Annotated in this window: 49 protein-coding genes and 1 pseudogene (2 of these 50 only partly in view); 25 read left to right on the top strand and 25 right to left on the bottom strand. The window is 71.8% G+C overall.

The genetic code is table 11. The features are described from left to right. From fmdA to DEU31_RS13175, 3 genes are all read left to right on the top strand, one after another. Positions 1-741: the 3' portion of a formamidase gene (gene fmdA, locus DEU31_RS13185; RefSeq protein WP_133677480.1), read on the top strand. Its footprint begins 516 nt before the window's first position; only the last 741 of its 1,257 coding nucleotides appear in the window; its start codon lies off the left edge, out of view; it ends in the stop codon at positions 739-741. Positions 742-853: 112 nt separating this feature from the next. Then, entirely contained in the window at positions 854-1,420 is a 567-nt protein-coding gene (locus DEU31_RS13180; RefSeq protein WP_010550954.1) for an AAA family ATPase, read from the top strand. Next, a complete protein-coding gene (locus DEU31_RS13175) occupies positions 1,417-2,142 on the top strand; it encodes a DNA alkylation repair protein (protein WP_010550955.1) in 726 nt (241 codons plus the stop codon). The genes DEU31_RS13180 and DEU31_RS13175 overlap by 4 nt, the downstream gene beginning before the upstream one ends. Before the next feature lie 27 nt (positions 2,143-2,169). Here the strand turns inward: DEU31_RS13175 and DEU31_RS13170 are convergent, their stop codons facing one another. Then, a complete protein-coding gene (locus DEU31_RS13170) occupies positions 2,170-3,078 on the bottom strand; it encodes an alpha/beta hydrolase (RefSeq protein ID WP_133677479.1) in 909 nt (302 codons plus the stop codon). Positions 3,079-3,166: 88 nt separating this feature from the next. On the opposite strand from DEU31_RS13170, the gene DEU31_RS13165 reads away from it, so the two are divergent. Continuing rightward, positions 3,167-3,721 (top strand): TetR family transcriptional regulator, encoded by a 555-nt coding sequence (locus DEU31_RS13165; RefSeq protein WP_010550957.1) that lies wholly within the window; start codon positions 3,167-3,169, stop codon positions 3,719-3,721. A 50-nt stretch (positions 3,722-3,771) separates the two neighbouring features. Further along, positions 3,772-4,344, top strand: a complete 573-nt coding sequence (locus tag DEU31_RS13160) for a YetF domain-containing protein (RefSeq protein ID WP_157998661.1) — start codon at positions 3,772-3,774, stop codon at positions 4,342-4,344. A 27-nt stretch (positions 4,345-4,371) separates the two neighbouring features. On the opposite strand, the gene DEU31_RS13155 is transcribed toward DEU31_RS13160, so the two are convergent. The 6 genes from DEU31_RS13155 to DEU31_RS13130 all read right to left on the bottom strand — a co-directional run bounded on the left by DEU31_RS13155 (position 4,372) and on the right by DEU31_RS13130 (position 11,253). After that, entirely contained in the window at positions 4,372-5,373 is a 1,002-nt protein-coding gene (locus DEU31_RS13155) for an endonuclease/exonuclease/phosphatase family protein (protein WP_010550959.1), read from the bottom strand. Continuing rightward, positions 5,370-5,795, bottom strand: a complete 426-nt coding sequence (locus DEU31_RS13150) for an MmcQ/YjbR family DNA-binding protein (RefSeq protein ID WP_347876462.1) — start codon at positions 5,793-5,795, stop codon at positions 5,370-5,372. Before DEU31_RS13150 ends, DEU31_RS13155 begins: the two co-directional genes overlap by 4 nt. 5 nt (positions 5,796-5,800) lie before the next feature. Then, a complete protein-coding gene (locus DEU31_RS13145; protein WP_133677477.1) occupies positions 5,801-6,571 on the bottom strand; it encodes a hypothetical protein in 771 nt (256 codons plus the stop codon). A gap of 354 nt (positions 6,572-6,925) precedes the next feature. After that, the gene (locus DEU31_RS13140; protein ID WP_029360558.1) at positions 6,926-7,237 is read right to left on the bottom strand and encodes an antibiotic biosynthesis monooxygenase; all 312 of its coding nucleotides are present in this window, start codon (positions 7,235-7,237) and stop codon (positions 6,926-6,928) included. 7 nt (positions 7,238-7,244) lie between these two features. Next, on the bottom strand, positions 7,245-7,793 hold the full coding sequence (locus DEU31_RS13135) for a type 1 glutamine amidotransferase domain-containing protein (protein WP_010550963.1): 549 nt from the start codon (positions 7,791-7,793) through the stop codon (positions 7,245-7,247). 781 nt (positions 7,794-8,574) lie between these two features. Continuing rightward, positions 8,575-11,253 (bottom strand): excinuclease ABC subunit UvrA, encoded by a 2,679-nt coding sequence (locus tag DEU31_RS13130; RefSeq protein WP_133677476.1) that lies wholly within the window; start codon positions 11,251-11,253, stop codon positions 8,575-8,577. A gap of 225 nt (positions 11,254-11,478) precedes the next feature. Between DEU31_RS13130 and DEU31_RS13125 the strand changes: the two genes are divergently transcribed. Next, entirely contained in the window at positions 11,479-12,672 is a 1,194-nt protein-coding gene (locus DEU31_RS13125) for an alcohol dehydrogenase catalytic domain-containing protein (RefSeq protein ID WP_133677475.1), read from the top strand. A 328-nt stretch (positions 12,673-13,000) separates the two neighbouring features. Here the strand turns inward: DEU31_RS13125 and hxlA are convergent, their stop codons facing one another. After that, complete coding sequence (hxlA, locus tag DEU31_RS13120) at positions 13,001-13,624, bottom strand: 3-hexulose-6-phosphate synthase (RefSeq protein WP_133677474.1); 624 nt, start codon at positions 13,622-13,624, stop codon at positions 13,001-13,003. Between the two features lie 53 nt (positions 13,625-13,677). Beyond that, the gene (gene hxlB / locus DEU31_RS13115; RefSeq protein ID WP_010550967.1) at positions 13,678-14,250 is read right to left on the bottom strand and encodes a 6-phospho-3-hexuloisomerase; all 573 of its coding nucleotides are present in this window, start codon (positions 14,248-14,250) and stop codon (positions 13,678-13,680) included. A gap of 92 nt (positions 14,251-14,342) precedes the next feature. Here hxlB and DEU31_RS13110 point away from each other — a divergent pair, with 92 nt between their 5' ends. Next, a complete protein-coding gene (locus tag DEU31_RS13110; RefSeq protein ID WP_133677473.1) occupies positions 14,343-15,194 on the top strand; it encodes a LuxR C-terminal-related transcriptional regulator in 852 nt (283 codons plus the stop codon). A 22-nt stretch (positions 15,195-15,216) separates the two neighbouring features. Further along, positions 15,217-15,342 (top strand): annotated as a pseudogene (locus tag DEU31_RS17205) (IS256 family transposase); the annotation flags it as partial. Between the two features lie 62 nt (positions 15,343-15,404). Here DEU31_RS17205 and nhaA read toward each other — a convergent pair. Next, complete coding sequence (nhaA, locus tag DEU31_RS13105; RefSeq protein WP_133677557.1) at positions 15,405-17,219, bottom strand: Na+/H+ antiporter NhaA; 1,815 nt, start codon at positions 17,217-17,219, stop codon at positions 15,405-15,407. A gap of 818 nt (positions 17,220-18,037) precedes the next feature. On the opposite strand from nhaA, the gene dnaK reads away from it, so the two are divergent. From dnaK to DEU31_RS13085, 4 genes are all read left to right on the top strand, one after another. After that, on the top strand, positions 18,038-19,897 hold the full coding sequence (gene dnaK, locus DEU31_RS13100; protein ID WP_010550972.1) for a molecular chaperone DnaK: 1,860 nt from the start codon (positions 18,038-18,040) through the stop codon (positions 19,895-19,897). Beyond that, positions 19,897-20,574: a nucleotide exchange factor GrpE gene (locus DEU31_RS13095; protein ID WP_010550973.1), complete on the top strand. Its 678-nt coding sequence runs from the start codon at positions 19,897-19,899 to the stop codon at positions 20,572-20,574. The genes dnaK and DEU31_RS13095 overlap by 1 nt, the downstream gene beginning before the upstream one ends. Before the next feature lie 135 nt (positions 20,575-20,709). After that, on the top strand, positions 20,710-21,717 hold the full coding sequence (locus DEU31_RS13090) for a DnaJ C-terminal domain-containing protein (protein WP_133677472.1): 1,008 nt from the start codon (positions 20,710-20,712) through the stop codon (positions 21,715-21,717). Between the two features lie 115 nt (positions 21,718-21,832). Then, complete coding sequence (locus tag DEU31_RS13085) at positions 21,833-22,273, top strand: helix-turn-helix transcriptional regulator (RefSeq protein WP_010550975.1); 441 nt, start codon at positions 21,833-21,835, stop codon at positions 22,271-22,273. A gap of 90 nt (positions 22,274-22,363) precedes the next feature. Here DEU31_RS13085 and DEU31_RS13080 read toward each other — a convergent pair whose 3' ends face one another. The 11 genes from DEU31_RS13080 to DEU31_RS13030 all read right to left on the bottom strand — a co-directional run bounded on the left by DEU31_RS13080 (position 22,364) and on the right by DEU31_RS13030 (position 36,821). Then, positions 22,364-23,548: a glycosyltransferase gene (locus DEU31_RS13080; protein ID WP_133677471.1), complete on the bottom strand. Its 1,185-nt coding sequence runs from the start codon at positions 23,546-23,548 to the stop codon at positions 22,364-22,366. Between the two features lie 13 nt (positions 23,549-23,561). After that, on the bottom strand, positions 23,562-23,981 hold the full coding sequence (locus tag DEU31_RS17200) for a VTT domain-containing protein (RefSeq protein WP_243733839.1): 420 nt from the start codon (positions 23,979-23,981) through the stop codon (positions 23,562-23,564). A 352-nt stretch (positions 23,982-24,333) separates the two neighbouring features. After that, a complete protein-coding gene (locus DEU31_RS13070) occupies positions 24,334-25,572 on the bottom strand; it encodes a glycosyltransferase (protein WP_133677556.1) in 1,239 nt (412 codons plus the stop codon). Between the two features lie 207 nt (positions 25,573-25,779). After that, positions 25,780-26,286, bottom strand: a complete 507-nt coding sequence (locus DEU31_RS13065; protein ID WP_010550979.1) for a YbhB/YbcL family Raf kinase inhibitor-like protein — start codon at positions 26,284-26,286, stop codon at positions 25,780-25,782. Positions 26,287-26,347: 61 nt separating this feature from the next. Continuing rightward, complete coding sequence (locus DEU31_RS13060) at positions 26,348-27,622, bottom strand: carboxylate--amine ligase (RefSeq protein WP_010550980.1); 1,275 nt, start codon at positions 27,620-27,622, stop codon at positions 26,348-26,350. 75 nt (positions 27,623-27,697) lie between these two features. Further along, positions 27,698-28,957 carry a carboxylate--amine ligase gene (locus DEU31_RS13055; protein WP_133677470.1) on the bottom strand — a complete coding sequence of 420 codons (1,260 nt, stop codon included), beginning with the start codon at positions 28,955-28,957 and terminating at the stop codon, positions 27,698-27,700. Positions 28,958-29,089: 132 nt separating this feature from the next. After that, positions 29,090-30,793 (bottom strand): alpha-amylase family glycosyl hydrolase, encoded by a 1,704-nt coding sequence (locus DEU31_RS13050; protein WP_133677469.1) that lies wholly within the window; start codon positions 30,791-30,793, stop codon positions 29,090-29,092. A 73-nt stretch (positions 30,794-30,866) separates the two neighbouring features. Beyond that, positions 30,867-32,894 carry a glycoside hydrolase family 13 protein gene (locus DEU31_RS13045; protein ID WP_133677468.1) on the bottom strand — a complete coding sequence of 676 codons (2,028 nt, stop codon included), beginning with the start codon at positions 32,892-32,894 and terminating at the stop codon, positions 30,867-30,869. Positions 32,895-32,907: 13 nt separating this feature from the next. Continuing rightward, a complete protein-coding gene (locus DEU31_RS13040) occupies positions 32,908-33,810 on the bottom strand; it encodes a sugar ABC transporter permease (protein ID WP_133677467.1) in 903 nt (300 codons plus the stop codon). 14 nt (positions 33,811-33,824) lie between these two features. After that, positions 33,825-35,405 (bottom strand): ABC transporter permease subunit, encoded by a 1,581-nt coding sequence (locus DEU31_RS13035; protein ID WP_010550985.1) that lies wholly within the window; start codon positions 35,403-35,405, stop codon positions 33,825-33,827. A gap of 135 nt (positions 35,406-35,540) precedes the next feature. Continuing rightward, positions 35,541-36,821 (bottom strand): extracellular solute-binding protein, encoded by a 1,281-nt coding sequence (locus tag DEU31_RS13030; protein ID WP_010550986.1) that lies wholly within the window; start codon positions 36,819-36,821, stop codon positions 35,541-35,543. A 160-nt stretch (positions 36,822-36,981) separates the two neighbouring features. On the opposite strand from DEU31_RS13030, the gene DEU31_RS13025 reads away from it, so the two are divergent. Both DEU31_RS13025 and trpS read left to right on the top strand, forming a co-directional pair. After that, positions 36,982-37,983 carry a LacI family DNA-binding transcriptional regulator gene (locus tag DEU31_RS13025; protein WP_010550987.1) on the top strand — a complete coding sequence of 334 codons (1,002 nt, stop codon included), beginning with the start codon at positions 36,982-36,984 and terminating at the stop codon, positions 37,981-37,983. Between the two features lie 708 nt (positions 37,984-38,691). Beyond that, positions 38,692-39,786 (top strand): tryptophan--tRNA ligase, encoded by a 1,095-nt coding sequence (gene trpS, locus DEU31_RS13020; RefSeq protein WP_133677466.1) that lies wholly within the window; start codon positions 38,692-38,694, stop codon positions 39,784-39,786. A 99-nt stretch (positions 39,787-39,885) separates the two neighbouring features. On the opposite strand, the gene DEU31_RS13015 is transcribed toward trpS, so the two are convergent. Next, a complete protein-coding gene (locus tag DEU31_RS13015) occupies positions 39,886-41,469 on the bottom strand; it encodes a DUF5129 domain-containing protein (RefSeq protein ID WP_133677465.1) in 1,584 nt (527 codons plus the stop codon). 242 nt (positions 41,470-41,711) lie between these two features. Here DEU31_RS13015 and cysK point away from each other — a divergent pair, with 242 nt between their 5' ends. Both cysK and epsC read left to right on the top strand, forming a co-directional pair. Further along, the gene (gene cysK / locus DEU31_RS13010) at positions 41,712-42,641 is read left to right on the top strand and encodes a cysteine synthase A (protein ID WP_062949573.1); all 930 of its coding nucleotides are present in this window, start codon (positions 41,712-41,714) and stop codon (positions 42,639-42,641) included. A gap of 32 nt (positions 42,642-42,673) precedes the next feature. Continuing rightward, complete coding sequence (gene epsC / locus DEU31_RS13005; RefSeq protein ID WP_029360564.1) at positions 42,674-43,234, top strand: serine O-acetyltransferase EpsC; 561 nt, start codon at positions 42,674-42,676, stop codon at positions 43,232-43,234. A 67-nt stretch (positions 43,235-43,301) separates the two neighbouring features. Here epsC and DEU31_RS13000 read toward each other — a convergent pair whose 3' ends face one another. Together DEU31_RS13000 and DEU31_RS12995 are read right to left on the bottom strand one after the other, a co-directional pair. Further along, the gene (locus DEU31_RS13000) at positions 43,302-44,081 is read right to left on the bottom strand and encodes a Sir2 family NAD-dependent protein deacetylase (RefSeq protein ID WP_133677464.1); all 780 of its coding nucleotides are present in this window, start codon (positions 44,079-44,081) and stop codon (positions 43,302-43,304) included. Continuing rightward, positions 44,078-44,917, bottom strand: coding sequence for an aldo/keto reductase (locus tag DEU31_RS12995; RefSeq protein WP_133677463.1), 840 nt, complete (start codon positions 44,915-44,917; stop codon positions 44,078-44,080). The genes DEU31_RS13000 and DEU31_RS12995 overlap by 4 nt, the downstream gene beginning before the upstream one ends. A gap of 111 nt (positions 44,918-45,028) precedes the next feature. Here DEU31_RS12995 and DEU31_RS12990 point away from each other — a divergent pair, with 111 nt between their 5' ends. Then, entirely contained in the window at positions 45,029-46,291 is a 1,263-nt protein-coding gene (locus tag DEU31_RS12990) for an arginine deiminase (protein WP_133677462.1), read from the top strand. A gap of 58 nt (positions 46,292-46,349) precedes the next feature. Here the strand turns inward: DEU31_RS12990 and DEU31_RS12985 are convergent, their stop codons facing one another. Continuing rightward, entirely contained in the window at positions 46,350-46,922 is a 573-nt protein-coding gene (locus tag DEU31_RS12985; RefSeq protein WP_040367442.1) for a GNAT family N-acetyltransferase, read from the bottom strand. A gap of 220 nt (positions 46,923-47,142) precedes the next feature. Here DEU31_RS12985 and gcvT point away from each other — a divergent pair, with 220 nt between their 5' ends. The 8 genes from gcvT to DEU31_RS12945 form a co-directional block, all read left to right on the top strand. After that, complete coding sequence (gene gcvT / locus DEU31_RS12980; protein WP_133677461.1) at positions 47,143-48,276, top strand: glycine cleavage system aminomethyltransferase GcvT; 1,134 nt, start codon at positions 47,143-47,145, stop codon at positions 48,274-48,276. A 43-nt stretch (positions 48,277-48,319) separates the two neighbouring features. Further along, the gene (gene gcvH, locus DEU31_RS12975) at positions 48,320-48,691 is read left to right on the top strand and encodes a glycine cleavage system protein GcvH (RefSeq protein ID WP_010550997.1); all 372 of its coding nucleotides are present in this window, start codon (positions 48,320-48,322) and stop codon (positions 48,689-48,691) included. Between the two features lie 86 nt (positions 48,692-48,777). Beyond that, the gene (gcvP, locus tag DEU31_RS12970; RefSeq protein WP_010550998.1) at positions 48,778-51,711 is read left to right on the top strand and encodes an aminomethyl-transferring glycine dehydrogenase; all 2,934 of its coding nucleotides are present in this window, start codon (positions 48,778-48,780) and stop codon (positions 51,709-51,711) included. Between the two features lie 120 nt (positions 51,712-51,831). Next, positions 51,832-53,043, top strand: coding sequence for a cobalamin-independent methionine synthase II family protein (locus DEU31_RS12965; protein WP_010550999.1), 1,212 nt, complete (start codon positions 51,832-51,834; stop codon positions 53,041-53,043). A 155-nt stretch (positions 53,044-53,198) separates the two neighbouring features. Beyond that, entirely contained in the window at positions 53,199-54,341 is a 1,143-nt protein-coding gene (locus tag DEU31_RS12960; RefSeq protein ID WP_133677460.1) for a glycosyltransferase family 1 protein, read from the top strand. Between the two features lie 114 nt (positions 54,342-54,455). Next, entirely contained in the window at positions 54,456-55,199 is a 744-nt protein-coding gene (locus tag DEU31_RS12955; protein WP_133677459.1) for a gamma-glutamyl-gamma-aminobutyrate hydrolase family protein, read from the top strand. An 88-nt stretch (positions 55,200-55,287) separates the two neighbouring features. After that, positions 55,288-55,527: a hypothetical protein gene (locus tag DEU31_RS12950; RefSeq protein ID WP_133677458.1), complete on the top strand. Its 240-nt coding sequence runs from the start codon at positions 55,288-55,290 to the stop codon at positions 55,525-55,527. Between the two features lie 155 nt (positions 55,528-55,682). Continuing rightward, positions 55,683-56,190, top strand: partial view of an MFS transporter gene (locus DEU31_RS12945; RefSeq protein WP_133677457.1) — the beginning only. 803 nt of this gene lie beyond the right edge of the window; 508 of the gene's 1,311 nt are visible here — the first part of the coding sequence; the start codon lies at positions 55,683-55,685; its stop codon lies off the right edge, out of view.

Below are 56,190 nucleotides of genomic sequence, written 5' to 3'. Positions count from 1 at the left end.
CTGGGGAGGTGGAACTCCCGCGAGGCGGCGCTGATCGCGACCGACCCGGACCGCGTGCCGGCACTCGCCCTGCCGCCCGAGCCGGACGGCGCGATCCTCGGCGGGGTCCCCGACGGCGAGTTCGACCGGGTCGCGGGGGAGGCCGCCCGCACCGCGCCGCCGCGCGAGAACGGCGGCAACCAGGACATCAAGAACCTCACCCGCGGCACCAGGATCTTCTACCCGGTGTTCGTGGACGGGGCGAACTTCTCCGTCGGCGACCTGCACTTCAGCCAGGGTGACGGCGAGATCACCTTCTGCGGCGGCATCGAGATGGGCGGGTTCATCGACCTGCACGTCGACGTGATCCCCGGCGGGATGGAGAAGTACAACGTCTCCGAGAACGCGATCTTCATGCCGGGGAACACCGCCCCGCAGCACTCGCAGTGGCTGAGCTTCTCCGGCACCTCGGTGACGCTCGACGGCGAGCAGCGCTATCTCGACTCGCACCTCGCCTACCAGCGGGCGTGCCTGCACGCGATCGAGTACCTGACCACCTTCGGCTGGTCCGCCGAGCAGGCCTACCTGCTGCTGGGCGCCGCGCCGATCGAGGGTCGTTTCTCCGGTGTGGTGGACATCCCCAACGCCTGCGCGACGGTCTACCTGCCGCTGGACATCTTCGACATCGACATCCGCCCCGGGTCGGGCGAGGTGCAGAGGATCGATCCGGGCATCGGCGCGCCGCGCGCGAGCGTCGGCTGATCCCGAGGATCCGGCCGACAGGGGCCGGCAGAGCATCGACCGACGACCGACGGCGGCGGGTCCGGGAGGAGTCCCGGAGCCGCCGCCGCGGCATCCGCGAGAGACTGCCGGGATGACCGCCCCCGCCCTCCTGCTGCTCAACGGCGCGCCCGGCAGCGGCAAGTCCACCCTCGCCGCGCTGCTCGCGGCCCGGCGCCCGCTCGCGCTCGCCCTCGACGTCGACCAGCTGAAGCACTCCCTCGGCGGCTGGGAGGAGGACCTGCACCGCTCCGGGCTCCAGGCACGGCGCCTCGCCCTCGCGCTCGCCGGCAGGCACCTGGCCGACGGGCACGACGTGCTGATCGGCCAGTACCTCGCCCGCCCCGCCTTCCCCGACCAGCTCGCCCAGCTCGCCGCCGACACCGGGGCACGCGTCGTCGAGGCCGCGCTCGTGGCCGACGAGGCGACCCTCTCCGCGCGCCTCGCCTCCCGCCGCGCCGCGCCCGACCGGCCCGAGCAGGCGGCGAACGATCGCCACGTCGGCCCCGACGACGCCGCGGCGCACCTCGCCGCGCTCGACGCCCTGCTGGAGGGGCGGCCGCACGTCCACCGGCTCGATGCCCGCCTGCCCCGCGAGGAGCTCGTCGGCGCGCTCGGCCGTATCCTGGACGCTCCCGCGAGCAAGGAGCACCGACCATGACCGCCGCCGCCACCCCGCGCACCGACGCCGAGCTCGAGGCCGAGGTCGCCGCCCTGCACGAGGAGCTCGCCGCGCTCGCCGACGACCGGATGCGCGCGGTGAACGCGAAGCACGGCGACGACCACGCCGTGAACCTCACCAAGCTCCGCGCGGTCGCGAAGCGGCTGAAGACCCGGCCAGACCTCGCCCGCGCCCTGTGGGCCGCTCCCGCCGGCGACTCCACCCCGAAGCTGCTGGCCCTGCTGATCTCCCGCCCGAAGCAGTACGGCGAGGAGGAGCTCGATGCGATGCTGCGCGAGGCGCCGACGCCGAAGGTCCACGAATGGCTGGTCAGCTACATGGTGAAGAAGAGCCCGCACCGCGAGGCGCTGCGCGAGGCCTGGTTCGCCGACGCCGACCCCGTCGTCGCGAGCGCCGGATGGGCGCTGACCAGCGACCGGATCGCGAAGACCCCGCCAGGCGAGGCGCCCGAGGGGATCGACCTCGATGCGCTCCTCGACCAGATCGAGGCGGAGATGAAGGACGCCCCCGAGCGCCTGCAGTGGGCGATGAACCAGTGCCTCGCCGAGATCGGCATCCACGACGCGGCCCGGCGCGAGCGCGCCATCGCGATCGGCGAGCGGCTCGAGGTGCTGAAGGACTACCCGACCCCGCCGAACTGCACCTCGCCCTTCGCCCCGCTCTGGATCGACGAGATGGTGCGCCGCGCCGAGCAGCGCTGAGGCCGACGGAGCGGCCCGCTCCCGGGATCAGCCGGTCCTCGCGAACCAGTCGAGCGCCAGAGCGGTGACCTCCTCCGGCGCGTCGTCGGTGAGGAAGTGCGCGGCGTCCTCGACGAAGGCGAGCTCGACGCGGTCCGCGCAGCGCGGTGCATGCCGGCTGATGCGGCGCACCACCGGCTCCGTCCAGGGGCGGTCCTGGTGGCCGAAGACCACCAGCGTCGGCACCGCGAGGCGGCGCCGACGATAGACCCCGGCGCTCATCCGCAGCGCCTCGGGCAGGATCTGCCGCCAGGTCAGCGTGCGGACGGCCGCCTCGACCTCCGCGCGCCGCTGCGGCGCGAGGTGGTGGTCCTTCACCTCCTCCGTCATGCCGCGCGCGACATAGGCGGGGGAGAAGATCCCGCGCAGCGAGGTCCCGCGCCGGTGGAGCAGGAACTGCGGCAGGTGCCGGAAGCCCGGCACGATCCGCGGGGAGAAGGCGAAGAACGCCGGCGGCACCGAGAGCTGCACCGCGGAGAGCCCCCGCTCGGGATGCCCGTAGCTCAGCTGCATCGCGGTGAGCGCCCCCATGTCGTGGCTGAGCAGCCGCACGCGCTCGATCCCGAGGGCGTCCAGCAGCGCGAGCACGTCCCGCAGCCGGGAGGTGCGGTCGAGGGCGGTGGAGTCCGCCTCCGTCCACCCCGCCCCGCGAAGGTCCGGGACCAGGGCGCGGTACCCGGCGGCGGCCAGACCCGTCGCCACGTCCCGCCACTGCCACCAGTGCTCGGGGAACCCGTGCAGGAGCAGCACCGGCTCGCCCTGCCCGCACTCCGCCAGATGGGTGCGCAGGCCGGGCGCGGCGATCCTGCGATGGGTGATGCCGTCGGCCGGAGGGAGCGGCGGGGACCAGGCGCGGTCCTCGGGGGAGGCCAGGGGGAGGGACTCGGATGCGCTCATGACGACGCTCCTCGAGGGGGAGTCCTCGGGACGAGGACTACTATGGGCATAGTAGATCGAGTGCGGGCGCAGAGGAAGAGGGGAGCCCATGGCGGCCACGACGAAGGAGCGGAGCCTCGAGGCGGCCGCCGCGCTGCTGGGCGAGGAGGGGATCCGCGCGCTCACCCACGCCCGGATCGACGCCCGCGCTGAGCTGCCCGCCGGCTCGACCTCGAACTGGTTCCGCACCCGCCGCGCCCTCCTCGCCGGGGTCGTGGACCACATCGCCGAGCGCGAGCGGGCCGACGCCGACCCCTCGGCGCTCCCCGACCTCACCGCCCCGGCGCAGCTCGCGGACCTGCTCGCGCGCATGCTCGAGGCGCAGAGCGGCCCCCTCGCCGCCCGCACCCGCGCCCGCTACGCGCTCTTCCTCGAGATCGGCGCCGACGAGGAGCTGGCCGCGCCCCTGCGCAGACAGCGCGCGGCCTTCGAGACCTGGACCGAGCGGATCACGGCCGACGTCGGCATCCCGGACCCCGTCCCCGCCGCGCGGGCGCTGATGGCACTGTGCGACGGACTGCTGCTGCACCGGCTCACCGTCGACCCGTCCCTCGAGGTCCGGCCCGTGCTCGAGCGCGCGGTGCGCGACCTCGCGAGGAACTGAGGGCCGGGGAGTCGCAGGGGCGGAGGCAGGCGCTTGCCATGATGGTGGGCATGATCGAACTGGACCTGCTCTGGCACGACTATCTCGGCATCAGCTGGACCGGCGCAGCGGGCGTGGTGCTCTCCACGATCGTGCTGTACCTGTTCTTCTCGCTGCTGGTGCACCTCTCCGGCACCCGGCTGATGGCGACGATGAGCACCGCGAGCTTCGTGGTGCTCGCCGTGGTCGGCGGGGTCAGCGCCCGCTCGATGCTCGGGGAGTCGCCGACGATGATCGGCGCCCTGCTCGTGCTGAACACGCTCATGGTGATGGAGGCGCTGATGGGGACGTTCCGCCGCCTCGCACCGGTCCTGCCGGCGGCCATGCGCCGCCGCCCGAGCGTCGTGATGCTCGAGGGCCGCAGTCGCGCCGAGTCGCTGCGCCGACGCCGGCTGACGGAGGCCGGGCTGCACGACCGGCTGCGCATCGGGGGAGTGCTCGACCCCGCCGAGGTGGAGCTCGTCATCCTCGAGGAGCGCGGCGGCCTGACGATCGTCCGCCGTGGGGAGCGGATCGCGCCCGCGCTCCTCGCCGACGTCGAGGGTGCCGAGCTGGTCCCCGAGCGGCTGCTGGCAGGCGGCTGACCTCCGCCGCGGCGACCGGGCGAGGGCTCAGTCCCCGTCCGTGACGGCGGGGGAGACCTGCACCCGCAGCGCCTTGTGGTCGGTGCCCGGGATCGTCAGATAGCTCGGCACGGGGCCCTCGACACCGGCGCCGACGAGCGCATGGTCGATCCGGGCGAAGGGCGGCACGCTGCGGCCGACGGGCCATGTCGGCTTCCACAGCCCCTCTCCGCGGCCCCGCCCGGGGGCGGCGAGGGAGCGCAGGGAGCCGTCGGCCGTAAGCTCGCGCATCGTGCGATGCTGCGCGATCGCGTTGAAGTCCCCGACCAGCAGCAGGTTCTCCTCGGCGTACGGCGCGACCATCTCGCCGACCGCAGCGGCATCGGCGGTCCATGACTCCGCGCCCATCTGCGGCGGCGCCGTGTGGATCACGCCGAGGTGCCAGAGCGTGCCGTCGACCGTCGTGGTGGCGAGGAGGTTGTCGAAGACGGTGCCCTCCGTGGAGTCGACCAGCTCGACAGGGGTGCGGGAGAGCAGCATCGTCCCGCCCGCATCGTCGCGGGCGGTGCCGACATGATGCGGGAAGGCCTCCAGCAGGCCCGACGTCTCGAGAGCCTCCTCGAACTCCGGCGTCACCTCCTGCAGCGCGATCGCGTCCACCCCCTGCTCGGCGAGACGGGTGATCTCGTCGATGTCGGCGCCGCCGTACTCGATGTTCGACGAGAGCACGGTGAGCGTGCCCTCGGGGGCGACCTGCGGGGTGTCCGACCGCTCCGGGGCGGGGAGCATCGGCCAGGCCGACACCGCTGCGAGCACGAGGGTGAGCGCCGCGGCGAGCAGTCGCCACCGGGCGCGCAGGAGCAGCACGAGTCCTAGCGCCGCGACCAGCAGCGGCAGCCAGAGCAATGGGATGAACGACGCGGCGGCGGTGAGGTACTCGTGCCAGGTGTGGATCACGGTGACCTGCCGCAGCACGAGCAGCGCCGCGGTGCCGAGCACGCCCAGGACCAGCAGCACCCAGCCCGTGCCGCGGAGCGCGCGGCCGATCATGTCGCCGGCCCGTCGGTCGAGGAGGTGCCGGTGCCGCCCTCGGCGGCGAGGAAGGTCTGCGGATCCACGGGCCGCCGCGCCCGCGGCAGCGTCTCGACGACCAGCAGGTAGGAGTCCGTGACGAGCTCGCGCACGAACTCCGCCTCGAGCCCGCCGGGGCTCAGCGTGATCCAGTGCCGCTTGTTCATGTGATAGCCGGGCGTGATCTCCGGGTGTGCCCCGCGCAGCGCCTCGGCGTCGCGCGGCTCGGCCTTCACCACCGCGACGGGCGTCCCCTTCACCTCGGTGAGCAGCAAGAACATCTTCCCGAGCACCTTCGCGACGTCATAGTCCGGGCCGAACGGAAGCGTCATCTTCGCGGTCGGAAGCTCCTCGGCCCGTGCTCGAGCCACCTGCTGCAGCGCGGTCCCGTCCAACGCCACTCCTCTCATCCCTGCTGCTGGATGATGCCGATCTTCTGCCACACCTTGCGGGCCATGTCCGAGGTGAGCGCCTCGATGCCCTCGACCGCGTCGAGCACGTCGCCGTCGGTGGTGCGCTCCGCGAACAGGGCCGCGCTCTTGCCCACGAGCGAGAGCATCTCCGTGCAGAAGTCGAGATAACGGGTCAGCTCCGTGCGGTCCAGGTCCAGCCCGCCGTCCTCGCGCGAGCCGCGCTCGAGCCGCTCGGGCACCTTGGTCAGCTGGTGCATGTCGATCACGTGGGCCAGGGAGCGCAGACGGTGCAGGATCCGCAGCACACGCGCCCGCTCCATCCGCTCGGGGATCCGCAGCAGGAAGAACACCGCGATCCCGCCGAAGACGAGGTCGTTGATGATCGTCTCGAGCAGCGGGAGCATGTCCAGCGGGCCCAGCACGTCGCGCTCCGCGAACAGGTCCACCGCCGCGAGCGCGACAGCCCCGCCGAGGAACAGCGTGACCGCGAGCATCGCGAGCCGTGAGAGCAGTCGGGCGAGCCGCACCCGTCGGTGGCTGATGCCGGTGCCGGCGTTGATCTCGTCCACGAGCCCCACCACCTCCCGGCACACCTCCCACAGAGTGCGATCGGGGAAGCGGGTCATGATCCGGTGTTCGAGCGCCGCGGCCGAGCGGCGCACCGCCTGCCCGTCCAGGCGCTGGAAGCGGCTCGAGGAGGGCGGCTCGTCGGAGTGGTCTTCAGGGCGGGGCGCGGGGGCCGACGGGTCGGTGGTCGGAGACATGCAGCGAGGCTAAGGGATCCGACGGGAACGGGGGTGGCGTCGACCCCGAGCTCACCCGGGGACCCCTCGAGCGCCCGCAGGTCCGCGCCGGGACCGTCGGCCTCGGCGACGGCCCACCGAGGGCGCGCAGGGCCACGGAGGCAGCACTGACCTGCCGACCATCGAGGAGGGGCTGATGCGTCAACGGGGCGGCATGGCGGTCTGGGTGCCCCGCTGAGGGGACCATCGGCCGCCAGCGGGCAGCGCAACTCGCACGGTCCTGGATCGGGACGCCCCGGGTATCGGCTCCACAGCCGTGGCCACGGCTGTGGAGCCGATCGGGGCCGCACCCCGATGTCAATCGAGGCTGATGCTCTAGGCGGTCTCGCCGGGCAGCTTGTACGCGATCACGTCGACGTTCTGGATGCTCGGCTCGGTGCTGAACAGATCAGCTCCCTGTGCAGCGAGTGCCTGACCGACGCCACCCGAGAGGTGGGTCTGGCGGGCCTCGTCGTCGGGGAACACGTCGAAGATCCCGAAGGTCGATTCGTCGAACTGCAGGGCGAACCAGGCCTGCGTACCCTCCTCCTGCTCGACGATGGGTCGGGCGCTGCGGAGGAAGTCCGCGACGTCCTGCTCCTTCCCGGGCTTGGCGTGCACGACGACCGACAATGCAACGTTGATCATGTTTTCCTCACTTGTCCTGGCTGAACAGCTCGATCATCGCGGCGTTGAAGGCCGGGAGATCCTCGGGCGAGCGGCTGGTGATCAGGTTCCCGTCGCGCGCCACCTCTTCGTCGACGACGTTCGCTCCGGCATTGCGCAGGTCGGTGCGGATGCTCGGGTACGAGGTCAGCGTTCGACCCTTCGCGACACCGGCCTCGATCAGCGTCCACGGTCCGTGGCAGATCGCGGCGACCGGCTTGTCGGCGGCCATGACGTCGCGCACGAATCCGACTGCGTCGGTGTCCACGCGCAGCTGATCGGGGTTGACCGTGCCGCCGGGAAGCAGCAGGGCGTCGTACTCGTCGGCCGAGGCGGACTTCACCAGGGCATCGACCGGGAATGTCCCGGCCTCGTCCAGGTCGTTCTCGCGGGCCTTGATCTCGCCCTCGTGCAGCGAGAGCAGCACGGTCGTGGCCCCGGCGTCCTGCAGAGCCTGTCTCGGCTGCTCGAGCTCCACGCGCTCGACGCCGTCCGCGGCCAGGATCGCGATCCGCTTCCCTCGTAATTCGTCTGCCATGTTCTGCTCCGTTCTGTGGGAGGTGACGGCCTGCCCGTGCGGGCGAGCCGCACGCTGTCCGTACCGGGCAACGTGGTTCAGGTGCAGGACGACTCTCGTGCAGTCGCCGTTGCGCTCATCGGAGTGCCGGCAGGTGTTGGCTGCCGATTCTCGGGCCGGATCCTGGGAGACGGTGAAGAAGCTTCGGCCCTGTGGTCGACGATGACCTGCCGCCATCGACGGTTGTCGTTCTTCACCGGGGCCTGGCCGGATGTGAGCGCCGGGCCCGTATTCCAGTCTAGATCTCGTTGGTCAGGGACGGGCCGCACGTGGCCATCTCGTTCTGGACGCCTGGAAGCCGGAGCACGAAGACGTCGACGACTTCGATGCCGCCGGGGGACAGCGCCGATCGCATCCGGCGATTCGGGCCCGTCCCCGGATCTCCGGTCGGGCACGACGCACGGGATCGGCCGTGGAGTCGTCGACGGCTATGGCGACCTCTTGTCGACGAGCTCGACGTCATCGTTCTCCATCTCGACCCAGGCCTGGCGGGCCCGCAGGCAGTCCTGGTCGTCGGCGGGAGCTCACGACGTCTCGGCCCCCCGCCGCCGAGTCCGATCTCGAGTCTCGCCGCCGCGAGCCCGCAGGCCGCTGCCCGGTCCGTCTGCGGTCGGGCAGTCACGGAGCGTCTGCTGACCGCGCTGGGAAGGCATGCGCTCGGGCTCCCGATCTGGCGAGGCAGCCTGCTCGTCAGGTGCGCTCTCTGCGCGAGGTCTTCGCCCTCGTCGCAGCCTTCCGACTCTCACATCCGGGAGGTGGCCTCCTGGAGCGCGGCCTCGAGGTACGGTGCCGACGCACCGGCTCCGGACGAGGCGACCTGCGCGGGAGTGCCCGAGGCGACCACCGTGCCGCCATCGTCTCCCGCGCCGGGCCCGAGGTCGATGACGTGGTCGGCCACGGCGACGATGCGCATGTCGAGCTCGACCGCGACGACGGTGTTGCCTGCGTCCACGAGGGTCTGGAGATGCGTCACGAGCCGGTCGGAATCGGCGCTGTGCAGCCCGGACGTCGGCTCGTCCAGGACGTAGAGGGTGTCCCCGCGCTGGGATCGTTGGAGCTCGGAGGCGAGCTTCACCCGCTGCGCCTCACCTCCGGACAACTCAGTCGCCGGCTGTCCGAGACGGAGATACCCCAAGCCCACATCGATCAGTGCCGCGAGCGACCGCATGATGTCGAACTCGCCGTGGAAGAAGTCGTGGGCCTCCTCGACGCTCATGGCGAGGATCTCCGCGATGTTGCGGCCGCGCCAGGCGATCTCCAACGTGCTGGACTGGTAGCGGGTGCCGTGGCAGTCAGGGCACTCGGTATAGACCGAGGGGAGGAAGAGCAGCTCCACCATGACGGATCCTTCGCCCTTGCAGGTAGGGCAGCGACCGCCGGTGACGTTGAAGGAGAATCTGCCCGCCTTGTACCCGCGAGCGCGAGCCTCGGGCGTCTCCGCGAACCTTCTCCTCACGTGGTCGAACAGGCCCGTATAGGTGGCGACGTTCGAGCGTGGGGTGCGACCGATGGGCTTCTGGTCGATGCTCACGACGCGGCGCACCCCGGCGACGTCGCCGCGGATCGCTCCCTCGAGCTCGTCGGGCTCGTCCGACAGCAGGAGCTCGTCCCCTTCGGGGGCGGCGGCATCCTCCGCCTGGTCTGCTCGTCCCTGCCGTTCGCCGAGCAGCGCGGGCAGTGCCTGGCTGACCAGGCTGGACTTGCCTGATCCCGACACTCCGGTGACGGCGGTGAACACCCCGAGCGGGAAGGAGATCGTCACGTCGCGCAGGTTGTTGCGCGTGACGTTCTCGAGCTGCAGCCATCCCTGCGGTTCGCGAGGCGTCCGGCGGGGCAGGCCGCTGCCCCCGAAGACGTAGCCGCGGGTCACGGACTCCTCCACCTCGGCCAGCCCTTCGAAGGGCCCGCTGTAGACGACGCGTCCGCCGCGCTCGCCCGCGCCGGGCCCGATGTCGACCAGCCAGTCGGCGTGCCGCATCACGTCCACCGAATGCTCCACGACGAACAGGCTGTTGCCTCGGTGCTTGAGCCCGTCGAGGATGCCGAGCAGGGCGCTGACGTCCTGCGGATGGAGCCCCGCGGACGGCTCATCGAGCACATAGACCACGCCGAACAGTTCGGAGGTCAGCTGGGTGGCGAGCCGCAGCCGCTGCAGCTCCCCGCCGGAGAGGGTGGGGGTGGTGCGGCCCAGGGAGAGGTACCCCAGACCCAGATCGATGATCGGCCGCAGTCTGTTGACGAGCTCCGCGCCCAATCGCGCTGTCGCGGCCAGCTTCTCGACCGAGCGGTCAGGCGCCGCGCTCACGTCGTCGGCGGCCGCGGGGGCTGATCCTCCGGCGTCGGCCCGCTGCCCGGCGTCGCGTCGGGCAGCCTGGCCACCTGTGCGGCCCGCCGACTCGGCCCCGTCGAGAGCGCCGGTGGCCCCTTCGACCGCCTGCTCGATCAGCGTGGAGAGCTCCGCGAGCGGCAGCGCGGAGAGATCTGCGACGTCGAGACCCTCGAACGTCACGGACAGGGCCTCCGGCTTCAACCGCTTCCCCTGGCAGGCAGGGCAGGGAGCGACCGAGAGGAACTCCGCCACGCGTCGCTTCATCGACTCGCTCTTGGTGTTCGCGAAGGTGTCGAGCACGTACCGACGCGCGCCGACGAAGGTGCCCGAGTAGCTCGGTTCGACGCCCGCCTCGGTCGCGGCCCGAGCCTCGGCGAGAGTCAGCCGCGAATGGACCGGGACGTACGGCGTCTCCTCGGTGTAGAGGATCCATTCACGCTCCTCCTTCGGCAGATCCTTCCAGGGCACATCGACGTCGTAGCCGAGGGCGACGAGCACATCGCGCAGCTGATGGCCGTGCCAGGCCGTCGGCCAGGAGGCGATGGCCCGCTCGCGGATCGTGAGAGAAGGGTCCGGAACCATCGTGTCCTCGGTGACCTCGTACACCCGGCCGATGCCGTGGCACTCCGGACATGCGCCCTGCACGGTGTTGGCAGAGAAGTCCTCGGCGTAGAGCATCGGCTGATCTTCGGGGTAGTGGCCGGCCCGGGAGTAGAGCATGCGCACCAGCGAGGAGAGCGTGGTGATGCTGCCCACCGACGAGCGCGCGCTGCGGCCGCCACGCTGCTGCTGGAGAGCGACGGCGGGCGGCATGCCCGTGATGGAGTCGACGTCCGGGACGCCGGCCTGGTCGATCAGGCGACGAGCGTAGGGGGCAACAGACTCGAGGTAGCGGCGCTGGGACTCCGCGAACAGAGTTCCGAAGGCCAGGGAGGATTTCCCCGATCCCGAGACCCCGGTGAACACCACCAGCGCGTCGCGGGGCACCGTCAGGTCGATGTCCTGGAGGTTGTGCTCACGCGCGCCGAGAACCTGCACGTCGGGCTGAACGGGTGAAGAGTCCGACGATGCGGATCTGCGTGCTTCGACCATGCCGGCGAGACTAGCAACGCGTTCCACCGATCGGTCGGTGCATGCCCCAGTCCTCCACGGTCCACCCGCCCGTGGCGCCTATCGCCGCAGCCGCGGCGGGCACCTCGATGGAGGGCGAGGTTCCTTCTGCCCTATGCTCGAAGAGAGCCGAGGTCACGGGCGACGGGCATCCATATGACCGTGGCACTTCCGCGACCGGGCCATCCCCAACTGGAGGAGAACGTCATGGCAAGCAGCAACCGCGCCGTCGTGTTCCAGAACGTCAAGGACATGCGCGTCGAGACCCTCGACTTCCCGAAGCTCGAGATGCCGAACGGTAAGAGCGCCCCGCACGGAGTCATCCTCAAGATCGTCGCCACCAACATCTGCGGTTCCGACCTGCACATCTACCGCGGGTCCTTCCCTGTCCCCCAGGGCATGGTCGTGGGCCACGAGATGACCGGAGAAGTCCTCGAGGTCGGCCCCGACGTCGAGTTCCTCTCCGAAGGCGACCTGGTCTCGGTCCCCTTCAACGTCGCCTGCGGACGCTGCCGCAACTGCCGCGCCCGCCACACCGAGGCGTGCGAGACCGTGAACCCCGACGCGGCCTGCGGCGCCTACGGGTTCAACCTGGGCGACTTCCAGGGTGGGCAGGCGGAGTACCTGTTCGTCCCCTACGCCGACTTCCAGCTGCTCCGCTTCCCGGACAAGGACCAGGCCATGGAGAAGATCCGTGACCTCACCCTGCTCTCGGACATCCTGCCCACCGCGTTCCACGGCCTCATGGAGGCCGGGGCCAAGCCCGGCTCGACCGTCTACATCGCCGGCGCCGGTCCCGTCGGTCGCTGCGGCGCCGCAGCAGCCCGGCTCCTGGGCGCTTCCTGCATCATCGTCGGTGACTACCACCAGGACCGGCTGGACCTGGTGAAGAACAACGGCTGCGAGACCATCGACCTCAACCAGGACGTGCCGCTGACCGATCAGATCGAGGCCATCCTCGGCGAACCCATGGTGGACTGCGCCGTCGACTACGTCGGCAACGAAGCCCACGGGATCGGCCGCGAGGCCGAGGACATGAGCCCGGCCCACGCCATCAACCAGGTCATGGACGCCACCCGCGCAGGCGGCGCCACCGGCATCGTCGGCGTCTACGGCCCCGACCCGCTGGCCTCATCCAAGGCCGAGCAGGAGGGCACCTACCCGCTCGACTTCGGCAAGGCGTGGATCAAGTCGCCTCGGATCTCCGGCGGCCAGGCCCCGATCATGCACTACAACCGTGAGCTGATGATGTCGATCCTGTGGGACCGCATGCCCTACCTCAGCGACATGCTCAACACCCAGGTCATCAGCCTCGACGAGGCCCCCGACGCCTACGCGAAGTTCGATGCCGGTGTCTCGGAGAAGTTCATCATCGATCCCCACGGCATGATCCCCGCCTGATCCCGGGCCGTCATGCACCCGGCCCGCGATCGTCGCTCCAGCGGCGGTCGCGGGCCGGCTCTGTGCACGGATCCGTCGCCGATCCCGTCCTGGACGATGCCCGGCGCGGGCCTGGGGCAGGTGGGGCCGGCATGCCGGCGCCCAGCGGCAGGGATGAGTGCTCCGACCGACGCCGACGCCGGGCACGCCCTCCGGGGCTGAGGGTCATGTGGCGCTCTGCGCCACGCGGGGATCGACTGCGGCATCAGTCCACCGCACCCGGTGGGAGGGGGCAGGGGCCGGGCGTGCCGTCACCTGCCCCCTGACCACGGGATGCGGTGGGCGGTGGTCACCTGATGGCGGAGCGGATGGCGGCGGCCGCGCCGGCGACGTCCGATGCGCTGTAGATGGCGCTGCCCGCGACGGCCACGTCTGCTCCCGCCCGCTGGACGGCCTCGACGGAGTCCGCACTGACGCCGCCGGCGACGGAGAACGGGACCTCGGCGGCCTCGCCGGCGGCGAGCAGGGCGTCGAGGCTGTAGCCGTCCTCCGCCTGCTCGTCGAGGCCGGCGTGCATCTCCACGAACACGGCGCCGAGGGCGACGACCTCTCGGGCCCGTGCGGCCTTGTCGGCCACACCGATCAGATCGACGACGACGCCCTTGCCGTGCTTGGTCGCCGCGGCGACCGCGCCGGCGATCGTGCTGTCACCGGCGACGCCGAGCACGGTGACCAGATCCGCTCCGGCAGTGAAGGCGATGTCAGCTTCCAGCTCGCCGGCATCCATGGTCTTGAGATCGGCGAAGACGGTCTTGTCGGGGTGGGCGGCCTTGACCGCCGTGATCGCCGCGAGGCCCTCGCTCTTGATCAGAGGGGTGCCGAGCTCGAGGATGTCGACGTAGGGGGCGGCCTTCGCGGCGAGGTCGAGGGCGGACTCGGTGGTCAGGGTGTCCATGGCGAACTGCAGTCGCATATCAGGGTGTCTCTTTCTCGTGGTGGTGTCGATGATGGAACGGGGAAGAAAGGTCATTCGAGGTTGGCATGACGGGGCCAGAGCGCATCCGCACTCTGACCGCTCTTCTGCCACAGGACGTCGAAGAGAGCGTCGCCGACGAGGACGAGGAGCTGCTCGAAGAGGCTGCCGGCGTACTGGGCCGACTGCTGCTCGGACCGGTCTGTCTTCGTCGCCGCTCGGATGACCAGGACGGCGTGGGACAGCTGAGCAAGCGGTGACTCGGGGTCGGTCGTGATCCCGATGACGCGGGCGCCGACGGATCGCGCCGTCTCAGCCGCGCTCACCACTCCCGAGGTCGTGCCGGAACCGCTGGCGGTCAGGAGCAGGTCGCCCTCTCCGATCGCCGGGGTCGTCGTCTCACCGACGACGTGGACCTGCAGCCCGAGGTGCATGAGGCGCATGGCCGTCATACGCAGCGCGAGCCCGGAGCGCCCGGCGCCGTGGACGAAGACCCGCCGGGCGTCCGCTGTCAGCTCGACGGCGGCCGCGAGCGCGGGCGCGTCGGGCAGGGCAGCTGTCCCCTCGATCTCGTTGACGATCCGCGTCAGCGAATCCTGGATGCTTCGTTCTTCCATGCCGACCATCTTGGGCCGGTCTGCGGTGGTCCACTGCTGCCCGATGAGCGGGGTGCCCCGTTCGATCGGGTGGGCCTCCCAGGTCGGGTTAGAGTAGCGGAGTGAGCGACCTCCCGACCCCGCTGGAACGTGCCCGCTCCGTGTCGAGGGACCGTGCCCTGACCGAGCAGGCTGATCAACATGCGATCACCCTCGAATCGATCCTTGCCGTGCTCCGCTCCGGCCGACTCGCGGATGCGGCCGCGCGCAGGGAGGCCACGGAGATCGCCTCCTCCGCACTCATCCGTGCTCGTTCGATCCATGAGCAGCAGGAGAGCGTGCTCGAGCCGGTAGCCGAGGCATTCTCGCGCCTGCGCACCGAACTGCGTCCTCTGACCCGCTCCGGGCCGCTGCAGGTCCAGTTCGCAGAGCCTCCTGCGCGAGGACGGGCGCTGCCGGGCCCGGTCGCTCGGGAAGCCCGCGCCATCTCCCGCACAGCAGTGCTCTCGCTCATGGACCGCGCGGACGCTGCACGCGCCCGGATCGGCTGGGACTGCGATGGCCGCAACCTGCTGATGGAGGTCCGTGACGACGGGAGAATCGCGGTGACGGCGCACGACGACACACTGCGTCCGATCGTGGAGCGAGTGGCGGCGCTCGACGGAACCATGGACGTGGAGACGACCCCGGGCTGGGGGACGACGCTGCGGATCGAGATCCCGCTGGACCCACCCAGCGCAGCGCTCACCGTGGAGGGCGCCGAGGAACTCACCGACCGCGAGAAGCAGGTGCTGCGCCTGGTCGCGACCGGGATCTCGAACCAGCGCATCGGCGACCAGCTCGGGATCACGGGCAACACCGTGAAGTACCACGTGGCCAACTTGCTGCGGAAATACGGCGCCCGCACGCGCGCCGAGCTCGCGAGCATCGCTCACTCCCATGATGTGCACTCTCCGAGCGCCCAGACTCGATAGCGGGCCTCGGTCCGGACGTCGGCAGCGCTGTCGCACCCACTGCGCTGCGAGCCTCATGGCCGTGACCTCGAAGAGCTGGTGGCCGTCGGTGAAGGCGACGCCCCACGCCGTCCAGTACCAGCCCGACGCGAAACCGGTGAACGCACAGCTGTGACTGATACGCGCCGGCACGGCCCGCGTCCCACCGTGTTCCGGGTTCGCGGATCGTCCTCAGGCCTTCGCCGCCTGGGTGCGGCCCCCGCGACGGCTGGATTCCAGCATCTCGGTCAGTGAGCGCGCGTCATAGCTGCCCACCATCCGACAACCATCGATGAAGAACGTCGGGGTCATCTTGGCGCCGCTCGCCTCCGCGCTCGCGATGTCCCGCTGCACCCTCGCAGCAACCTCGTTGCTGTCGAGATCCTCGATGAACGCCTCGACATCGAGGCCCAGCTCAGCCGCGTAGCCGATGAGATCCTCCCTCTCCAGCGCGTGCTGCCGAGTGAAGACGAAGTCGAGCCACGGCCAGAACCTCTCCTGCTTCGCGGCCGCCTCGGCGGCCCGTGCGGCGAGGGGGCCGTGAGGATGGTGAGGCAGATGCCGCACGACGTAGCGCAGATCGTCACCGAAGCGCCCGTGCAGGTCTTCCCATGAGCCAGTGGCGTGCGCGCAGTACTCGCACTCGAAGTCCACGAACTCCACGAGGGTGAGCCGGGCGTCCTCCGGTCCGCGGATGTGATCCACCTCGGGGTCCACCGGAGAGTCGAGCGTCATCGGGAGATCCGCCGTCTCCTCTCCCCACCGACGGGCCGCGACCTTGAAGATCGACCAGCCCAGAACAGTGGCGAGCACCATCGCCACGAGCACGCCCAGCGTCGCCTGGCGCCCCAGATCCGAGGAGGAGTCGAAAGCGAGGCTGATGACCAGCAGCGACACGGTGAAACCGATGCCCGAAAGTGCTGCCCCGCCGAACACGCTGCCCATTCCGACCCCCTCCGGCAGTCGGCCTGCGCCCATCCGAACGGCGAGGAGCGTCGCGATCCCGATTCCGAGGAGCTTGCCGAGCACGAGTCCCGCGATGACGCCCCACGTCACAGGCGAGCCCAGCGAGTCGGCCACCACCCCGCCGCCCAGGTCGACCCCGGCATTGGCCAGAGCGAAGATCGGCACGACCAGCAGCGCCGTGGGGAGACGGAGGTACTCGTGCAACCGCTCGTTGACCGACACGCCCTTGGACAGCCCCCGTCCGACGGCACGCGCCGAGGAAGCGCTCGGGGATTGCCAGAAGTCGCGGAACAGCTGCCGGGCGGCGACCACCTTGTGCCGTTGCGTCGGGTAGGCAGGGATCAGAAGGCCGGCGATCATGCCCGTCAGCGAGGCGTGGATGCCGGAGGACAGAGTCGCCAGCCACAGCACGATGACGATCCCGACGTACGGAGCGGCACTCCACTGCCGGGAACGGCCCACCAGCCACAGGACGACGAGGCAGCCGAGAGCGACCAGCAGCGGGACGGGCCGGATCTCGTCGCTGTAGAACACCCCGATGATCGACACCGCAAGGAAGTCGTCGACCACCGTGAGGGTCAGGAGGAAGACGCGCAGCTGCCCGGAAAGCCGGGGGCCGACGATCGCGAGAGCACCGAGCATGAACGCCGTGTCCGTTCCGACGACCGCCCCCCACCCGCGAAGCCCCTCGCCACCGGACGCGCCGACGACCAGGACGTACACCAGCGCAGGCACCGCCACACCCGCGACGCCCGCGATCGCCGCCAGGCGGGCGCGACTGCTGTCCCGCAGAGCCCCGTGTGCGAACTCCTGGCGCACCTCGAGGCCCACGACGAAGAAGAACACGACCATCAGTCCGTCGTTGATCCAGTGGTGCAGATCCAGATGCAGGCCGAACGGACCGACGTCGATCCCCACGCTCTGTTGCCACAGCTCGACATAGGAAGAGGACAGCGGCGAGTTCGCCCAGAGGAGAGCGAAGGCCGTGACGACGATGAGCAGCACGGCCGAGCCCGACTCCGTGCGGAGTCTTCCGGCTATTCCGCGCGAGGGTGAGGTTGAGTGGGGCACGGCGCGATTCTGCCTGACCGTGCTGGACGCCGCCACTGGCTCGGACCGGCTCCGATGCCGCTGCTGTTCGGGTCCGAGGGAGTGGACGGGCGGCCGTGGGAGATCGATCCCCAGCTGCGCGCGAGGTGCGTGCGGCTCGTGCGAGAGCTCCCGCGGGGGTTCCCCTCCCACCTCGCCGCAGCGGACGCGGCCGCTTGGCAGGACGGCGTCCCGTGGGGGTCCGTGCGGCGCTGTCCGGCGCTGGACGATGTCGACGGCGGGACCAGTCCGGGTGTCACCAGCGCAGGGACTGCCGAGGTCAAGCGGTCGAAGGCTGAGAACGATCAGCTGTGCGAGGACCAGGAGACGCTTCGCCCGGCCACAGTTCTCTTCGCGGCGAGCTCGACCCGCGCAACCAGCGATCCTGGCGTTCGGCGACGTGATGCGAGGCGAGGGCTGCGGGGGCTGCCGGGCCTGGAGGCGTCGGGCCCGTATCGCAGCCCGCACCGTCATCGATGCCCTGGTCCAGGACAGGATCCGCGATCCAGTCACGCCAGTGACAGATCGGTGAGATCACTGCCACCTTGTCGAGGACGTATGTATGTGGCCTGCATCACGTCCTGTTGCACCGGGAATGAACCTGATCGGATCAGAGTTGAGTCGGGTGCACTCAAGAACGGAGCTGCTGAGATTGACATCGTCGATCTCGGGTTCTCTACTTGAGTCCGTACAGCTCAAGTCTTGCCGTCGGCCGCTGGTCGGCAGCGAAGATCCCGTGCGGCGCATCCGTCGCAGAAAGGCAGGCACCCATGTCCCGTGTCGTCGGAATCGATCTCGGCACCACCAACTCCGCCGTCGCCGTCCTCGAGGGCGGCCAGCCCACCGTCATCGCGAACGCCGAGGGCTCCCGCACCACCCCGTCGGTCGTCGCCTTCTCGAAGCAGGGCGAGGTCCTCGTCGGTGAGGTGGCCAAGCGCCAGGCCGTCACCAACGTCGACCGCACCATCTCCTCCGTCAAGCGCCACATGGGCACCGACTGGACCCAGGAGATCGACGGCAAGAAGTACACCCCGCAGGAGATCTCGGCCCGCACCCTCGGCAAGCTCAAGAAGGACGCCGAGTCCTACCTGGGCGAGTCCGTGACCGACGCGGTGATCACCGTCCCGGCCTACTTCTCGGACTCCGAGCGTCAGGCCACCAAGGACGCCGGCACGATCGCGGGTCTGAACGTCCTGCGCATCATCAACGAGCCCACCGCCGCGGCCCTCGCCTACGGCCTCGAGAAGGGCAACGACGACGAGCAGATCCTCGTCTTCGACCTCGGCGGCGGCACCTTCGACGTCTCCCTGCTCGAGGTGAGCAAGGACGAGGAGGGCTCGACCATCCAGGTCCAGGCCACCGCCGGCGACAACCGCCTCGGCGGCGACGACTGGGACCAGAAGATCGTCGACTGGCTGATCTCGCAGGTGAAGAACAAGGAGGGCGTGGACCTGGGCAAGGACCGCATCGCCCTGCAGCGTCTCAAGGAGGCCGCCGAGCAGGCGAAGAAGGAGCTCAGCTCCTCCACCTCCACCACCCTCTCCCTGCAGTACCTCTCGATGACCGAGAACGGCCCGCTGCACCTGGACGAGAAGCTGACCCGCGCGCAGTTCGAGGACATGACCTCCGATCTGCTCGAGCGCACCAAGGCCCCCTTCCACCAGGTCATCAAGGACGCCGGCATCAAGGTCTCCGACATCGACCACGTGGTCCTCGTGGGCGGCTCGACCCGCATGCCCGCGGTGACCGAGGTCGTCAAGGAGCTCACCGGCGGCAAGGAGCCCAACAAGTCCGTGAACCCGGACGAGGTCGTCGCCGTCGGCGCCGCTCTCCAGGCCGCGGTCATCAAGGGCGAGCGCAAGGACGTCCTGCTCATGGATGTCACCCCGCTCTCCCTGGGCATCGAGACCAAGGGCGGCGTGATGACCAAGCTCATCGAGCGCAATGCGGCCATCCCGACCAAGACCTCCGAGGTCTTCTCGACCGCCGAGGACAACCAGCCCTCCGTCGCGATCCAGGTCTTCCAGGGCGAGCGCCAGTTCACCCGGGACAACAAGATGCTCGGCACCTTCGAGCTGACCGGCATCGCGCCGGCCCCGCGCGGCATCCCGCAGATCGAGGTCACCTTCGACATCGACTCCAACGGCATCGTGCACGTGACCGCGAAGGACCGTGGCACCGGAAACGAGCAGTCCATCCAGATCACCGGCGGCTCCGCCCTGTCCGACGAGGACATCGACCGCATGGTGAAGGACGCCGAGGCCCACGCCGCCGAGGACGAGGAGCGCCGCAAGAACGCCGACGCCCGCAACACCCTCGAGCAGCTCGTCTACCAGGGCGAGAAGCTGCTGAAGGACAACGAGGAGAAGATCTCCGACGGCGACAGGACGAAGGCCGAGGACGCCATCAAGGAGGCGAAGGACGAGCTGGCCAAGGAGGACGCCTCCACCGAGGACCTCGAGGCCAAGCGCGACGCGCTGAACGAGGCGCTCCAGGCCGTCGGCACCGCGATCTACTCCCAGGCCCAGGAGGGCGCCGAGGGCGCTCCCGAGGGCACCGAGGCGCCGTCGTCCGATGACGACGACGTGGTCGATGCCGAGATCGTGGACGAGGACGAGGAGAACAAGTGATGACCGAGAACCAGAGCCACCCCGACGACGCTCAGCGCCCTGAGGGCGAGCCGCGGTTCTCCTTCACCGACAAGCGGAAGGTGAACCCGGAGGACGGCTCGGTCCGTCCCTCCGGGGTCGCCCCCGCCTCCGAGGGACAGGGCTCCCAGGAGCCGGTCGACCCGATCGATGCCGAGGCGGCGACGCTCTTCGAGCAGGCCGCCTCGGGCCAGGGCGGGGACTCCGCCCCGGCCGACGCCGGGCGGGTCGCCGAGCTCGAGGGCCAGGTCACCGCGCTCACCGAGCAGCTCAAGCGCGAGCAGGCCGAGTACGTCAACTCGCGCCGCCGGATCGAGGCCTCCGCCGAGGTGAGCAAGGAGGCGGCCGTGGGCCGCGTCCTGGCCGCCCTGATCCCGGTGCTCGACGACGTGGAGCTGGGCCGCCAGCACGGCGACATCGCCGAGGGAACGCCCTTCCACTCGATCGCGCAGAAGCTGGAGGAGATCCTCGGCTCCCACGGCCTGAAGCGCTTCGGCGCGGTGGGTGAGGAGTTCGACCCGAACCTCCACGAGGCCCTCATGCACGAGGACGCCGACGACGTCGAGACCGCGACGATCTCGCTCGTCATGCAGCCGGGCTATGCGATGAACGATCGCGTGCTGCGCCCCGCCCGGGTCGGGACGCGCGGACCCGCCTGAGAGCAGGCGCCTCCACCACGCCGGGGCGGGGCCCGTCGGTCCCGCCGACGGGCCCCGCCCCGGCTCATTCCCTACGAACACCACGAACCCTACGAACGACGCAGAAGTACCTGAGGCTCCCGGAAGGAGACGCTGATGTCCGGACAGGACTGGCTCGACAAGGACTTCTACGCGGTCCTCGGCGTCTCCAGGGACGCCGACGCGCAGGAGATCAAGAAGGCCTATCGCAAGAAGGCCCGGCAGTACCACCCCGACCGCCACCCCGACGACCCCAAGGCGGAGGAGACGTTCAAGGAGATCGGCGAGGCCTACTCGGTGCTCAACGACCCCGAGCAGCGCGAGCAGTACGACGCGATCCGCGCCATGGGCTCCGGCGGCGCACGCTTCTCCGCCGGCCAGGGCGGTCCCGGGGCCGCCGGCTTCGAGGACATCTTCTCCTCCATGTTCGGCGGCGGCCACGGCGCCCCGCGCGGCTACCCCGCCGGCGGCGGAGGCGGCGCGAACCCCGACCTCGACGACCTGCTGAAGATGTTCGGCGGCCAGGCCGGCGCAGGCTTCGGCGGCGGGGGACCGGCCGGCTTCCAGCCCGGCCCCTCCAAGGGCCAGGACACCTCCGCCCGCACCAAGATCTCCTTCCGCGACGCGGCGCTGGGCACCGAGATCCGGCTGAACGTCGACGGGAAGGCCGTCACCACCCGCATCCCCGCAGGCGTCCACGACGGGCAGAAGATCCGCCTGCGCGGCAAGGGCCGGCCCGGCCCCGGCGGCGGCCCGGCAGGAGACCTGCTGCTCACGCTCGACGTCGAGGAGCACCCCGTGTGGAGCGCCGACGGCGCGAACCTCAAGATCACGGTGCCCGTCTCCTTCGACGAGGCCGTGCTCGGCACCACCCTGTCCGTCCCGCTGCTGGACGGCGGCACCGTCTCGGTGAAGGTCCCCGCGGGCACTCCCTCCGGTCGCACCCTGCGCGTGCGCGGCAAGGGCCTGAAGACCTCCAAGCGCACCGGCGACCTCCACGTCACCATCCAGGTCGCAGTCCCCTCGCACGTCGAGGGGAAGGCGAAGAAGGCCGTGGAGGACCTCCGCGAGGCGCTCAAGGGCGAGGACCCGCGCGCCGGGCTCGCCGCGGCCGCCGCCAGCTGACCGGAGCCGAACGGGCCGGACAGGGGCGGCCGGCCGGTCCCTCCGGCGATCGGCACCGTCGGCCGCCCCGCCCGTCCCGACCCGTCCGTCCCCGCATCCCGGAAGGAGCTCCCCGATGGGTCCCTCGCCCCGTCTCGACGACCGTGCGCCGGTCTTCGCGATCTCGGTCGCGGCCGAGCTCTCCGGCATGCACCCCCAGACCCTGCGCCAGTACGACCGGCTCGGCCTGGTCGTCCCGCAGCGCACCCGCGGCCGGGGACGCCGCTACAGCGCGCGCGACGTGATGCGGCTGCGGGAGATCCAGGCGCTGTCCCAGGACCAGGGCGTCAACCTCGCCGGCATCAAGCGGATCCTCGAGCTGCAGGACGAGGTCCAGACCCTCCAGGACCAGCTGCAGCGCGTGCGCGAGACCCTCGAGTCGATGAGCCCCGCGCAGCGCCGCGTGTTCACCGCCGACCGCGACGGGGAGATCAGCGCTCTGCGCCGCGGCGAGCGTCCCCGCCGCAGCTCCGGCAGCGGCGCGCTCGTCGTCTGGCGGCCGGGCCACCGGCGCTGAGCCGCAGGCGCCGAGCCTCCATCGCCTGCACCGAGCGGGCGGGCGACGACGCCGGTCCGAGGCCGGCACCCACGCCCGGGCGGCCCGGCCTCAGCTGTCCCTCCCGGCAGCAGGCCGGTGCGGCTGCGCCCCGACCTCCTCGTACAGCGTCCCGAGCGTCCGCGCGATCTGCTGGATGTCCACGCCCTCGGCCGCCTCGCGTCCCGCCCGGCGGAGGTCGGCGAGCTCCCCGTCCAGCAGCGCAGTGAGCTTCTCCGCCGCGCGCCCCGGGAAGCCGGGGCCGTCGCCCGCGACCTGGTGCGTGAGCACCCCGTCGGGCATCCCGTCGCGGTAGATCGGGATCGCGCGCACCAGCGCCGGCACCTCGCAGGCCAGCGCCTCCCACAGCACGATCCCCTCGGTCTCCTCCTTGGTGAGGAAGCAGAAGGCGTCCGCCCCGCAGTACGCCTCGCGCACCTGCTCCGCCTGCACGTAGCCGGGGAAGAGCGCGTTCGGCGGCGCGGAGGCCAGCGCCCGCTCGACGTCCCGGGTGAGCATGCGGGGATCGGTGCGGCCGTACCAGACGAAGGTCACCTCCGGCAGCAGTCTCGCCACCTCCACCCAGTCGAGGATCCCCTTGCGCACCAGCTGCATCCCGACGCTGACCACCACGCGCGCCTCCGGACCGAGGCCCAGCTGCTCGCGCAGCCGCCTCCGCGCTCCCGGATCGGGGCGGAAGAAGGTCGTGTCCACGCCGTTGGAGAGCACCCGCACCGGGGCGCGCAGGCCGTACTCCGGCCGGGAGATGAGCCCGCGCGAGTACTCGCTCGGGGTGACCACGAGGTCGCCGCGGCGGTACAGGTGCGCGATCCAGCGACGGAACAGCGGCGCGACGCGGTTCGCCCCGGGGAAGGAGTCGCGGAAGTCCTCCTCGGTCGAGTGCGCCCACATCAGCACCGGCCGACGCCACAGCTGCGCCCAGTGCGCGAGCAGCGGCGTGTCCGGGAACGGGGTGTTCAGGTGCACCACGTCGAAGGGGCGCAAAGGGTTGGTGACCACCTCGTGGCCGAGTGCCCGCACGGCGGCCTCCTGATGACGGATCGCGGCGCCGATCCCGGACTCCTTCGCCAGCGAGGCGAGGCCGCGCGGCAGCAGCACGCGCAGCGGCTCGTCGCCGCGCACCCCGCAGCGGGGATGGCGTCCGGGCAGGACGGTGCGGGCGATGCGGTCCAGTCGGCGGCCGGCCCCTTCGAGGGGCCGACGGCGGCGCCTCGCGGCGCGGGAGCTCATGAGCATCGGGGAGTACTCCTCACCAGGGAAGGAAGCGCAGCAGCAGCGCGCTCACGCCGAGGCCGTAGGCGATCAGCGCCCACGGCTTGCACAGCAGGATGATCGCGACGTAGGTGCGCCACGTCATGCGGGTGGTGCCCGCGATGTAGCACAGCAGGTCGTCGGGCGCGACGGGCAGCGCGATCGCGAGCGCGAAGGCGCGGGTGAAGTGCGCGCTGCGCGTCCAGCCCAGGAACTTCTCCACCGTGCGCGGACGGAACATCCGCTCGATGAGGCCCAGGCCCACGTGCCGCGCGATCAGGAAGTTCAGCAGGGAGCCCGAGCACACGGCGAGGTAGTTCAGCACGGTCCCCTCGACGGCGCCGAAGAGCACCGGCCCCGCGATCACCAGCAGGCCGCCGGGGACGATGGGGAAGACGACCGAGGCGGCGGAGACCACGAAGAAGGCGAGCGGACCCCAGGCGCCGAGCGAGTCGATGAAGGCCTGCAGGTTTTCAGCGAGCGCAGCACCCCGGTGTCGAGCCCCCAGACCACCAGCGCGATGGAGAGGCCGAGGCCGAGCAGCGGGGAGAGCCGGGCGGCGATCCGCAGCGGGTCCCGTCGGATCCCCGCCTCCCGGCCTCCGGTCCCGGGGATCCGGTCGGCGCCGGGGCGGACCGGGGCGGCCGGGGCCGGCGCCGAGCCCGGGCGGGCGACGGGTGCGGGGACCGGCCGGACGGCGACGCGACGGGCAGGGGCCGCCGGGCGCGTCGGCGCGGTGCGGACCGCGGGGATCGTCCCGGTGGTGGTGCTCATGCGGTCACGACCGGGCGCGAGATGATCCGGGCGGGCCTGCGGCGCAGGCTCTGGCGGTACACCTCGAGCACGTGCCGACCGAAGTCCTGCGCCCCGCAGGTCGCCTGCGCGTGCTCACGGGCCGCGGTCGCCATCTCCTCGCGTCGGCGCGGGCCGTCCAGCAGCGTGGACAGGTGGGCGGAGAACTGCTCGGCGTCCTCGTACTGCCAGCCCGTGCGCCCCTCGACGACCACGCTCGCCAGCGACGGGTCGCGGCGGCACAGCAGCGGCAGCCCGCAGGCGAGCGCCTCGATGAAGGTCAGGCCCTGGGTCTCGCTGAGGGAGGCGCTGACGAACAGCTCGCCGATCCGGTACCAGCGCTGCACCTCGGCGGGATCCGCGACGCCCGCGAAGCGGACCCGGTCGGCGATCCCGAGCGCCCGGGCGTGCGCCTCGAGCTCGGGGCGGTAGGGCCCGCCGCCGACGAGCACGAGCACCGTGTCCGCCCGGTCCGCGGCCGCGACCATGTCGAGGACCTCCTCGAGGTTCTTCTCCTTGGCCAGGCGCGAGACGGAGACGAGAACCCGATGCTCGGGGGAGATGCCGAGCCCGCGGCGCAGCGCCCGGACGTCCTCGTGCTCGGCCTCGCTCGCGGCGGGGCGGAAGCGCTCGAGGTCCAGGCCCGTCGGCACGACGTGCACGGGGGAGCGGACCCCGTAGCCGGTGAGGATCCGCTGGACCTTCGCGGTGGGGACCACGACGGCGTCCGTCCCCGCCAGGACCCGGCGGGAGAAGGTCTCCACGACCTTCCGTCCGACGGAGCGGCTGGGGGAGTAGTAGTGCGTGTAGTCCTCGTAGATCGTGTGGTACGTGTGCACCAGCGGCACGGCGAGGGTGCGGGCGATGCGGCGCGCCCACACATGGGTCGAGAACTCGCACTGGGAGTGGACGACGTCCGGTCGCCAGCGCAGGATCTCGCGCAGCACGCGGCGGCTGGCGGGCATGCCGATCCGGGCGCGGTCGTAGACCATCGAGGCGGAGACCGAGCCGATGCGGTAGACGCCCTGCTCGCTCCGGGTGCGGATTCCCTGGGACAGCGTCAGCACCCGCACGTCGCAGCCGAGGGCGAGCAGCTCGCGGCGCAGGGTCTGGACCGAGGCGACCACCCCGTTGACCACCGGCTCCCACCAGTCGGTGGTGAGGAGCACTCGCAGGGGACGGGTCGGCTCGGCGTCCTGATAGGGGCTCGGGCGCATCCTGGTCACGTTCACCCCTCGAGGTTCGCACGTGGTCGCGCCGAGCGCCTCCGCCGAGCGGAGGAGAGGGGTCAGACCGTGGTCTGATCCTGCCTCCGACGCCTGGTCGTGCCTGGTCCTCGTGCTCATGCTCCGAGCCTATGACCGGTGCCCAGGGGCCAGAACCGGGCGCGCCCGACGCGTCGCGGAGAGTTTCCCCCTAGTGCGTCAGCCCGTCACCTGGTAACGGGCCGTGAGCGACGTGGACGCCAGCTGCTGGGTGAAGATCGCGAAGCGCGCCTGGACGTTGGCGGCCCCGTGCTCGACGCCGAGGGTCTCCGCCGGCAGGGCGTGGATCGAGAACTGGTAGCGGTGCGGGGCGCCGGCGGGCGGCTCCGGCCCGTCGTAGCCGACGTTCCCGAAGTCGTTCACGGCCTGGCGGATCGGCGAGCCGGCGTCCTCGCGGGCCACGCCCTGCGGCAGCGACGCGGCAGTGGCAGGGATGTCCCAGGCGACCCAGTGCCAGAACCCGGAGCCCGTCGGGGCGTCCGGGTCGTAGCAGGTGACCGCGAAGGACCGCGTCCCCTCGGGAGCATCGCTCCATGCGAGATCGGGGGAGAGGTTCTGCCCGCCGAGGGCCTCGACGAGCTGCGGCGGGGCGACCACCGTCCCGTCCGGCGTGGCGGAGGAGGTCAGGCTGAAGGTCTCGTCGGATTCGGTGACGTTCTCGCTCATGCCGATCAGCCTAGGCAGGGCGCGCGGAGAAGTCGACCGGACCGCGCCGGTCTCCCGCCCCTCAGAAGCCGTCGGCCGAGGGGCGCGGGTAGTGCTGGAGGAACTTCTTGACCTGGTTCATCTTCGCGGCGAGCACGTAGAAGCGGCGCCTCGCGCCCTCGACCCCGTAGGCGAGCGGGTGCACGGTGCGGCGCTTCCCGATCTCCCGCACCCGGGTGCGCAGGTCCGGGTCGATGATGTAGCGGCGCAGCAGCGGCCACGGCACGATCGAGTAGAGGATCTCCTCGCGCGGCACCAGCCGCTCCATCTCGCGCTGCTCGACGAGGTCCGCCACCACGGGCAGCGCGACGTTCGCCCCGGCCGCGGTCATGTAGTAGTTGTTCCGGCCGATGCGGGGGTTGACCTCGAAGAACTTCCCGACCCCGTCGCGGGGGTCGATCTTCACGTCGAAGTTCGCGTAGCCGCGGTACCCGGAGTGGTGCAGGAAGCGCACCGACTGCTCGAACACCTCCGGCAGGTCGGTCGTGAACATCGCCGCCGGGTTCCCCAGGGCGCCGGGGGTGTGCTCCTCGAGCAGCACCTGCGCCCCGCCGAGCAGGGTGACCCGGCCCTGGGTGTCGACATAGGCGGTCACCGACAGCATCGCGGTGTCGTCGCCGGGGATCATCTCCTGGACCACGAAGCGGTCCTGGTAGCCGGCCTCCGTGAGGCGGCCGACGAGGTCGAGCAGCTGGGCGCGGTCCGCGATCTCGAAGACCTTCCGCTTACCGGGGAAGGAGACGGCGTTGTACGCGGAGGAGCGGGAGGCCTTGGCGACCACGGGCCAGCCGAGGTCCAGCTCCGGCACCTCCGGCGCCGTGCCGCCCTCGAAGTCGAGCACGACGGTGCGCGGGGTGGCCACGCCGATCTCGGAGCACATCTGCGAGAAGGTCGCCTTGTCCGCGACGGCCTCGAGCACGTCGTCGTCCAGCAGCGGCAGGTGGAAGAGCTCGCCGAGCTCGTCCCGGTGCGCGGCCAGCAGCGCGACCAGGAAGTCCGCGTTCGCCAGCAGCACCGGGCGGGTGCCGCCGGGGCGTGCGGCCTTGTCGCGCCCCACCTGCAGCAGCGCCGCGACCATGTCCTCCTCGGAGGCGGCCATGCCGAGCTCCACGGTGGTCAGGATCGAGGAGTCCGCGACGGGGCCGGCGACCTTCCGGGTCACGACCGTCGAGGTGATCCCGTACTTCTCGTGGAAGGCGCGGGCCAGGGCGTAGATGCCGATGTCGCCGCCGAGCAGCACCAGGTCCACCTCGGGGGTCGACACGGCGGTGTAGGGGCGGGGCGGGGTGTCGGGCATCAGAGGGGTCCTTGTCGGTCGTGCGCGGTGCGGGAGAGGTCGTGCGGGGGAGCGAGGAGCGCCGGGGCGGGACGCTCAGAAGCCGGTGTCGGTGGGGCGCGGGTACACGGCGCGGTACTTGCGCACGAAGTTCAGGCCGGAGACGACCGAGTAGGCGCGCATCCACAGGCCCTCAGGACGGTACCGGAAGGGGTTGCGCAGCCCGCGCCGCGCCACACCTCGGACGTGCTCGCGCAGGGCGGGATCGCGCACATAGGAGAGCACGAGCCGCAGCGGCAGGATCGTGTAGAGGATCGGCCGGGTGACGCGCACCTGGGCGATGTCGCGTCCGTGCACCCGGTCCTCGACCACGTGCCGCGCCACCGGTTCGCCCGCGGCGGTGACGTAGTAGTTGTTCCGGCCGATGCGGGGGTTGATCTCGAAGAAGCACTCCCGGCCGGTGCGCGGGTCGACCTTCACGTCGAAGTTCGCGAAGCCCACGTAGTCCACATGGTCCAGGAAGCGCTCCGCGGCGGCGGTGAGGCTCGGGAAGTCGCCGGTGACCATCGCGGCGGGCCGGCCGAGCGCCTCGGGGGTGTGCTCGCCCAGCAGCACCTGCGCCGCGCACAGCAGCGTCACCCTCCCGCGGCTGGAGCGGTAGGCGGTGATCGAGCGCTGCGCGGTGTCGTCCCCCTCGATCAGCTCCTGGAACAGGAAGCGCCCGGTGAAGCCGGCCTCCCGCAGGGACCGCACGAGGGCCTGCTGCTCCTCGGCGGACTCGAGGAAGAACACCTTCTTCTTCCCGGGGAAGTCGACGTGGTGGTACTCGGCGGTGTTCGCGGCCTTGCCGACCACGGGATAGGACCAGGGCAGCTCCTCGTGCCCGTTCCAGTCCGGCTCCCCGGCCCGGGAGAAGTCGACGATGACGGTGGGGACCGTGTCGATGCCGAGCTCATCGCAGATCTCCGCGAACTCGGCCTTGTCCGCCAGGCGCGACAGCAGCTGGGCGTCGACCTGCGCGAGCAGGTAGTGCGGCTCCAGATCGGCGCGGAAGCGATCGATCAGCTCGATGAGGGAGTCCGCGTTGGTCAGCAGCAGCGCCGGCCGGCCGGCCGGGCGCTGGGCGGCCAGGTCGATCAGCGCATCGCGCAGGTCCTCGTCGCTCGCGTCGGCGCCGAGGGTGACGAGGTCCGTCGTGACCGTGCGCTCGTTCATCGCCACCGGGGTGCGCACCACGGTGGTGCAGCGCATCCCGTACTGGGCGTGGAAGGCGATGGTGAGGTTCAGGGAGTTCAGGCCGGCGCCGAGGACGACGACGTCGAACCCGGGATCGACCGGGGCGGAGGGCGGGCGCATGAGCGCGATCCTAGCGGGGAGGCGGGCTCCCGCCGCGCAGGGACGGGCCCTGCGCGGCCGGACGTGAGCACCGCGACTCACCGGCGATCCGCCGGCGGCGTCAGTGCTGCTCCTCCCCGGCGCAGCGGCGGCTCAGCGCCGACGCAGCCACACGGCGGCGTCGGCCGGGAGCCGGCCGGGCACGGGCTCGGCGGAGCCGACCAGCACCTCCGCGTCCGCGAGGTCGAGGCCGTCTGGTCCGGCGGGCAGGGGCAGCTCCTGCTCCGAGGTGTTCACCAGCACCACCACCTCGCCGCGCACCAGGCCCAGCAGGCCCTCGGGCAGGTCCTCGAGGAACTCCACCGGGGCGTCCGAGCGGCCCAGGCCGTGCTCCCTGCGCAGCGCGATCGCGGCGCGGTACATCTCCAGCGTCGACCCGGTCACGCCCTCCTGCGCATCCGCCGCCAGCGCCCCGAACTCCTCCGGCTGCGGCAGCCAGCTCTCGCCGGTGGGGGAGAAGCCGTACGCCGGGGCGTCCGCCCGCCAGGGCAGCGGCACGCGGCAGCCGTCGCGGCCGGGCACCCCGGCCCGAAGATGGGCGGGGTCCTCGCGCAGCGCGTCGGGGATCTCCGCGACCTCCGGCAGGCCCAGCTCCTCGCCCTGGTACAGGTAGGCGGCGCCCGGCAGGGACAGCATCAGCAGCGTCGCCGCGCGGGCGCGGGCCAGGCCCAGCGCCGCGTCCGGCGTCTCCTCGCGGCCCAGCCCCTCGCCGAAGCGGTAGCCGGGCGGGAAGCCGTAGCGGGTGGCGTGCCGGATCACGTCGTGGTTGGACAGCACCCAGGTGGTGGGCGCTCCCACGGCATCGGCCAGGGCCAGCGGCTTCTCGATCGCCGCCCGCATCGTCTCCACGCCCCAGGTGGCCTGGAGGAACCCGAAGTTGAAGGACTGGTGCGCCTCTTCGGGGCCGATGTACAGCGGCAGCCGGTGCTCGGGGATCCAGGCCTCCAGCACCATCATCCGCTCACCCTCGTAGGAGTCCAGGATCGGCCGCCACTCGCGGTAGATCTCCAGCACCCCGTCGTTGTCGAAGTAGATCGGCACCTCTCCCTCGGGGATGTCCAGCAGCCCCTCGGCGTTGACGGCGGCGTCCGGCAGCCCCTCGGGCTTGACCATCCCGTGGGCGACATCCACGCGGAACCCGTCGGCCCCGCGATCCAGCCAGAACCGCAGCACATCCCGGAACAGGGCGTGCACGCGCGGGTTCTGCCAGTTCCAGTCCGGCTGGGAGGTGTCGAAGATGTGCAGGTACCACTGCCCGGGCGTGCCGTCCGCCTCGGTGACGCGGGTCCAGGCCTCTCCGTGGAAGATCGAGGTCCAGTTGTTCGGCGGCAGCTCGCCGTGCTCACCCCGGCCGTCGGCGAACACGTACATGTCCCGCTCGGGGGAGCCGGGCCCGGCCGCCAGCGCCTGCTGGAACAGCTCGTGCTCGCTCGAGGAGTGGTTGGGGACGATGTCCACGATCACCTTCAGGCCCATCGCATGGGCGGAGGCGATGAGCTCGTCGGCATCGGCGAGGGAGCCGAAGCGCGGGTCCACGTCGCAGTAGTCGGCCACGTCGTAGCCGCCGTCGCGCTGCGGGGAGGTGTAGAAGGGCGAGAGCCAGAGGGCGTCCACGCCGAGCTCGCGCAGGTAGGGCAGGCGGGAGGTGACGCCGGGCAGGTCGCCCATGCCGTCGCCGTCCGCATCGGCGAAGGAGCGGGGATACACCTGGTAGACCACGGCGTCGCGCCACCATTCGGGGGCGCCGGCCTCCGGCTGCGCGGTCGCGGGGGCGGGCGAGGAGGTGGTGGTGGTCATGGTGTCCTTCCGATGGGGGCGGTGCGGGGCGCCGGGCCGACGGGGAGTGCCGGCCCGGAGGATTCGTGGAGTCTCAGACAGAGGTCGGTTCCGTGGTCGTTTCAGCAGCCAGCACGGTGGCGCCGGCCGCGGTGGCCTGCAGGTGCAGCAGCGGTCCGTCCGCGGCGGCGGTGGCGCCGCCGACGGCCGCCAGGGGATGGGCACCGGTCACGCCGGGCAGGGACCGCAGGTCCAGAGCGACGGGATCGTGGGCGTCCCGGGCCAGGTGCACGATGATGTCGCCGTCCGGGTGGGTGCGCACGAGCACAAGGGCGTCGTCCCCGGTGTGCAGCCAGCGCAGGCCGCCGCGGCGCAGGGCCGGGTGCTCGCGGCGCAGGCCCAGCAGGGTGCGGGTGGCCTCCAGCACCTCGGCATCGACCGGAAGATCGGCGTCCCCGGGATCACCCGCCTGCTCGGCGAGGGCGTCGATGGCGGCCCAGGGCATCGGGGTGCGGGCGTGCTCCCCGGTGAGGCCCTCGGCGCCGAGCTCGTCCCCGGCGAAGACGGTGGGCACCCCGGGAAGGGCCGCCAGGGCGGCGACGGCGGTGAGCTGGCGGCCGCGCTCGCCGACCACGGTGCGGGTGCGGGGCGTGTCGTGGCTGGAGAGCTGGTTCTGGGAGTGGAGCCGGGAGGGCCAGGGCATCTGCGCGTTGTAGTCGCGCAGGCTGCGGGAGACGGCACCGCCGGGCAGCCGCGGCGTCGTCATGGGCAGTCCCAGCCAGTTCAGGGCGCTGCCGGGCTCGGCCAGCCAGGCCCACAGGGGCCGGGTGAAGCCGGTGTAGTTCATGGTGCCGTGCCAGCCGTCGCCGTCGAGGTCCCCGGTGGCGTCGTGGCCGTGCTCGGCGACCAGCCAGGTGTCCCGGCCGGTGCGGGCGCGGACCCGGCGCAGGGTGCCGCGCATCTCGCGGGCCACCTCGCGGGTGAGGTCCACCGCACCGTGGCGGCCGGTCATGTTGGCCACGTCGATGCGCCAGCCGTCGGCGAGCACGGGCTCGTCGAGGAATCGCGCGGTCACGGAGCCCTCGCCGCGCGTGAGGCGGGCGCGCAGGGCGGCGCTGCGCTGGTCGAGCTTGGGCAGGCTCGGCACGTCCAGCCAGCTCACGTAGCGGTCCGGGTGCTCGGTGAACAGGTAGTACCCGGCCTCTTCGCTCCCGGCATCGGCCTGGGCGGCGCGGAACCACTCGTGGGTGTCACCGGTGTGGTTGGTGGTCAGGTCCAGCACCAGGCGCATACCGCGCGCGTGCAGCGCCTTCGAGAGTCGGACCAGGGCCTCCTCGCCGCCGAGCAGCGGATCGACCGCCTCGAAGGTGGAGGCGTCGTAGCGGTGCACGGAGCCGGCGGGGAAGATCGGGGTGAGGTAGACGGTGTCCGCGCCGAGGGAGGCGATGTGGTCCAGGCGCTCGATGATCCCGTCGAGGTCGCCGCCGTAATACTGGGCGCCGGTGAGGTCGCCGCGCACCGCGGGCTCCTCGTCCCAGCGCATCGGCACCGCCCAGGCGGGCAGGTCCTCCGGGACGGGGCGGCCCGCGGCGTCCTCGGGGATGCGGGAGCTGCGGGCGAAGCGGTCGGGGAAGACCTGGTAGACGATCGCGTCGTCCACCCAGTCCGGGGCCGGCTCGTGCGCGACCAGGCGGAAGTCGGTGGCGTCGGAGACGTCCCAGGGCACCAGGCCGGCGGCGGTGAGCCAGGCGTAGGTGGGGACCGGGGCGCCGGAGGCGGTGCGGGCACCGGGCTCGGCGAGCACGGCGACGCGGTAGGGCACGACCGGGTTCGCGACGGTCAGGGTCGCTTCCCACCAGGTGCCGGTGCCGTCGGACGCGGGACGCGGGGTGAGGTCCCCGGTGAGGATCTCCCCGTCCACCACGGACCGCAGGGCCAGGGTGCGGGCCGGATAGGCGGCAGGCACCCAGACCCGCAGCGTGGCCTCCTGGCCGAGGCCCGCCCGCGGACCCGGCACGAAGGACGGGCCGGAGTCGTGGTGGGGCTGCTCGGTCAGGGGCACGCCGCTGGGCTCGATCGCGGGATCGACCGGCTGCGGGGCGGGGGAGGGGAGATCGCTCATCGGGAGGGTCCGTTCAGCCCTTCACGGCGCCGGCGGTGGAGCCGCCGACGATGTAGCGCTGCAGGAACTGGTACAGGATGATCACCGGCACCATGATCATCACCGAGCCGGCGGCGAAGACGCCCAGGTTGTTGGAGCGGTCGCCCTCGAGCATCCCGTACAGGCCCACGGCCAGGGTCTTGGTGTCGTTGCTGGTCAGGAAGATCGAGCCCAGCAGGAACTCGGAGAGCACACCCACCAGGGCCAGCAGGATGGTGGTGGCAAGGATCGGGGTGAGGGTGGGCAGCAGGATCTTGGTGAACACCTGCCAGTGGGAGCAGCCGTCGATGATGGCGGCCTCGTCCAGCTCCTTGGGCACGGTGTCGAAGAAGCCCTTGATCAGCCACACCTGGCCGAGCGAGCCGCCCAGCAGCACGATGATGTAGCCCAGCAGCGAGTCCAGACCCAGGAAGGGGATCGCCTTGCCCAGCCCGGAGACCATCGAGTAGACCGCGATCATCGCCAGGAACGCCGGGAACATCATCACCAGCAGCAGCGAGAGCAGGCCGATGCGGCGACCGGCGAATCGCAGGCGGCTGAAGGCGTAGGCGGCCAGGGTGGAGAGGAACACCTGCACCAGGGCGACGGTGCCGCACACGATGACCGTGTTCGCGTACCAGCGCAGGAAGGGCCCGCGATCGCCCGCGATCAGGGACTCGTAGTGCACAAGGGAGAAGGCCTTGGGGATCAGGCCGGAGCTGGAGACGGTGCCCAGCGGGTTCACCGAGGCGGAGATGATGAACAGGATGGGGAACACCGCGAAGGCGACGGCGAGGATGCCGACGACGTGGCGCCACCCGACCTCGGCCATCCAGCGGCCGAAGGGCATCCGCCGCTGCGCGGTGACGGAGGTCTGCTGCGAAGTATGCGTGCTCATGATCGGGCCGCCTCTCAGTTGACGTCTTCGAGGACGCTGGTGAACCGGAACTGGATCGCCGCGAGCACGCCGGTCAGCGCGAACAGGGCGACGGAGACGGCGGAGGCGAAGCCGAAGTCGGCCCCCGAGCCGCCGAAGGCGATGCGGTAGATCATCGAGATCAGGATGTCGGTGCCGCCGCGGGTGTACTCGCCCGGCAGGAACGGACCGCCCTCGGTGAGCAGCTCGATCGCGTTGAAGTTGTTGAAGTTGAAGGCGAAGGAAGCCACCAGCAGCGGGGCCACGGCCACCAGCAGCAGCGGGGTCACCACCTTCACCGTGGTCTGGAAGCGGCTGGCGCCGTCGATGCGGGCCGCCTCCATCACGTCACCGGGGATCGCTTGCAGGGCGCCGGTGGAGACGATGAACATGTAGGGGAAGCCCATCCACAGGTTCGTCAGCAGCACCGCGATCTTGGCCATCGTCGGATCGCCCAGCCAGTTCACGTTGATGCCGAGGGTGGTGTTGATCAGGCCGAAGTCCTGGTTGTAGAAGTTCGACCACACCAGCAGGGCGATGAAGCCCGGCACCGCGTAGGGCATCAGCAGGATCGAGCGGTACAGGCGGCGGCCCTTCAGCCGCTCGTCGTTGAGGATCAGCGCCAGGGCGAAGCCGGCCACGAAGGTCAGCGCCACCGAGCCGAGGGCGAAGACCAGGGTCCAGGCGAAGGCGGCGAGGAACTGGCCGGCGATGTTGGAGTCGGTGAACAGGCGCTGGTAGTTGGACCAGCCCACGTTCTGCAGCCAGGACTGGCTGAAGGCGCGCTCGCCGTTCTCGTTCACGAAGTACTCGGAGTCGCCCACGGTGCCGACCGTGTAGACCGCGCCCGTCTGGGTGTCGGTGATGGTGTCGGCGGCCTCGTCGTAGGTCAGCAGGGTGGTGCCCACGTAGGCCTGATTGGCGCCCTGCACCCGCACCGCGGAGTTCTCGTCGACGGGGACGGCGACCTCCTGCAGCGCGTTGTAGGCGTCGTTGACCTCGCGCGCCTCGAGGATCGTGTAGCCGGAGGCCTCGGTGACGTAGTCGTTCTCGACGGTGACGTCGGCGGAGGGCACCGGGGCCAGCTCGGTTTCCTCGTCGCCGGAGTAGACGGTGCCGGTGGCGGGGTCCACCAGGAACAGGGTGAAGGGGCCCTCCACGGGGTCGCCCTGGGTGGCGACCGACATGTTGTACCAGGTGGAGTCGTCGGTCTGGACCACCGAGTTGGCGAGGATCGAGTTCACCGCCTGCTCCTTGGTGCCGCGGGTGCCGTCGCCGTAGTTGGTGAAGGAGTAGCCCACCGTGAGGATGATCGGGGTGATCAGGAAGACCGCGAGGAAGAAGGTGCCGGGGAAGAGGTACTTCCCGGGGATGAAGCGCTTCGTGGAGTAGATGACGAAGATCGCGATCGCGGCCAGGACCATCACGGCCAGCCACATCCACTGCTGCTGCTGGATCATCAGCGGCACGGTGAAAGCGGTGACGGCGAGGACGGCGCCGAGGACGATGATGCGCACCAGGACCGCGGGGATCGAGGTGCTGCGCTCGCGGTGCACGGGCGGCAGGGGGCTGGACATGGCGACGGGGCCTTTCACGGGGTGGCGGGGGTGACCGGGCAGGCCGGTCGGACGGGGTGCGACGCCGTGATGTCGCACCCCGTCCGGGGGAGCCGGGGGAGCGGGCGTGCTGCCCGCGCCATGGCGGAGGGAGGGTCAGCCGATCTGGCTGGAGATCTGCTCGCCGGCGGAGGTCATGGTCGACTCGGCGTCCGCGCCGCCGACCAGGTTGGCCTCGGCCTGACCGAGCGGTTCCCAGATGGCGGCCATCTCGGGGATGGCGGGCATCGGGGAGGCGTCCTCGGCGTACTCGGCCACGCGCACGACCTCGGGGTACTCGCCCGAGAGCTTCTCCTGCAGCTCGAGGTTCACCGGGGGCAGCTCGTTGCCGGGGAACATCGCCTCGGCGATGTCGGGGGAGGAGACCACGTCGGCGGCGAACTGCTGGGCGAAGGCCTGATTGGCGCCGCTGGAGGCGACGAAGAAGGCGTTGACACCGGCGAAGGGGACCGCCGGGTCCATGCCCTCGAAGCCGGGGACCTGGCTCATGGTGAAGTCGACCTCGGCGGTGCGGATGTCGGCCAGGGCCCAGGGGCCCGAGATCAGGTAGGCGGCGTTGCCGTCGGTGAACAGCGAGATCGCGTTGTCGTTGCTGATGGAGGTCTTCAGCACGCCCTGCTCGCCGAGCTCCACGATCTTCTCGGCCGCGGAGATCGAGCCCTCCTGGCCCACGCCCACGTCGGAGGGGTCGAGGTTGCCCTCGGAGTCCTCGCCGAAGAGGTAGCCGCCGCCGGAGGTGTAGAAGGGCTGCATGTGGTAGGCGTCGCCCTCCTCGCCGACCGGCAGGGACAGCACGTTCTCGGCGCCGCCGGCCTTGCCGGCCTCGACCAGCTCCTCCACGGTGGAGGGCTCGGGCACGTCGGTGAGCTCGTTGTTCGCGTAGAGCACCAGGGTCTCCACGGCGTAGGGGGCGCCGTAGGTCTGACCGTCGTAGGTCACGGCCTCCAGGCCGACCGGGGCGATCGCGTCGGAGGCGCCGGAGGGCAGCTGCACCGGGGAGATGGCGCTGTTCTGCACCAGGTTCCCGATCCAGTCGTGGGCGGCCACGATCATGTCGGGGCCGTTGCCGGCCTGGTTGGCGGTGATGAAGTTGCCCTGCAGGTCGTCGGCGACGATCTGCACCGCGACGGTGAGGTTGTTGGCCTCGGCCCAGTCCTGCGCCGGGCCCTCGAGGGCGCCGGCCTTGACCTCGTCGGTCCAGATCACGAGGTCGGCATCGGCGCGCTCGGGCGCCGCGCCCTCGGAGGAGCCGCCCGCGTCCGAGGCGCCGGAGGAGCTGTCGGAACCGGAGTCGCTGCTGCCGCCGCAGGCGGCGAGGACACCGGTGGTGGCGGCGATGCCGCTCAGGGCGAGGAAGTTCTTGCGACGGATCTGCACGTCTTCTCCTTCGAATCGTGGTGCACCTGGCCGTCGGTGGCCGTGCGGATTGGGAAAAAATATAGATCCTGCCGCCGTCCTGTGCAAGAATCAGCAAGAACTTGCAGGACACGATTCGGACACGGCGCGATGACGCTCGTGACCGGGGAGGATGAGTGTGATGGCGCGACTCATCGACATCGCCAAGGCCGCCGGTGTGAGCGAGGCCACGGTCTCCCGGGTGCTCAACGGGCGATCCGGGGTCAACGAGGCCACCAGGCGTTCCGTGATCGAGACGGCCCGCCGGCTGGGGCGGGAGGTCGGCACCGCCGCCACCCGCTCCGGGCCGCTGGTCGGTGTGCTGGTGCCCGACCTCGACAACCAGGTCTTCACCTCATGGGCCGAGCGCATCGAGGCCGAGCTCTTCGCCCGCGGGGCCGACTGCCTGGTGGCCATGCGTGCCCGGACCGCTGAACGCGAGCGAGAGATCTTGCAGCGTTTCCTGTCGATCGGGGTGGACGGCATCATCGTCGTCTCCGGGCACCACGCCCAGGAGGGTGGCCCCATCGACCACTACCGCGAGGTGACCGATGCCGGGAGGCCCCTGGTGCTGGTCAACGGCGTGCGCCCGGACCTGGACGCCGCCTACCTGTCCACCGACGACGAGCACGCCGTGCGCGCCACCCTGCAGCACCTCGAGGACCTCGGCCACCACCGCATCGGCCTCGCGGTGGGGGACGAGCGCACCTGGCCGGTGCGCGAGAAGGTGCGGGTCTTCGAGGAGGCTTCCGCCGACAGCGACCGCGAGGAGCGCCCCGTCTCCTACACCGACTTCTCCTACGCCGGGGGCTACGAGGCCGCCCGCGACCTGGTCGCCCGCGGCGCCACCGCGATCATGTGCGGGTCCGACGTGATGGCCGCCGGCGCCCTGGAGGCTGTGCGCGCGATGGGCCTGGCGATCCCGGGGGACGTCTCCGTGGTCGGCTACGACGACGTGTTCTGGTCGGCCCTGACGAACCCGCCGCTGACCACCATGCGCCAGGCCGTGCCCGCCCTGGCTCGCGCGGCCGTGCGCGCCGCGCTCAGTGGCGGCGAGGAGTCCCGTCGCCCCTCCCGCACCTTGGTGGTGGTGCGGCCCCAGCTCGTCGTCCGCGGCTCCACCGGCTCCGCCCCCGAAGCCTGACCCGGGCCGCGGACCGGGGGCTTCCTCGCTCCGGTCGGATGCCGCGAGCGACCCCGGCAACGCCGCACGGCACGGTATTCATCATCTGACTTCCATCCCTGGAAGGGAGCCGAGGAAAACCGGCTCCTCCGTCCGGATGTGCGATCATTTCGGGTCGCACTGACCTCGGTGGACGTGCTCACTGAACATGTTCACCACGGTCGGGGAGGTCCGATGCCTGGAACACGGCACGCACAGCGCGCAGGGACGAGTCGGCGGGTGATCGCCGCACGACGCTGCCGTCCCGGAGGTCGCGGGGTACGAGCCGGAGACCACCGGGTATGGTGCGCTGGACGTCGCGGACGCCATGCTCGGGCTGGTCGATCCCTTCCTGGGATCCTGTTCGCGCACCCCGAGCTGTCGCGGTCCTATGTCGCGATCCTCGTGACGGGCCGCTATCCCTCCACCCTGTTCTCCGAGCTCACCAATCGGCTCACCGCTGACTTCCGGGCTGTGCTGCCGTCCTGTCCGGGTCGTCTACTTCCTCGCAGCCGCCGCCTCTCACCTGCGGGCGCGCTTCCTCGGTCCCGCCTTCTGGGTGAGCTGTCAGGGGATGCTGCTCCACTCCACCGCCGTGCTGGTGCTCTTCCTGGCCTGGTGAGGCACCCGACGATCCGGCCGTCGTCGGTCGCGTCGGAGGGGCGCGCGGGCGCCGATAGCATGGTGGGCATGACCGATACCGTCGCCGATGTGACCCCCGAAATCGCCCCCTCAAGCTACGACGCCGCCCAGCGGCGCAGCGACGCGATCTGGCGAAAGATCGAGAGCGACCCCAGTGGCCTGCGCATGCTCACCGGTGACCGGCCCACCGGCGCCCTGCACATCGGCCACTACTTCGGCTCCCTGCGCAACCGCGTCCGCCTGCAGCAGGCCGGCGTGGAGACCTGGGTGATCGTCGCCGACTACCAGGTGATCACCGACCGCGAGATCCTCGGCGACATCCAGGGCTCCGTGCGCGAGCTGCTCACCGACTACCTCGCCGTCGGCATCGACCCCGAGCGCGCCACGATCTTCACCCACTCGGCGGTGCCCGCCCTGAACCAGCTCATGCTGCCCTTCCTCTCGCTGGTCACCCAGCCGGAGCTGGAGCGGAACCCCACCGTCAAGGCCGAGCTGGCCGCCGCCGGGAAGTCCGCGATGGGCGGGCTGATGCTCACCTATCCCGTGCACCAGGCCGCAGACATCCTCTTCTGCCACGGCAACCTCGTGCCCGTCGGCAAGGACCAGCTGCCCCACATCGAGCAGACCCGCGTCATCGCCCGGCGCTTCAACGAGCGCTACGCGGGCGGGGAGGAGTACTTCCCCGAGCCCGATGCGCTGCTCTCCGAGTCGCCGACGATCCTGGGGCTGGACGGCGAGAACAAGATGAGCAAGTCGCTGGGCAACACCGTCATGCTGCGGATGGGCGAGGCCGAGACGCTCAAGAAGATCAAGAAGGCCAAGACCGACGCGGACCGGCAGATCACCTACGACCCCGAGGATCGCCCCGAGGTCGCGAACCTGCTCACGATCGCCGCGCAGTCCACCGGCCGCACCCCCGAGGACATCGCCGAGGAGATCGGCGACCGCGGCGCGGGCACCCTGAAGATCTTCACCGCGGAGGCCCTGAACGCCCACCTCGCCCCGCTGCGCGCCCGCCGCGCCGAGCTCGAGCAGGATCCCGGCTACCTGATGCAGGTGCTGCGCACCGGCAACGAGCGCGCGAACGCCGCGGCCGACGAGACCCTCCAGCGCGTGCGCGAGTTCATGGGGATGGTCTACTGACCGCTCCCGCCGACGGGACGGGCCCGTGACCTGCGCAGGCAGGCCACGGGCCCGTCCTCGTCCGCGGCCCGCGCCAGGGCGGGCGAGCCCGGCGCCGGCTCAGAAGCGGCTCGAGCTGCCCGCGCCGGAGAACCCGCCGCCGCTGCTCGGGGAAAAGCCGGAGACGCTCGAGGTCGACGAGCTCGAGGTCGTGGGATTGCGGTGCACCGACAGCGCCTGGCCCGAGGAGCCGTGCCAGGAGGAGTACCAGGCCACGGGGCTCAGCCGCCAGAAGTCCTCGGAGCCCTCGCCCGCGACGGGGCTCCGCCCGTCGCGTCCCTCGAGCTCCGCGCGCAGCGCACGCAGCGAGCGGTAGCGCCGTCCGCGGCCCTCCGCTGCCTCCTCCTCCAGCAGGGCCCGCTCCTCGTCGTCCTCCGCCTGGGCGTCGATCCGCGCCCGGGTCAGGGCCGCGACCGCGGCGGAGAGCTCCCGGGTGAGGGTGTCGAGCTCCTCGAGGGCGGAGTCGGGGTCGATCCCGTCGGCCTCCAGCCGCGCCGTCAGGGCGGTCATCTCCTGCTCGGTGTGCTCGCCGAGGTCCAGCAGCCGGTCGGCGAGCACCTGCTCCGTCCCGGACATCGCCCCGCGCTCTCCGCGCACCGTCCCGAGGCTCTTGAGGGAGTCGCGCAGGGGCAGCAGCTCCAGCTCCCAGCTCCCGCGCCAGCCGCCCATGCGGTGCAGCAGGTCCGCGGCGGCGAGGATCCGGTCGTCGGCCGCATCGAGTGCCTCGACCTCGTCCTCCCAGCGGCGCACCAGGTCCCGGTCCCGGCCGCGCAGCCCCCAGGAGCGGGAGCGCTCCTCGGCCGTGGGCACCTGCTCCCGCAGCTGCTCCGCCTCGGCGAAGGTCTCCGTGTACCGCTCGTGATCCCGCACGACGGCCTGCGCGTACGGGGAGGAGTCGGGCAGGGTGCGCCCTGCCGCATCGGTGAGGGCGCGGCGGGCGAGCACCTCGTCGTGGCGGATGCGCGTGCGATCCGCCCTCTCGCGGGCGCCGCGCCGCAGCCCCAGCAGGATCAGCACCCAGCCGCCGGCGAGGACGAGCGCCGCGCCGGCGAGGATCTGCACGGCGGGGCGCTGCCACCAGGGGCGCAGCAGCAGCGCGGCGTACTCCTCGGCACCGGCCGCGACCGACCGGTCCCAGTCCCCGTCCCGGGCGGGGTCGCGCATGGCGTCCTGGACGTCGGCGAACTGCTCCTCGGTGAGCTTCACGTCCTCCCCGCCGTAGCTGCCGAGGAACCGGTTCTCGGGGTCCAGGGCGAGGATCACCGTCCCGTCGGCCCAGTGCGACCCGTCGGCGGAGAGCAGCGAGGGGTCGGAGCTGCGGGCGTGGTCGAGCACCGCGTCGTTCAGCGCCCTGTCGTCCGCCGGGTCCAGGTCGTGCTCGGTGACGTCCAGGATGAGCACGACCAGGCGCACCTCGGTGCGGAAGTCGACCTCCGCGAGGCGGTGCTCGAGGATCTCCGGGTCCACGGAGCGGGTGGTGTCGGTGACCTCGACGGAGGCCGGCGGCTCGGCGCGCGCGGGCGCGGGGGCGAGCGCCGCCGGCAGGAGGACGGCCAGGAGCCCGAGCAGCAGCAGGACGGCCCTCGAGGGACGGCGGGTGCGGGGTGCGTCGAGAGCGGCGGAGGACGGACGCGACGTGGACATGAGGCGACCGTAACGGCTCGACCGGCGGGAAGGGGGACGGCCTCCGCCGGTGTCGCGCCCCTCCTCCCGTCGACCCCCGGAAGAACCCCCGGGAGTCTCCGCGGCCGCTCCCGTCAGCCGCTCTCGTCGGCGTCCCGTGGGTCGCCCGTCGAACTCCCGGACCCTTCACGCCTCGCCCCGTTATGATCGACACAAGAAACCCTTGGCCCCGCACCGTGCGGGGCCCGACGAGGAGGTACCGCATGCCTGTTTACGAGAACGTCTCCGATCTTGTCGGCCGCACCCCGCTGGTGAAGCTCAACCGCCTAGGCGACGACGTCCGCGCGACCGTCCTGGCCAAGCTCGAGTTCTACAACCCCGCCAACTCCGTCAAGGACCGCATCGGCGTGGCCATGATCGACGCCGCGGAGCAGTCCGGCGAGCTGAAGCCCGGCGGGACCATCGTCGAGGCGACCTCCGGCAACACCGGCATCGCGCTGGCCATGATCGGAGGCTCCCGCGGCTACAAGGTCGTCCTGACCATGCCCGAGTCGATGTCCAAGGAGCGGCGGATGCTGCTGCGCGCCTACGGCGCCGAGCTGGTCCTCACCGAGGCCGCCAAGGGCATGAAGGGCGCGGTCGAGAAGGCCGAGGAGATCGCGGCGGAGACCGGCGCCGTGCAGGTCAAGCAGTTCGACAACCCGGCGAACCTCGACATCCACCGCCGCACCACCGCCGAGGAGATCTGGGCGGACACCGAGGGCGAGGTCGACGCGGTCGTCGCCGGCATCGGCACCGGCGGCACCATCTCCGGCATCGGCCAGGTGCTCAAGGAGCGCAAGGGCGAGGTGAAGGTCTTCGCCGTCGAGCCCGAGGAGTCCGCGATCCTCAACGGCGGCCAGCCCGGCCCCCACAAGATCCAGGGCATCGGCGCGAACTTCGTGCCCTCGATCCTGGACCGCGAGGTCTACGACGAGGTGCTCGACATCGACGCCGAGACCGCGATGGAGCGGGCCCGCTCCGTGGCCCGCGGCGAGGGCCTGCTGGTGGGCATCTCCTCCGGCGCCGCGATCGAGGCCGCCGCCCGCGTCGGCGCCCGCGAGGAGTTCGCCGGGAAGACCATCGTGGTGATCGTGCCCTCCTTCGGCGAGCGCTACCTGTCCACTCCGCTGTTCGCGCAGTACGCGGACTGAGGAAGGACGCCATGGCCGCCCTGGACCGGGTGATGGGCGTCGTCGCGAGCGTCCGGGAGGACCTCGCGGCGGCGCACCGCCGCGACCCTGCGGCGACCGACGACCTCGCGATCCTGCTGACCTCGCCGGGGCTGCACGCGATCTGGACCCACCGCGTGGCGCATCGGCTCTGGGCGCGCGGGGCCAGGCTGCCCGCCCTCGTCCTCGCCCAGGGCGCGCGCTCGGTGACCGGCATCGAGATCCATCCCGGCGCCACGATCGGCCGGCGCTTCTTCATCGATCACGGCATGGGCGTCGTGATCGGCGAGACCGCCGAGGTGGGCGACGACGTGATGCTCTACCACGGGGTGACCCTCGGCGGCCGGTCGATGGAGCGGGTCAAGCGCCATCCCACGGTCGGCGACGGCGTGGTGATCGGGGCCGGTGCCCGGGTGCTCGGCCCGATCACGCTCGGCGAGGGCGCCCAGGTCGGGGCCAACGCCGTGGTCGTCAAGGACGTTCCGGCCCGGGCGACCGCCGTGGGCATCCCGGCGACGGTCCGCGTCGGTGCGGCGCATCCCGAGGAGCACACCGACCCGGCGATCTGGATCTGATCCGGTGCCGGCGACCCGCGGGGCCCCTGGCCTCGCGGGTCGCGCGCGCCTGCCGGGACCGCTGCGCTCAGGCGCCGAAGGGATCGAGGAACGAGGTCCCGCCGACGCGGTGGACGCGCCGCTCCCAGGCGGGCAGCACCTCATGCGCGTCCTCGGCCAGGACGTGGTCGAACAGCTCCGAGGAGCCGTGCGGCGGGGCGATGTCCACCAGCACCGTCGTCGCCCCGTGCTCCCGGGCCAGCGGCGCGAGCTGCGCCGCGGGGAAGACGACACCGCTGGTGCCGACGACGACGAAGAGATCCGCACGCTGCGCGAGGCGCGTGGCGAGCTCGAGCTCCGCGGAGGGCAGCTGCTCGTCGAAGAGCACCACGTCCGGGCGGGTCGGCTCCCCGCAGCGCGGGCAGTGACCGGGCACGCCGTGGCCTTCGGGGGAGGATCCCTCGCCCGGCGCGAGCACCGCCCGCCAGTCGCAGCGCCGCCCCAGGCACACCGCGTGCAGGGCGCTGCCGTGGAGCTCGGCGACGGCCTCGCTGCCCGCGGCCTGGTGCAGCCCGTCGACGTTCTGGGTGATCACCGGCGCACCGAGGCGGGCGATCGCCCGGTGCCCCGGAGTGGGGCCGTGCGCGAGCGCGATCGAGGCCATCCGCCCCCACACGGCCCACAGCTGCGGCAGGGAGCCCGGCAGCAGGGAGGCGTGCATCGCCTGCTCGGTCTCCGGCTCGAGGGCCCACAGGCCCTCCGGGCCGCGGAAGGTGCCCAGTCCCGTGCGGGCGCTGAGCCCGGAGCCCGTGAGGAAGACGACCTCACGGTGCTCCGGTCCCGGGACGAAGGGAGCGGCCGTGCTCACCACTCCTCGTGCTCGCGGGAGTCCCAGGCGGCGTCCTCCCCGAGGTCGAGGGAGGCCAGCAGTGCGCGGTCCTCGTCGTCCAGCGAGATCCCCTCGAGTGTCGCGTTGGTGCGCTGACGGGTCGGGTCCTGCGACTTCGGGATCACGACGATGTCCTGGTCCACGGCCCAGCGCAGCGAGATCTGCGAGGTGCTCACGCCGTGCTTCTCGGCGACGCGGCGCAGCGCGAACTGCTCGCCGAGGCCCTCGCGGCCGCCGAGCGGGCCCCAGGCCTGGGTGACGATGCCGAGCTCGCGATGGAAGGCGACGGCTTCCCGCCGCTGCAGGGCGGGGGAGAGCTGGATCTGGTTCACCTCGGGCGCGACGCCGGTCTCGTCGATCAGCTGCTGCAGCTGCTCGGGGCGGAAGTTCGAGACGCCGATGTGCTGGGTCAGGCCCTGCTCCTTCAGCTCGACGAGGGTGCGCCAGGTGTCCAGGGCGAGGCCCCGCGACGGGTTCGGCCAGTGGATGAGGGTCAGGGCCACGCGGGGCAGGCCCAGGCGGCGCAGCGAGCCGAGCAGGCCCTCGCGGGCCTCTTCCCGGCCCTGGTCGCCGCCGGCGATCTTGGTGGTGATCAGCGCCTCGTCGGGGTCCAGGCCGCTGTCGCGCAGTCCCTGGCCGACGGCGGCCTCGTTGCCGTACTGGGCGGCGGTGTCGACGAGCCGGTAGCCGGCGCGCAGCGCCGCCGCGACCGCGTCGGCGCCGCCCGTGCCCTTCATGCCGGAGGTGCCGAAGCCGATCAGCGGGAAGACGGTGCCGTCGGCGAGGGCGGTGGTGGGGATGGACAGCTCGGACACGGATCCTCCTGGATGGCGGTGACGGGTGCTCCCAGCGTATCGATCATCCCTCCCCGGTGCTCTGCTAGCGTCCGGCACGACGAGGACGTCGACCCGCGAGGAGAGCGCAGCATGAGCAGCACCGGCACGGCCCCGACCCCGGAGGCGGCCCCCGCCGCGGGCGCCCACGGGGTGCACGACGAGATCTCGCCGCTGCGCACCGTCCTCGTCCACCGGCCCGGCCGCGAGCTCGAGCGGCTCACCCCGGACACCCGCGAGGAGCTGCTCTTCGACGAGGTGCTGTGGCGGGACCGCGCTGAGGCGCAGCACGACGAGTTCACCCGCCTCCTGGGCGGCCAGGGGGTCGAGGTCCTCCAGCTGCGGGACCTGCTCGTCGACATCCTGCGGGACGTGGGGCTGCGGGAGCACCTGCTCGCCCGCGCCCTCGACCCCGCCGTGCTCGGCGACATCGCCGTCCAGGACCTGCGCGGAGGGCTCGCCGACCTCGAGGCCGAGGCGCTCGCGGACGTGCTGATCGGCGGGATCACCGTCGGCGAGCTGAGGTCGCTCGGGGCGGAGCCGCGCTCGATCGCGCTGCAGCGGGTGGGGGAGGAGCACCTCGTGCTCGACCCGCTGCCCAACCACCTGTTCACCCGCGACACCTCCGCTTGGATCGGCGACGTGGTCTCGGTCGGCGCCATGCGACGCTCGGCCCGGCGGCGGGAGAGCCTCCACCTGGAGATGGTCTACCGCCACCATCCGCGCTTCGCCGGGCCCGGCGGTCCGCGCCGCCTGCTCGGCCGCGACGGCGCCGGGGCGGCGAGCGTCGAGGGCGGCGACGTGATGATGCTGTCCCCGCGCACGGTGGCGATCGGGATGTCGGAGCGCACCAGCGCCGTCGGCGTCGAGCGCCTGGCCGCCGCCCTCCTCGCCGACGACGCGGTGGACCGGGTGATCGCGATCGCGCTGCCCCACCGCCGCGCGATGATGCACCTGGACACCGTCACGACCGTCGTCGACGAGGAGTCGATGCTCCGCTTCGGGCCCCTGCCGGCGCTGGAGACCTTCGAGATCGAGCGGCTCGGCGACCGGCTGGTCTCCCGGGCGCGGTCGGCCGACGAGATGGACGCCGTGCTCGCCCGCGGGCTCGGGGTCCCCTCCCTGCGGGTGCTCACCCCGCCGCTGGACGCCTACGCCGCCGCGCGCGAGCAGTGGGACGACGGGTGCAACGTGCTCGCCCTCGCACCGGGGAGGGTCATCGCCTACGAGCGGGCCGCGGAGACCAACGACTACCTCCGCGCCCGGGGTGTGGAGGTGCTCGAGTTCGCGGGCGACGAGCTGGGGCGCGGTCGGGGCGGTCCGCGCTGCATGAGCTGCCCCGTCGCACGCGGCTGATGGCGACGCGGCTGATCGCCGACGCCGCTGAGCGCTGTCGCGGCTGAGCGCGGCGCCCTCAGCGGCGCGTCGGGGGCGGCGGGTCCTCCGCGGTCTGCAGGGTCGCCTCCTGGGCGGGCAGCGGCTCGCGCAGCGAGCGCTCCAGCAGCAGCTGCTGGGTGCCGAACTCCTCGAGCCCCTTGCGCACCGTGAACCCGAGCTTGCGCAGCAGGGCGACGCTGCGCTTGTTGCGGGTCTGGCTGATCGCGATGACGACCTCGTCCTCGAGCTCGCGGCGCGCCCAGTCCAGCAGCGCGATGCAGGACTCCGCGGCGTAGCCCAGACCGGTCCACTCGGGCAGCAGCGCGTAGGACAGCTCCAGCTCCCCGCGGTCGTAGTCCAGCGTGATCGAGCCGATCATCGTGTCGTCCTCGGCCAGGGCGAGCACCCAGCGCCCCCAGGTGATGCCCAGCGGGGAGAGCTCGAGCGCCTGGCGGGAGGCGTAGTCCACCGCGCCGCCGAGGTACTCGCGGGTGACCGGGTCGGTCATCAGCCGGATCAGCGCAGTGCGGTCGGCGTCGCCCGGCGGCCGGATCACGAGTCGGGGACTGCGGATCCGGACGGGCCACTCGGCGGTGCCTTCCTTCGTCACGACCACCACGGTACAAGCACCGGGGCCCGACCCGCCCCGCCGGGGGCCCGCGGCGCCGTGGCAACGAGGTGCGACGAGGACCGCGAGGCGTGCCCTGGTTCGGTATGGTGAGCCTGCGGCACATCGGTGTGCCGCCGAGTGTCGGTGCCCGGTCCCGCACCGGGCCTCGCGAGTCGGTCAGGACGGACATTCACGCAGTCCCCGGACGAGTAGGAGCACCATGGTCGACCAGCACCTTCGCAGCACGGCACTGGAGGCGGTCCACGAGTCGCTCGGAGCGACGTTCACGGACTTCGCGGGCTGGCGGATGCCGGTCCGCTACGACTCGGACCTCGCCGAGCACAGGGCGGTGCGCCAGAGCGCAGGCCTCTTCGACCTCAGCCATATGGGAGAGATCCACCTGCGCGGGCCGCAGGCGGGCGAGGCCCTCGACCACGCCATGGCCGGCAAGATCTCCGCCGTGACCATCGGCCGGGCGAAGTACACCCTGCTCCTGACCGAGCAGGGCGGGGTGATCGACGACGTGATCGTCTACCGCCTCGCCGAGGACCACTTCCTCGTCGTCGCCAACGCCTCCAATGCCGTCGTCGACGGCGAGGAGATCCGCGCCCGCGCCAAGGGCTTCGACGTCGAGGTCGACGATGCCTCGGACCGCACCTCCCTGATCGCGGTGCAGGGCCCCGCCAGCGAGCAGATCCTGCTGGACCTCCTGGCCGCCGAGGACTCCGGCGTCGAGGGCGTCACCGCCGAGGACATCACCTCGATGAAGTACTACCGCTTCGCCGAGGGCACCTGGCGCGGCGACGACCTGCTCGTGGCCCGCACCGGCTACACCGGCGAGGACGGCTTCGAGCTGTACGTCGGCGACGACTCCGCCGAGGAGCTCTGGAAGGCCCTCACCGCCGTCGGCGGGGACCGGGTCGTGCCCTGCGGCCTCGCCTGCCGCGACACCCTCCGCCTCGAGGCCGGCATGCCGCTGTACGGCAACGAGCTGAGCCGGGACCTGCTGCCCGCCCAGGCGGGCATGGGCCGCATCATCGCGCTCTCCTCCAAGGGCGACTTCGTCGGCCGGGAAGCCACCGAGGCGGCGCAGACCGAGGGCCTGCCCGTCCTGGTGGGCCTCGCGGCCGAGGGCCGCCGGGCCGCCCGCGCCGGCTCCGCCGTCCGCGACGGGGAGGGCAACGAGATCGGCGCCGTCACCTCCGGCGTGCTCTCGCCGACCCTCGGCCATCCCATCGCGCTGGCCTACATCGACCCCTCTTACCGCGAGGTCGGCACCGAGCTGGTGGTCGACGTGCGCGGCAAGGACCTGCCGGTCCGCGTCGTCGAGACGCCCTTCTATCGCCGCGGCTGAGCGGCTCCGAGTTCCCCGACCGTCCCCAGGAAGGACCAGAGAAATGTCCGCAGAACTCCTCTACAGCAAGGACCACGAGTGGGTCCGCGTCGAGTCCGACGGAGTCGCCGTCATCGGCGTGACCGACTTCGCCGCCGAGCAGCTCGGCGACGTCGTCTACGTCGACCTGCCCGAGGCCGGCTCCGAGATCACCTCCGGCACCGAGATGGGCGAGATCGAGTCGACCAAGTCCGTCTCCGACCTCTTCTCGCCGATCAGCGGCACCGTCTCCGAGACCAACCAGGCCGTCGTCGACGAGCCCGAGCTCGTGAACTCCTCGCCCTTCGAGGAGGGATGGCTGATCAAGGCCACCTTCGAGGCACTGCCCGACGACCTGCTCAGCGCCGAGGAGTACAAGGCCCTCACCCGGTCCTGAGCATGCAGGGGCGGCCCGGTGCCGGGCCGCCCCGCGCCCAGGCCACGACCCCGCACCTCCACGTAGAACCTCAGGGACACGCCTTCATGACCGCAACGCCTGCGCTCGATCACGACTCCTTCGTCCGCCGCCACGTCGGCACCGACCCCGGCGCCCAGCGCCACATGCTCGAGGTCCTGGGCTACGAGTCCCTGGACGAGATGCTGCGGGCGGCGGTGCCCTCCACGATCCTGCTGGACGAGGAGGCGCTCGACGCGACCTCCGTCCCCGACGGGGTCACCGAGCCCGCCGCGCTCGAGGAGCTCCGCGCCCTCGCGGACCGCAACACCACGCGCCGCTCCCTGATCGGCCTCGGCTACCACGGCACCCACACCCCCGCCGTCATCCAGCGCAACGTGCTGGAGAACCCCGCCTGGTACACCGCCTACACCCCGTACCAGCCCGAGATCTCGCAGGGCCGTCTCGAGGCGCTGCTGACCTTCCAGACCATGGTCTGCGACCTCACCGGGATGGACGTCTCGAACGCCTCCACCCTCGACGAGGCGACCTCCGCGGCGGAGGCGCTGATGCTCGCCCGCCGCACCGCGAAGCGCAACGGGAACGTCTTCCTCGTCGACGCCGACGCGCTGCCGGCCACCAAGGCGGTGCTGCAGGGCCGCGCCGACGGCCTCGGCATCGAGCTGCGCGAGGTCGACTTCCGCGTCGACGGAGCCCCCGAGGGCGACTACTTCGGCGCCCTGATCCAGTACCCCGGCGCCTCCGGCCGCATCTGGGACCCGCGCGACGTCATCGCCGAGGTGAGGTCCACCAAGGCCGTCGCGATCGTCGCCGCGGACCTGCTCTCCCTGACCATGCTCGCCTCCCCGGGCTCGCTCGGCGCCGACGTCACCGTCGGCACCACCCAGCGCTTCGGCATCCCGCTCGGCTTCGGCGGCCCGCACGCCGGCTTCGTCGCCGTGCGCAAGGGCCTCGAGCGGCAGCTGCCCGGCCGCCTGGTCGGCGTCTCCCGCGACGCCGACGGCAACCCCGCCTACCGCCTCTCCCTGCAGACCCGCGAGCAGCACATCCGCCGCGACAAGGCCACCAGCTCCATCACCACCGCGCAGGTGCTGCTGGCCGTGATGGCCGCGATGTACGCCGTCTACCACGGCCCCGAAGGGCTGACCCGGATCGGCCGCACGGTCGCCGACCGCACCGCCGCCCTCGCCGACCTCCTGCGCCGCAGCGGCTTCGAGCTGGTCGCGGAGTCCTTCTTCGACACCCTCGAGGTGCGGGCCACCGGCACCGCCTCCGACATCGCCGCCTCCCTGCGCGAGGCCGGGTTCCTGGTCCGCGTCCTCGGCGACGACGTGGTCCACCTGTCGCTGGACGAGACGATCACCGCCGCGGACCTGCAGGCGATCGCCGCGGCCTTCGCCCCGCACGCCCCGACCCCCGGCCAGGAGCTCGCCGAGGTCGGCTCCGGCGCCGGCTGGGACGGCCTGGTGCGTGAGGACCCCTTCCTGCGCCACCCGGTGTTCTCCTCCTTCCGCTCCGAGACCGCGATGATGCGCTACCTGCGCCGCCTCTCCGACCGGGACTTCGCGCTGGACCGGGGCATGATCCCGCTGGGCTCGTGCACGATGAAGCTCAACGCCGCCACCGAGATGGCCGGCATCACCTGGGCCGAGTTCAACGGGATCCATCCCTTCGCGCCGACCGAGGACGTGACGGGCTATCTCGACCTCATCACCCAGCTCGAGACCTGGCTGACGGACCTGACCGGCTACGACACGGTCTCCCTGCAGCCCAACGCCGGCTCGCAGGGCGAGTTCGCGGGCCTGCTGGCGATCCGCGCGTATCACGCCTCCCGCGGCGAGTCCTCCCGCGACGTGTGCCTCGTGCCGAGCTCCGCCCACGGCACCAACGCCGCCAGCGCCGTGAACGCGGGCCTGCGCGTCGTGGTCGTCGCCTCGGATGCGAAGGGCAACATCGACCTCGATGACCTGGGGCAGAAGATCAAGGACCACGGCGACGAGCTCGCCGCCATCATGATCACCTACCCCTCCACGCACGGCGTGTACGAGGAGGAGGTGCGCACCGTGTGCGAGCTGGTGCACGACGCGGGCGGCCAGGTCTACGTCGACGGCGCGAACCTCAACGCGCTGCTGCAGGTGGCGCGTCCCGGCGAGTTCGGCGGCGACGTCTCCCACCTGAACCTCCACAAGACCTTCTGCATCCCGCACGGCGGCGGCGGCCCGGGCGTCGGCCCGGTCGCGGCGAAGGCGCACCTGGCGCCGTTCCTGCCCGGTCACCCCGAGATCCAGCGCGAGTCGCACCCGGTCGCCGGGGCGGGGGAGCAGGTCCACGGCGGCGCGCCCGTCTCGCAGGCGCCCTACGGCTCGCCGTCGATCCTGCCGATCACCTGGGCCTACATCCGCCTGATGGGGCCGGACGGGCTGCGCCACGCCACCGCCTCGGCGGTGCTCGCGGCGAACTACATGGCCCGCCGCCTCTCCGAGTCCTACGAGATCCTGTACACCGGCGAGAACGGGCTGGTCGCCCACGAGTGCATCGTGGACCTGCGCCCCTTCACCGAGCGCACCGGGATCACCGTCGACGACGTCGCCAAGCGCCTCATCGACTACGGCTTCCACGCCCCGACCATGTCCTTCCCCGTCGCGGGGACGCTCATGGTCGAGCCCACCGAGTCCGAGGACCTCGCCGAGATCGACCGCTTCGTCGAGGCGATGCTGATGATCGCGAAGGAGGCCGACGAGGTGCTCGCCGGCACCTGGCCCGCCGAGGACAATCCGCTGGTGAACGCGCCGCACACGGCCTCGTCGATCGCGACGGGGGAGTGGACCCACCCCTACTCCCGCGAGATCGCCGTCTACCCCGGCTCCTGGACCGCGCCCGAGGACGACTCCGTCCACGACAGCGCCCAGATGCGGATCCAGTCGAAGTACTGGCCGCCGGTGCGTCGCATCGACCAGGCCTGGGGCGACCGTAACCTGGTGCCCACCTGGCCGCTGGACTGACCTCGGCCGATCCCGCCCCTCGCCCGCCCGGACCGCTCCCGCGGCCCGGGCGGGCGTGTTCGTGAACTGCTGTGACGGCCCGGCTCGTGTCCGGGCCGCCCCTGCTCCTAGGCTCTGCCCATGACCGAGATCCTCACCACCCACGCCGGCTCCCTGCCCCGCAGCCCGGAGCTCATCGCCGCCAACGCCGCCCGCCCCGTCGGCGAGGACGGACTGACCCCCGCGCCCACCGACGAGTTCCGCGAGGTGCTGCGCCAGGCCGTCCTCGACGTCGTCGCGAAGCAGCGCGAGATCGGGATCTCGATCCCCAACGACGGCGAGTACGGGCACCTGATGGGCTCGGCCGTGAACTACGGCTCCTGGTGGTCCTACATCTTCGACCGGGTCAGCGGCCTGGAGATCACGGGCAGCGACCACTTCTCCTCCGAGCCGGTGCGCTCCACCCCCGGGAACGTGCGCCTGACCACCTTCCCCGATCGCCGGGACTGGACGCTCTTCGCGGAGGCGTACCAGGACCCGACCTCGGGCGTCACCGTCGGCTCCCAGCCCACCTTCCCCGCCGCGACCTCCGCGATCGCCTACTCCGACACCGGTCGCGAGCTGGTCGCGCAGGACGTGGCGAACTTCCGCGCCGCGCTCGACTCCGCCGGCTTCGCGAACGGCTACCTCGCCGCGCTGTCCCCGGGCTCCGGCTCCCGCATCAACGACGACCACTACGGCGACGAGGACGCCTTCCTCGACGCCTGGGTCGAGGTGATGCGCCCCGAGTACGAGGCGATCGCCGCCGCGGGCCTGACCGTGCAGATCGACGACCCGTCTATTGCCGAGAACTGGGACCAGATCAACCCCGAGCCCTCCGTCGCCGATTACGTCGAGTTCACCCGCAAGCGCGTCCACGCCGTCAACCGGGCGCTGGTGAACGTGCCGACCGAGCAGACCCGCTTCCACCTGTGCTGGGGCTCCTGGCACGGCCCGCACACCACCGACATCGAGTTCCACCACATCGCGCCGCTGCTGCTCGAGATCGACGCGAAGTACTACTCCTTCGAGGCCGCCAACGTGCGCCACGAGCACGAGTGGACCGTGTGGCAGGACCTCCAGCTGCCGGAGGACAAGGTGATCGTCCCCGGCATCGTCTCCCACGCCACCAACGTCGTCGAGCACCCCGAGCTGGTCGCCCAGCGACTGGAGCGCTTCGCGCGGATCGTCGGCCCCGAGCGCGTGATCGGCTCGACCGACTGCGGACTCGGCGGGCGCATCCACCCGCAGATCGCCTGGGCGAAGCTCGCCTCGCTCGTGGAGGGCGCGGCCCTCGCCTCCTCCCGGCTGTGAGGCCGGCGCGCCGCTGAGCCCCGCGGGGTCCTGATCGGAGCCGGTCGGGACCCCGCGTCCGGGCCCTCGGGCGGGGGCGAGAGTTCACCGCCTGGTCGACGACACGTCACGCCCCCGTGGCGCCGCGGAGACCCGGGCGGCGGAACATCGGGGGCGTGAGGATCCTCGTCGTCGCCGAATCGTTCCTGCCGCACATGAACGGGGTCACCAACTCGGTGCTCCGCGTCGTCGACCACTTCGCCGCCTCGGGCGATGATCTCGGGATCATCGCCCCCAAGTGGCCCGGGGCCGACAAGCACCTGCGCACCTCCTGCGGACGCAGGGTCCGGGTGCGCCGCATCGCCTCGGCGCCCATGCCGGGCTACACCGAGGTGCGCATCGCCACCACCAGCGCCGCCACCCTGCGCCGTCGCATCGACGAGTTCGCGCCCGACGTCATCCACCTCGCCTCGCCGATGATCCTCGGCGGCCGCGCCGTGGTCGCGGCGCAGAAGGCCGGGGTGCCGACGGTCGCCGTGTACCAGACCGACATCCCCGGCTACACGGCCCGCTACGGCATGCCCTTCCTCGAGAACGCCTCCTGGCAGCTGCTGCGCGACGTGCACAACCGCGCCACCCTCAACCTCGCCCCGTCCACCGCGACCCGCGACCAGATGCTCGAGCACGGCATCGAGCGGGTCCACCTGTGGCGGCGCGGCGTGGACACCTCGCTGTTCTCCCCCTCGCTGCGCAGCGCTAAGCTCCGGGCCCGCTACGCCGAGCCGGAGGAGAAGCTCGTGGTCTACGTGGGCCGGCTCGCCCCCGAGAAGCAGGTCGCCGATCTGCGCGTGCTGCACGACATGCCCGGGGTGCGCCTGCTGATCGTCGGCGACGGCCCCGAGCGGGACGCCCTGCGTCGCGACATGCCCCGGGCGCGCTTCGCCGGCTTCCGCTCCGGCACGGACCTCGCCGCGCACCTCGCCAGCGCCGACCTCTTCGTCCACCCCGGCGAGCTCGAGACCTTCGGGCAGACGATCCAGGAGGCCATGGCCTCCGGCCTGCCCGTCATCGCACCGCGCCGCGGAGGACCGGTGGACCTGGTCACCCCGAGCCGCACCGGCTGGCTGTACACCCCGGGGATGCTCGACGAGCTCCGCGACCGCGCCGCGGACCTGCTCTTCGACGACGCGAAGCGCGAGGCCTTCGGCACGGCGGCGCTGGAGTCCGTGCGCCAGCGCACCTGGCCGGTGCTCAGCGAGCAGCTGCGCGGCTACTACCGCCGGGCGATCGAGGAGCACGCCGGAGTGCCCGCCCGCTGAGCCGCCGTCACATTCCGCCACACAGCTCGCGAGGAGGGGCTGCCGCGGGGTGGACTGAGTCCTGTCGCCGATCGGCGGCACGTGACCCGGCTCCACTGCGGAAAGGACAACATCATGGCGCAGCGCACTCGTCGCCCGCTCATCGGCGTGACCGCGGGGACCCGCACCATGATGTCCGGCGCTTGGGAGGGTCACGACGCCGTCGTCGTCAACGAGGCCTACGTCCGCGCACTGCGCGAGGCCGGCGCCCGACCCGTGATCCTCTCCCCGCAGGACCCCTGGACCGAGGAGGAGCTCGCCGAGCTCGACGGCCTCGTCCTCACCGGCGGCACCGACCTCGACCCCGCGGCATGGGGCGAGGACGCGCTCGGGACCGACATGACCCCGGACCCCGCCCGCGACGCCTTCGAGACCGCGCTCTACCGCACCGCCCGAGAGGTCGGCGTGCCCGTGCTCGGGATCTGCCGCGGCCTGCAGATCATCACGATCGCCGAGGGCGGCCGGCTGCACCGCCACCTCCCCGAGGACGTCCCCGCCCATCCCACCACCGGGCTCGCCCCCACCGCGGTCGACGTCGAGATCGACGCGGCCAGCGACCTCGCCCTCGCCCTCGGCACCTCGGCCCGGGTCACCGCCTTCCACCACCAGGGCGTGCGCGAGGTCCGCGGCGACCTGCGCATCGTCGCGCGGCACGCGAGCGGCCTCCCGCTCGCGGTCGAGGCCGCCTCGGGCACGGGCGTGATCGGGGTGCAGTGGCATCCCGAGATCGACGGCGAGAGGGGCGCTGCGGTGTTCGAGAGCCTGCTCACCGCGATCCGGCACCGGGACGTGGCCGCGAGCAGCCGCGCACTGGTCTAGGATGGTCCTGGTCGCCCGCGCCTGATGACGGGCGCCGTGGACGCCGCACCGCCGGTCGCGGACCGGCAGAGTCAGGAAAGAAGGCAGCATGAGCAACGAGCACGTCGCGGACACGAGCCGCGCGCGGGTGCACGAGGACGAGAACATGACCTCGAAGGGCAACAACGTCGTCCTGTCGGTGGTGCTGTTCCTCGTGCTGTTCGGCCTGTTCTCCGCCGGTCTCTACGTGATGGCGATGTTCACCGCCGTGACCTTCATCGCGGGCCTGGCCATGTGCCTGGTGGCGCTGTTCGGCACCTTCGACCTGGTGCCGCGCTTCCTCACCTGAGCCCCCGCTCCTCAGCCTCCACCGTGCCCGGCAGCCCTCGCGGCGGCCGGGCACGGTCGTGTCCGGGGACGCTCCTGCCCGGCCCGACCGCCAGGGAGAGCCCCCGCGAGGACCCGACGTGACGCAGCCCCCGTCGTGACGGACAATGGTGCGTCGTGAACGCTCACTCCTCGTCGGCCGACGACGCCCTCCGCCCCGCCGTGCCGCGTGACGCGATGCTCGCGCGCCGGGCGGTCTCGCTGATCTTCTTCCTCAACGGCGCCTCCTTCTGCGCGATCCTGCCGCGGTATCCCGAGCTGGTGGAGTCGATCGGGCTGAGCAACACCGCCTTCGGCCTCGCGGTCGGGCTGGGGCCGCTCGGCGGACTGCTCGCGGGGCTGTTCGCCGCCCGGCTGATGTCCCGCTTCGGCTCGGCCCGCACCTCCGTGGCCTTCCAGCTGCTCGCCTCGACCTCTCACCTGGCGATCTACGTCTCCGGCTCCTGGCTGTGGCTGACGGCCGCGCTGCTGCTGGCCCAGGCCGCCGACGCGCTCACCGACATCTCCATGAACGCGCACGGCATGCGGGTCGAACGCCGCTACCGACGCTCCATCATGAACAGCTACCACGGCTGGTGGTCGCTCGGCGCGGTCCTCGGCGGGCTGCTCGGCGCGGCCGCCGCAC

This window comes from Brachybacterium sp. AG952, from assembly GCF_004362645.1.
Taxonomy (GTDB): domain Bacteria; phylum Actinomycetota; class Actinomycetes; order Actinomycetales; family Dermabacteraceae; genus Brachybacterium; species Brachybacterium conglomeratum.
Note: the sequence above shows the minus strand (reverse complement) of the source record. Positions and strands in the feature narration are given on the sequence as shown.

What these genes read in the sequence shown, in the direction of transcription:
- DEU31_RS13180 (WP_010550954.1), top strand. Translation starts at nt 854, where the DNA reads ATGACCGCCCCCGCCCTCCTGCTGCTCAACGGCGCGCCCGGCAGCGGC.
- DEU31_RS13175 (WP_010550955.1), top strand. Translation starts at nt 1,417, where the DNA reads ATGACCGCCGCCGCCACCCCGCGCACCGACGCCGAGCTCGAGGCCGAG.
- DEU31_RS13170 (WP_133677479.1), bottom strand. Translation starts at nt 3,078, where the DNA reads ATGAGCGCATCCGAGTCCCTCCCCCTGGCCTCCCCCGAGGACCGCGCC.
- DEU31_RS13165 (WP_010550957.1), top strand. Translation starts at nt 3,167, where the DNA reads ATGGCGGCCACGACGAAGGAGCGGAGCCTCGAGGCGGCCGCCGCGCTG.
- DEU31_RS13160 (WP_157998661.1), top strand. Translation starts at nt 3,772, where the DNA reads ATGATCGAACTGGACCTGCTCTGGCACGACTATCTCGGCATCAGCTGG.
- DEU31_RS13155 (WP_010550959.1), bottom strand. Translation starts at nt 5,373, where the DNA reads ATGATCGGCCGCGCGCTCCGCGGCACGGGCTGGGTGCTGCTGGTCCTG.
- DEU31_RS13145 (WP_133677477.1), bottom strand. Translation starts at nt 6,571, where the DNA reads ATGTCTCCGACCACCGACCCGTCGGCCCCCGCGCCCCGCCCTGAAGAC.
- DEU31_RS13140 (WP_029360558.1), bottom strand. Translation starts at nt 7,237, where the DNA reads ATGATCAACGTTGCATTGTCGGTCGTCGTGCACGCCAAGCCCGGGAAG.
- DEU31_RS13135 (WP_010550963.1), bottom strand. Translation starts at nt 7,793, where the DNA reads ATGGCAGACGAATTACGAGGGAAGCGGATCGCGATCCTGGCCGCGGAC.
- DEU31_RS13130 (WP_133677476.1), bottom strand. Translation starts at nt 11,253, where the DNA reads ATGGTCGAAGCACGCAGATCCGCATCGTCGGACTCTTCACCCGTTCAG.
- DEU31_RS13125 (WP_133677475.1), top strand. Translation starts at nt 11,479, where the DNA reads ATGGCAAGCAGCAACCGCGCCGTCGTGTTCCAGAACGTCAAGGACATG.
- hxlA (WP_133677474.1), bottom strand. Translation starts at nt 13,624, where the DNA reads ATGCGACTGCAGTTCGCCATGGACACCCTGACCACCGAGTCCGCCCTC.
- hxlB (WP_010550967.1), bottom strand. Translation starts at nt 14,250, where the DNA reads ATGGTCGGCATGGAAGAACGAAGCATCCAGGATTCGCTGACGCGGATC.
- dnaK (WP_010550972.1), top strand. Translation starts at nt 18,038, where the DNA reads ATGTCCCGTGTCGTCGGAATCGATCTCGGCACCACCAACTCCGCCGTC.
- DEU31_RS13095 (WP_010550973.1), top strand. Translation starts at nt 19,897, where the DNA reads ATGACCGAGAACCAGAGCCACCCCGACGACGCTCAGCGCCCTGAGGGC.
- DEU31_RS13090 (WP_133677472.1), top strand. Translation starts at nt 20,710, where the DNA reads ATGTCCGGACAGGACTGGCTCGACAAGGACTTCTACGCGGTCCTCGGC.
- DEU31_RS13085 (WP_010550975.1), top strand. Translation starts at nt 21,833, where the DNA reads ATGGGTCCCTCGCCCCGTCTCGACGACCGTGCGCCGGTCTTCGCGATC.
- DEU31_RS13080 (WP_133677471.1), bottom strand. Translation starts at nt 23,548, where the DNA reads ATGCTCATGAGCTCCCGCGCCGCGAGGCGCCGCCGTCGGCCCCTCGAA.
- DEU31_RS13070 (WP_133677556.1), bottom strand. Translation starts at nt 25,572, where the DNA reads ATGCGCCCGAGCCCCTATCAGGACGCCGAGCCGACCCGTCCCCTGCGA.
- DEU31_RS13065 (WP_010550979.1), bottom strand. Translation starts at nt 26,286, where the DNA reads ATGAGCGAGAACGTCACCGAATCCGACGAGACCTTCAGCCTGACCTCC.
- DEU31_RS13060 (WP_010550980.1), bottom strand. Translation starts at nt 27,622, where the DNA reads ATGCCCGACACCCCGCCCCGCCCCTACACCGCCGTGTCGACCCCCGAG.
- DEU31_RS13055 (WP_133677470.1), bottom strand. Translation starts at nt 28,957, where the DNA reads ATGCGCCCGCCCTCCGCCCCGGTCGATCCCGGGTTCGACGTCGTCGTC.
- DEU31_RS13050 (WP_133677469.1), bottom strand. Translation starts at nt 30,793, where the DNA reads ATGACCACCACCACCTCCTCGCCCGCCCCCGCGACCGCGCAGCCGGAG.
- DEU31_RS13045 (WP_133677468.1), bottom strand. Translation starts at nt 32,894, where the DNA reads ATGAGCGATCTCCCCTCCCCCGCCCCGCAGCCGGTCGATCCCGCGATC.
- DEU31_RS13040 (WP_133677467.1), bottom strand. Translation starts at nt 33,810, where the DNA reads ATGAGCACGCATACTTCGCAGCAGACCTCCGTCACCGCGCAGCGGCGG.
- DEU31_RS13035 (WP_010550985.1), bottom strand. Translation starts at nt 35,405, where the DNA reads ATGTCCAGCCCCCTGCCGCCCGTGCACCGCGAGCGCAGCACCTCGATC.
- DEU31_RS13025 (WP_010550987.1), top strand. Translation starts at nt 36,982, where the DNA reads ATGGCGCGACTCATCGACATCGCCAAGGCCGCCGGTGTGAGCGAGGCC.
- trpS (WP_133677466.1), top strand. Translation starts at nt 38,692, where the DNA reads ATGACCGATACCGTCGCCGATGTGACCCCCGAAATCGCCCCCTCAAGC.
- DEU31_RS13015 (WP_133677465.1), bottom strand. Translation starts at nt 41,469, where the DNA reads ATGTCCACGTCGCGTCCGTCCTCCGCCGCTCTCGACGCACCCCGCACC.
- cysK (WP_062949573.1), top strand. Translation starts at nt 41,712, where the DNA reads ATGCCTGTTTACGAGAACGTCTCCGATCTTGTCGGCCGCACCCCGCTG.
- epsC (WP_029360564.1), top strand. Translation starts at nt 42,674, where the DNA reads ATGGGCGTCGTCGCGAGCGTCCGGGAGGACCTCGCGGCGGCGCACCGC.
- DEU31_RS12990 (WP_133677462.1), top strand. Translation starts at nt 45,029, where the DNA reads ATGAGCAGCACCGGCACGGCCCCGACCCCGGAGGCGGCCCCCGCCGCG.
- gcvT (WP_133677461.1), top strand. Translation starts at nt 47,143, where the DNA reads ATGGTCGACCAGCACCTTCGCAGCACGGCACTGGAGGCGGTCCACGAG.
- gcvH (WP_010550997.1), top strand. Translation starts at nt 48,320, where the DNA reads ATGTCCGCAGAACTCCTCTACAGCAAGGACCACGAGTGGGTCCGCGTC.
- gcvP (WP_010550998.1), top strand. Translation starts at nt 48,778, where the DNA reads ATGACCGCAACGCCTGCGCTCGATCACGACTCCTTCGTCCGCCGCCAC.
- DEU31_RS12965 (WP_010550999.1), top strand. Translation starts at nt 51,832, where the DNA reads ATGACCGAGATCCTCACCACCCACGCCGGCTCCCTGCCCCGCAGCCCG.
- DEU31_RS12955 (WP_133677459.1), top strand. Translation starts at nt 54,456, where the DNA reads ATGGCGCAGCGCACTCGTCGCCCGCTCATCGGCGTGACCGCGGGGACC.
- DEU31_RS12950 (WP_133677458.1), top strand. Translation starts at nt 55,288, where the DNA reads ATGAGCAACGAGCACGTCGCGGACACGAGCCGCGCGCGGGTGCACGAG.